Source organism: Pseudonocardia humida (assembly GCF_023898865.1).
Lineage (GTDB): Bacteria > Actinomycetota > Actinomycetes > Mycobacteriales > Pseudonocardiaceae > Pseudonocardia > Pseudonocardia humida.
In genome coordinates this window covers 1-43,270 of sequence record NZ_JAGSOV010000016.1, presented here as the reverse complement: position 1 = coordinate 43,270, position 43,270 = coordinate 1, and the positions used below count along the sequence as shown (strand labels likewise).

Annotated in this window: 40 protein-coding genes; 33 read left to right on the top strand and 7 right to left on the bottom strand. The window is 75.6% G+C overall.

What is annotated here, in order from left to right; all coding sequences use genetic code 11:
* From KDL28_RS07795 to eccB, 5 genes are all read left to right on the top strand, one after another.
* Positions 1–657: tRNA pseudouridine synthase A (locus tag KDL28_RS07795; protein WP_252436697.1), on the top strand; the 657-nt coding region annotated here is incomplete at its 5' end.
* 176 nt (positions 658–833) lie between these two features.
* The gene (locus tag KDL28_RS07790) at positions 834–2,219 is read left to right on the top strand and encodes a purine-cytosine permease family protein (protein ID WP_252436696.1); all 1,386 of its coding nucleotides are present in this window, start codon (positions 834–836) and stop codon (positions 2,217–2,219) included.
* Positions 2,220–2,231: 12 nt separating this feature from the next.
* On the top strand, positions 2,232–2,678 hold the full coding sequence (locus KDL28_RS07785) for a nucleoside deaminase (RefSeq protein ID WP_252436695.1): 447 nt from the start codon (positions 2,232–2,234) through the stop codon (positions 2,676–2,678).
* The gene (locus KDL28_RS07780) at positions 2,675–3,655 is read left to right on the top strand and encodes an isopenicillin N synthase family dioxygenase (protein ID WP_252436694.1); all 981 of its coding nucleotides are present in this window, start codon (positions 2,675–2,677) and stop codon (positions 3,653–3,655) included. The genes KDL28_RS07785 and KDL28_RS07780 overlap by 4 nt, the downstream gene beginning before the upstream one ends.
* A 100-nt stretch (positions 3,656–3,755) precedes the next feature.
* Positions 3,756–5,273 carry a type VII secretion protein EccB gene (gene eccB / locus KDL28_RS07775; protein WP_252436693.1) on the top strand — a complete coding sequence of 506 codons (1,518 nt, stop codon included), beginning with the start codon at positions 3,756–3,758 and terminating at the stop codon, positions 5,271–5,273.
* Between the two features lie 141 nt (positions 5,274–5,414).
* Here eccB and KDL28_RS07770 read toward each other — a convergent pair whose 3' ends face one another.
* The 3 genes from KDL28_RS07770 to eccD form a co-directional block, all read right to left on the bottom strand.
* Positions 5,415–6,437 (bottom strand): YbfB/YjiJ family MFS transporter, encoded by a 1,023-nt coding sequence (locus KDL28_RS07770; protein WP_308215951.1) that lies wholly within the window; start codon positions 6,435–6,437, stop codon positions 5,415–5,417.
* A 199-nt stretch (positions 6,438–6,636) separates the two neighbouring features.
* Positions 6,637–7,149: a MarR family winged helix-turn-helix transcriptional regulator gene (locus KDL28_RS07765; RefSeq protein WP_252436692.1), complete on the bottom strand. Its 513-nt coding sequence runs from the start codon at positions 7,147–7,149 to the stop codon at positions 6,637–6,639.
* Positions 7,150–7,614: 465 nt separating this feature from the next.
* Positions 7,615–8,949, bottom strand: coding sequence for a type VII secretion integral membrane protein EccD (gene eccD, locus KDL28_RS07760; protein WP_252436691.1), 1,335 nt, complete (start codon positions 8,947–8,949; stop codon positions 7,615–7,617).
* 137 nt (positions 8,950–9,086) lie between these two features.
* Here eccD and eccCa point away from each other — a divergent pair, with 137 nt between their 5' ends.
* The 9 genes from eccCa to KDL28_RS07715 all read left to right on the top strand — a co-directional run bounded on the left by eccCa (position 9,087) and on the right by KDL28_RS07715 (position 21,433).
* The gene (gene eccCa, locus KDL28_RS07755) at positions 9,087–12,980 is read left to right on the top strand and encodes a type VII secretion protein EccCa (RefSeq protein ID WP_252436690.1); all 3,894 of its coding nucleotides are present in this window, start codon (positions 9,087–9,089) and stop codon (positions 12,978–12,980) included.
* Positions 12,981–13,098: 118 nt separating this feature from the next.
* Positions 13,099–13,413 (top strand): WXG100 family type VII secretion target, encoded by a 315-nt coding sequence (locus KDL28_RS07750; RefSeq protein ID WP_252436689.1) that lies wholly within the window; start codon positions 13,099–13,101, stop codon positions 13,411–13,413.
* A 12-nt stretch (positions 13,414–13,425) separates the two neighbouring features.
* The gene (locus KDL28_RS07745; RefSeq protein ID WP_252436688.1) at positions 13,426–13,713 is read left to right on the top strand and encodes a WXG100 family type VII secretion target; all 288 of its coding nucleotides are present in this window, start codon (positions 13,426–13,428) and stop codon (positions 13,711–13,713) included.
* 375 nt (positions 13,714–14,088) lie between these two features.
* Positions 14,089–14,532, top strand: a complete 444-nt coding sequence (gene rplM, locus KDL28_RS07740) for a 50S ribosomal protein L13 (protein WP_252436687.1) — start codon at positions 14,089–14,091, stop codon at positions 14,530–14,532.
* A gap of 47 nt (positions 14,533–14,579) precedes the next feature.
* Positions 14,580–15,179, top strand: a complete 600-nt coding sequence (rpsI, locus tag KDL28_RS07735; protein WP_252436686.1) for a 30S ribosomal protein S9 — start codon at positions 14,580–14,582, stop codon at positions 15,177–15,179.
* 2 nt (positions 15,180–15,181) lie between these two features.
* Entirely contained in the window at positions 15,182–16,522 is a 1,341-nt protein-coding gene (gene glmM, locus KDL28_RS07730) for a phosphoglucosamine mutase (protein ID WP_252436685.1), read from the top strand.
* A gap of 94 nt (positions 16,523–16,616) precedes the next feature.
* Entirely contained in the window at positions 16,617–18,539 is a 1,923-nt protein-coding gene (locus tag KDL28_RS07725) for a serine/threonine-protein kinase (protein ID WP_252436684.1), read from the top strand.
* Positions 18,540–18,653: 114 nt separating this feature from the next.
* Positions 18,654–20,555, top strand: a complete 1,902-nt coding sequence (locus KDL28_RS07720; protein WP_252436683.1) for a serine/threonine-protein kinase — start codon at positions 18,654–18,656, stop codon at positions 20,553–20,555.
* 23 nt (positions 20,556–20,578) lie between these two features.
* On the top strand, positions 20,579–21,433 hold the full coding sequence (locus tag KDL28_RS07715; RefSeq protein ID WP_252436682.1) for a metallophosphoesterase: 855 nt from the start codon (positions 20,579–20,581) through the stop codon (positions 21,431–21,433).
* 6 nt (positions 21,434–21,439) lie between these two features.
* Here the strand turns inward: KDL28_RS07715 and KDL28_RS07710 are convergent, their stop codons facing one another.
* A complete protein-coding gene (locus tag KDL28_RS07710; protein ID WP_252436681.1) occupies positions 21,440–22,270 on the bottom strand; it encodes a poly(ethylene terephthalate) hydrolase family protein in 831 nt (276 codons plus the stop codon).
* Between the two features lie 227 nt (positions 22,271–22,497).
* On the opposite strand from KDL28_RS07710, the gene KDL28_RS07705 reads away from it, so the two are divergent.
* The 9 genes from KDL28_RS07705 to tsaD are packed head-to-tail and all read left to right on the top strand — an operon-like array spanning position 22,498 to position 30,218.
* Entirely contained in the window at positions 22,498–23,013 is a 516-nt protein-coding gene (locus KDL28_RS07705; protein WP_252436680.1) for a DUF4333 domain-containing protein, read from the top strand.
* 33 nt (positions 23,014–23,046) lie between these two features.
* Positions 23,047–24,522, top strand: a complete 1,476-nt coding sequence (locus KDL28_RS07700; protein WP_252436679.1) for an NAD(P)H-hydrate dehydratase — start codon at positions 23,047–23,049, stop codon at positions 24,520–24,522.
* 39 nt (positions 24,523–24,561) lie between these two features.
* Positions 24,562–25,743 (top strand): alanine racemase, encoded by a 1,182-nt coding sequence (gene alr / locus KDL28_RS07695; RefSeq protein WP_372496911.1) that lies wholly within the window; start codon positions 24,562–24,564, stop codon positions 25,741–25,743.
* On the top strand, positions 25,737–26,837 hold the full coding sequence (locus KDL28_RS07690) for an alpha/beta fold hydrolase (protein WP_252436677.1): 1,101 nt from the start codon (positions 25,737–25,739) through the stop codon (positions 26,835–26,837). The genes alr and KDL28_RS07690 overlap by 7 nt, the downstream gene beginning before the upstream one ends.
* Positions 26,834–27,307 (top strand): tRNA (adenosine(37)-N6)-threonylcarbamoyltransferase complex ATPase subunit type 1 TsaE, encoded by a 474-nt coding sequence (gene tsaE / locus KDL28_RS07685; protein ID WP_252436676.1) that lies wholly within the window; start codon positions 26,834–26,836, stop codon positions 27,305–27,307. Before KDL28_RS07690 ends, tsaE begins: the two co-directional genes overlap by 4 nt.
* Entirely contained in the window at positions 27,304–28,020 is a 717-nt protein-coding gene (locus KDL28_RS07680) for an HAD family hydrolase (RefSeq protein ID WP_252436675.1), read from the top strand. The genes tsaE and KDL28_RS07680 overlap by 4 nt, the downstream gene beginning before the upstream one ends.
* Positions 28,021–28,054: 34 nt before the next feature.
* Positions 28,055–28,720 (top strand): tRNA (adenosine(37)-N6)-threonylcarbamoyltransferase complex dimerization subunit type 1 TsaB, encoded by a 666-nt coding sequence (gene tsaB / locus KDL28_RS07675; RefSeq protein WP_252436674.1) that lies wholly within the window; start codon positions 28,055–28,057, stop codon positions 28,718–28,720.
* Positions 28,717–29,178, top strand: coding sequence for a ribosomal protein S18-alanine N-acetyltransferase (gene rimI, locus KDL28_RS07670; protein ID WP_372496910.1), 462 nt, complete (start codon positions 28,717–28,719; stop codon positions 29,176–29,178). The genes tsaB and rimI overlap by 4 nt, the downstream gene beginning before the upstream one ends.
* Positions 29,175–30,218, top strand: coding sequence for a tRNA (adenosine(37)-N6)-threonylcarbamoyltransferase complex transferase subunit TsaD (gene tsaD, locus KDL28_RS07665; RefSeq protein ID WP_252436673.1), 1,044 nt, complete (start codon positions 29,175–29,177; stop codon positions 30,216–30,218). Before rimI ends, tsaD begins: the two co-directional genes overlap by 4 nt.
* On the opposite strand, the gene KDL28_RS07660 is transcribed toward tsaD, so the two are convergent.
* On the bottom strand, positions 30,205–31,191 hold the full coding sequence (locus KDL28_RS07660) for an NAD(P)-dependent alcohol dehydrogenase (protein WP_252436672.1): 987 nt from the start codon (positions 31,189–31,191) through the stop codon (positions 30,205–30,207). The two genes, tsaD and KDL28_RS07660, sit on opposite strands and share 14 nt — an antisense overlap.
* Positions 31,192–31,258: 67 nt before the next feature.
* Here KDL28_RS07660 and KDL28_RS07655 point away from each other — a divergent pair, with 67 nt between their 5' ends.
* The 3 genes from KDL28_RS07655 to groL all read left to right on the top strand — a co-directional run bounded on the left by KDL28_RS07655 (position 31,259) and on the right by groL (position 34,181).
* Entirely contained in the window at positions 31,259–31,927 is a 669-nt protein-coding gene (locus KDL28_RS07655; protein ID WP_252436671.1) for a TetR/AcrR family transcriptional regulator C-terminal domain-containing protein, read from the top strand.
* Positions 31,928–32,171: 244 nt separating this feature from the next.
* Positions 32,172–32,462: a co-chaperone GroES gene (groES, locus tag KDL28_RS07650; RefSeq protein WP_013677399.1), complete on the top strand. Its 291-nt coding sequence runs from the start codon at positions 32,172–32,174 to the stop codon at positions 32,460–32,462.
* A 96-nt stretch (positions 32,463–32,558) separates the two neighbouring features.
* Positions 32,559–34,181 (top strand): chaperonin GroEL, encoded by a 1,623-nt coding sequence (groL, locus tag KDL28_RS07645; protein WP_252436670.1) that lies wholly within the window; start codon positions 32,559–32,561, stop codon positions 34,179–34,181.
* A 66-nt stretch (positions 34,182–34,247) separates the two neighbouring features.
* Here groL and KDL28_RS07640 read toward each other — a convergent pair whose 3' ends face one another.
* Positions 34,248–34,565, bottom strand: coding sequence for a WhiB family transcriptional regulator (locus KDL28_RS07640; RefSeq protein WP_305882189.1), 318 nt, complete (start codon positions 34,563–34,565; stop codon positions 34,248–34,250).
* Positions 34,566–34,723: 158 nt separating this feature from the next.
* Between KDL28_RS07640 and KDL28_RS07635 the strand changes: the two genes are divergently transcribed.
* The 4 genes from KDL28_RS07635 to KDL28_RS07620 all read left to right on the top strand — a co-directional run bounded on the left by KDL28_RS07635 (position 34,724) and on the right by KDL28_RS07620 (position 39,498).
* Positions 34,724–35,890, top strand: a complete 1,167-nt coding sequence (locus KDL28_RS07635) for a MerR family transcriptional regulator (RefSeq protein WP_252436669.1) — start codon at positions 34,724–34,726, stop codon at positions 35,888–35,890.
* An 860-nt stretch (positions 35,891–36,750) separates the two neighbouring features.
* Positions 36,751–37,347 carry a response regulator transcription factor gene (locus tag KDL28_RS07630; protein WP_214407107.1) on the top strand — a complete coding sequence of 199 codons (597 nt, stop codon included), beginning with the start codon at positions 36,751–36,753 and terminating at the stop codon, positions 37,345–37,347.
* Between the two features lie 380 nt (positions 37,348–37,727).
* Complete coding sequence (locus KDL28_RS07625) at positions 37,728–38,297, top strand: sigma-70 family RNA polymerase sigma factor (protein ID WP_252436668.1); 570 nt, start codon at positions 37,728–37,730, stop codon at positions 38,295–38,297.
* 91 nt (positions 38,298–38,388) lie between these two features.
* Positions 38,389–39,498: an anti-sigma-D factor RsdA gene (locus KDL28_RS07620; RefSeq protein ID WP_252436667.1), complete on the top strand. Its 1,110-nt coding sequence runs from the start codon at positions 38,389–38,391 to the stop codon at positions 39,496–39,498.
* A gap of 76 nt (positions 39,499–39,574) precedes the next feature.
* Here KDL28_RS07620 and KDL28_RS07615 read toward each other — a convergent pair whose 3' ends face one another.
* Positions 39,575–39,952, bottom strand: a complete 378-nt coding sequence (locus tag KDL28_RS07615) for a DUF5319 domain-containing protein (RefSeq protein WP_252436666.1) — start codon at positions 39,950–39,952, stop codon at positions 39,575–39,577.
* 179 nt (positions 39,953–40,131) lie between these two features.
* On the opposite strand from KDL28_RS07615, the gene guaB reads away from it, so the two are divergent.
* From guaB to KDL28_RS07600, 3 genes are all read left to right on the top strand, one after another.
* On the top strand, positions 40,132–41,637 hold the full coding sequence (guaB, locus tag KDL28_RS07610) for an IMP dehydrogenase (RefSeq protein WP_252436665.1): 1,506 nt from the start codon (positions 40,132–40,134) through the stop codon (positions 41,635–41,637).
* 84 nt (positions 41,638–41,721) lie between these two features.
* The gene (locus KDL28_RS07605) at positions 41,722–42,852 is read left to right on the top strand and encodes a GuaB3 family IMP dehydrogenase-related protein (protein WP_252436664.1); all 1,131 of its coding nucleotides are present in this window, start codon (positions 41,722–41,724) and stop codon (positions 42,850–42,852) included.
* Between the two features lie 126 nt (positions 42,853–42,978).
* Positions 42,979–43,176 carry an NEW3 domain-containing protein gene (locus tag KDL28_RS07600; protein ID WP_252436663.1) on the top strand — a complete coding sequence of 66 codons (198 nt, stop codon included), beginning with the start codon at positions 42,979–42,981 and terminating at the stop codon, positions 43,174–43,176.
* Positions 43,177–43,270: the final 94 nt, after the last annotated feature.

Sequence of the window (43,270 nt, the reverse complement as noted above, 5' to 3'; positions counted from 1 at the left end):
CGGCCCTCCCGTTCGGCCCCCGCCCCCCCCCGCGGGTGCGGCCCCCCCCCCCCCCCCGACGGCACCGACCCCGCGTGGCTCGTCCGGCGCCTGGCCCGGCTGCTGCCCCCCGACGTCCGGGTGCGGGCGGCGACCCCGGTCCCCGACGCCTTCGACGCCCGGTTCTCCGCGCTGCGCCGCCACTACCGCTACCGCCTCGCGACGGCTCCGCACGGCGCCGAGCCGCTGCGCGCCCGCGACACCGTCTCCTGGCCGCACCCGGTCGACCTCGACGCCGTCAACACCGCTTCCCGCGCCCTGCTCGGCGAGCACGACTTCGCCGCCTTCTGCAAGCGCCGCGACGGCGCCACCACCGTCCGCGCGCTCCAGGACCTCTCCTGGACCCGCGACGCCGACGGCGTGGTCACCGCCGCCGTCTCGGCCGACGCGTTCTGCCACTCGATGGTCCGCAGCCTCGTCGGCGCGCTGCTCGACGTCGGCCGCGGCCGCCGCCCCACCGGCTGGCCTGCGGCCCTCCTCACCCGCGGCGTCCGCGCGAACGAGGTCGCCGTCGCCCCGGCCCACGGCCTCACCCTGGTCGGGGTCGACTACCCCGCCGACGCCGACCTCGCCGCCCGAGCCGACACCACCCGCCGCCTCCGCACCCCCACTCCCTGACGCCGGCCGCCCCGTCCGGAGTTCAGGAGAGCCACGATGCTGCCCTGCGGGTTCCGGATCGTGGCTCTCCTGAACTCGGGACGGGGTGCGCGGAGATCGGGGCCGGGCGTTTCGCGCGGGTTACCAGTGGTGTTCGGCGATTGTGCGGCGGTCGCGGCGGACGCACAGTGGTCGTCATGACCGTCCCCCGCCCCGTGGACCGCGACTACGGCGGCAAGGTCGTGGCCGTCGAGCCGGGGGGCAACGAGCCGATCCCCGACGCCGAGCGGCACGGCCGGCCCAGCCAGCTGTTCTGGACCTGGACCTCGCCGAACCTCGAGTTCGCGACGATCTTCGTCGGGGTGCTGGCGGTGCAGGCGTTCGGCCTGACGTTCTGGCAGGCCGTGGCGGCGATCGTGGTCGGCAACGGGCTGGCCGCCGTGGCGCACGGCGTGCTGTCGGCGCGCGGTCCCGCGGCGGGCGTGCCGCAGATGGTGCTGGGGCGGCTGGCGTTCGGCTACCGCGGCAACGTGCTGCCCGCCGGGCTCATGACGATCACGTCGGGGTTCGGGTGGTTCGCGGTGAACAGCGTCAGCGCGGCCTTCGCGCTGAACTCGCTGACCGGATGGCCCGCGCCGCTGTGGCTGGTCGTCGTGGTCGTGGTGCAGATCGGGGTGGCCTTCTTCGGGCACAACCTGGTGCAGGTCTTCGAGCGGTTCGCGTTCCCGGTGCTGGCGGTGGTGTTCGCGGTCGGGGCGGTGTTCGTGCTGGGGGCGTCCGACCCGTCCGCCGTGCCCGATGGCGGCGGGACGGGCGGTGTCGGCGGGTTCCTGCTGATGCTCGGCGCGGTGTTCGGCTACACGGCGGGCTGGTCGCCCTACGCCGCCGACTACACCCGCTACCTGCCCGCCGACGCCCCGCCGCGGAAGGTGGGGCTGGCCGCCGGGACGGGGCTGTTCGCGTCGACCACGCTGCTGATGGTCGTCGGCGCGGCCTCGGTGAGCGCGGCGGCCGCGGTGGGCGTCGCGTCGGACAACCCGACGACGTCCTACGTCGGCGTGCTGCCCGGTGTGCTGGCCGGGCTGACGCTGCTGTGCATCGCGCTCGGTGCGGTCGCGGCCAACATCCTCAACGTCTACTCGGGCGCCATGGCCTTCCTGAGCACGGGTGTCGACGTGCCGCTGCGCTGGGCGCGGGCCACCGTGGCGCTGGCGTTCGGGGTGGTCGGCTTCGTGATCGCGGTGCTCGCGCTGGCCGACGCCGCGCACAGCTACGAGGCGTTCCTGCTGGTCATCGTGTACTGGATCGGGCCGTGGCTGGGCGTGGTGCTGGCCGACCAGTACCTGCGCCGGTCCACCGCGCCCACCGAGCTGCTCTACGACCGCTCCTACACCAACCACGCCGGGCTGGTCGCGATGCTGGTCGGGATCGTGGTGTCGGTGCCGCTGTTCTCCAACCAGGAGCTGTTCACCGGGGTGGTGGCGGCCGCGCTCCCCGGCATCGGCGACGTGACGTTCCTGGTCGGGTTCGCCCTCGCGGCGGGCCTGTACGCGCTGCTGTTCCCCCGGCTGGCCCGCCGGTGAGAGGCTGAGCGGGTGGACACGAGCGCACTGCTGGCCGTCGCCGTCGAGGAGGCGCAGGCCGGGCTCGCCGAGGGCGGCATCCCCATCGGCGCGGCGCTGTTCGCCGCCGACGGCACCCTGCTGGGGCGCGGGCACAACCGCCGCGTGCAGGACGACGACCCGTCCATGCACGCCGAGACCTCGGCGTTCCGCGCCGCGGGCCGCCAGCGCGACTACCGCTCCACGATCATGGTGACCACGCTGTCGCCCTGCTGGTACTGCTCCGGGCTGGTCCGCCAGTTCGGCATCGGGACCGTCGTGATCGGGGAGGCGCGCACCTTCCACGGCGGCCACGACTGGCTCGCCGAGCACGGCGTGGCGATCCACCTGGTCGACGACGACCGCTGCGCGGCGATGATGACCGACTTCATCGCCGCCAACCCGGCGCTGTGGAACGAGGACATCGGGGAGGCCGAGTGAGCTCAGGTGTGGTCCCGGGTGAGATCCCCACCGTCGACCTGGGCGCCTGGCGCGCCGGCGACCCCGACGTCGGCCCCGCGGTCGACTCCGCCCTGCAGCGGGCGGGGTTCCTGCTGGTCACCGGGCACGGGGTCGACGCCGACCTGCGCGCCGAGGTGCGCGCGGCGGCCCGCCGCTTCTTCGCGCTGCCCGTCGAGGTCAAGGACCGGTACGCGGTGCGGATCGGCGGCCGGGGCTGGCTCGCGCCGGGCGTCGAGGCCAACGGTTGGGTGGAGGGCGAGCCGACCCCGCCCGACCTCAAGGAGTCGTTCGCGGCCGGGGCCGACACCCGCACCGGCGACCCGGCGGTCGACGACGTGTGGTTCCCGCCGAACGTCTGGCCGGCCGAGGTGCCCGAGCTGGCCGACGTCGTCGGGCGCTGGACGACGGCGATGCGCACCGTCGCCGACGACCTGCTGGAGCTGTGCGCGGGCGCGCTCGGCCTGCCCGCCGACGCCCTCACCCGGCTCGCCCACCGGCCCACCTGGACGTTCAACATCAACCGCTACCCGCCGCTCACCGAGGTCGGCGAGCCGGCGCCCAACCAGTTCCGCATCGGCCCGCACACCGACTTCGGCACGGTGACGGTCCTCGACCGCGAACCCGGCGCGGGCGGCCTGCAGGTCGACCTCGGCGAGGACGGCGGCGCCGAGCGCTGGATCGACGCGCCCTACGAGCCCGACGCCTTCACCGTCAACATCGGCGACCTGCTGGCCCACTGGACCGGCCTGCGCTGGCGGTCCGGGCGCCACCGCGTGCTGCCGCCGCAGCCCGGCGCGCCGCAGGAGGAGCTGGTCTCGCTCGTCTACTTCTACGAGCTCGACCACGACGCCCTCGTCACCCCGCTCGCCCCGCCGATCGGCCGGCGCCCCGACCTGGAACCGGTCGTCTCGGCGCCGTTCATCAAGCAGCGCCTGGACGCCATCTCGGTGCCCTGACCCGCACCGGGTGGCGGCTCTCCGCCAGCACGGCCGTCCGCCCGGGTCCACTTCGTCCAAACGCCCACGGGCGGACGACCCCCGTGGTTACCGTCCTGACGTGCCCAGACCGACCGCCGTGCGGGCGCCCGCCACCCGCGACCAGGCCGACGCGTACCGCTTCGGCCTGCGCCGGCTGGAGGCCGCGCTCGTGCGCGGCGACGCGGTGCTGCTGCACGAGCAGATCCGCTCGCAGCGGCGCGCGGCCGTGGCCGGCGTCGCGCTCGGCCTGCTGGGCCTGTGCGCGGCCGCCCTGTACGCGGTGATCGCGCCCCAGCCCGACTGGCGCCGGCAGGCCGTCGTCTCGGTGACCGGCGCGCAGACCCTCTACGCCGTCGACACCGGCGGCGCGGGCCGGCTGGTCCCGGTCGAGGACCTGGCCGCCGCCCGGCTCGTGCTGGCCGCCCTCGGGCGCCCCGACGCGGCCACGGCAGGCGCCCAGGAGCTGCCCGAACGGGCGCTGAAGGGCGTGGACCGGACCGCAGCGGCCCCGGTCGCCGGCGCCGACGGCGCCCGCCCCGACGCCACGATCGCCCCGTCGTGGGCCGTGTGCGACGTGATCACCGCGGACGGCACCGCCGTCGGCACCACCGTCATCGGCGGCGCCGCCCCGGTCGGCCCGCCCGACCCGGGCCGGGCCGTCCTGCTGGGCGGGGCCGACGACGACACCTGGCTGGTCACCGGCGGCCGGCGCTTCCGCGTCGACGTCGGCGACGGCGGGCTCCTCGCCGCCTACGGGCTCGCCCGCGAGGTGCCCCGCCCCGTCAACCCCGCCCTGCTGGAGATGCTCCCCGAGGGCCCCGAGCTGCGGACCCCCGTCGTCCCGGACCGCGGCGACCCGGCGCCAGACGGCCTGCCCGGCCGAGTCGGCGACGTGCTGGTCACCGCGGGCGAGGACGGCGCCGAGTACTACGTGGTCCTGTCCGACGGCGTGCAGCGGGTGCCCGAGGTCGCGGCCGACCTGCTGCGGGTGGCCTCGGGAGCGCGGGCCGCGCGGGAGGTCGACGCCCGGGTGCCGGCCGACGCCCGACCCCGCCGCGCGCTCGACGTCGCCGACTGGCCGGCCGCCCGCCCCCGCCTCGACGACCCCGCCACCGCCCCGGTGACCTGCTGGACGTGGACACCGGCCGGCGAGCGGACCGGCGAGGTCTGGACCGGCACCGCCCTGCCGCTGCCCGCCGGCGCCGAGCCCGTCGCGCTCGTGCAGGCGGACGGGCCGGGCGACCGGGTGGACGCGGTGTGGACGGGCGCGGGCGGCGCGGTGCGCACCGACGACGATCCCGTCCCCGACGAGCGCTCCGGAGGCAGCACCGAGGACGGGGCGCCGGAACGCGACGACGAGCCCGACTCGATCGCGCGCGACCCCGCACTCAACCGGATCGACCCGGTGGACGCCGGCGGGCAGGTGCTGCTGGTGGGGCCGAACGGGGTCGTGCACCGGGTGGCCGACGAGGCCACCGCCGCGGCGCTGGGGGTGGGGGCGGTGGAGCCGGCACCGGGTGCGGTGCTGGACCTGCTGCCTCTCGGGGCGCCGTTGGACCTGGCGGACGCGATGGTCGCGGTGCAGACGCTGCGCTGAGGGTCTCTCGGGCTACCGGGCTCCTGCGCTACTACGGGGGCCTCCGACGGCGCCGTCAAGCGACGTTTGAGCACACTTTGACGGCAGGTTGAACGCGGTCCAGATGCACGGCTGCCCGGCTCGGCGTACTACCGGGAGGTGTCATTCAGAGGCGTTTTGGATGACGTCTGTGCGAGGCGCGAAGAGCGCAGCGGCGAGGACGATCGCGGCCCCGCCGAGGAGGGTGGCGGTGAGGCCGATCGCCTCGGCGACGGAGCCGCCGATCAGCGGGCCACAGAGCAGGCCGATGGCCTGGACCTTGACTGCTGCAGCCGAGCCGGCGGATGGCTGGTCGGGGTAGAGCCGGGTCCCCCAGAGGACGGTGACGTTCACGATCGTGTTGTAGGCGGCGCCGAATACAGCGGCGGCGACCATCACCGCGACGACGTGGTTCGCCGCCAGTCCGACGGTCGCGATCGCGGCTGCCTCCAAGAGCGCGCAGAGTACGAACGTCCACGTCGCTCCGAGACGCCGGATCACGTCCGCGGCGCCGCTGGCCAGGAGACTGGTGACACCGGCCACGCCGAGCAGCGCGCGTCCGGCGGTCTGGTCGAGGCCGGCGGCGCGCACGGCATCGACGGCGAAGGTCCAGAACGGGGCGCTGCCGAGCCCGATGAGCAGGGCACCAGCAAACATCGGCAGCACGGCGCGGCCAGGTCGTGGCGCACTGTGACCTCGTGCTGGCGGGCCGGTCGGGGCGGATTTGTCGAGGGTGCGATTGCGGGTTCGAGGGCCCGGCAGGACAAATGCGGCGAACAGGGTGCTCGCGGTGGCGCAGACGGCGAAGCCGAGGAATGCGCTTCGCCACGCCTCGGCCGCCGCGATGGCGATCGGCGCCGCGATCGCGACGCCCCATCCGGTGCCGCAGCTGATCGTCGCGAGGGTCCGTGCGCGCACGGTCGCGGGCAGCCTGTCGACGGCGTCGGCGAACGGGGGTTGTACGAGCCCGGCGCTCGCCACCCCGATGGCGAGGAGGGCCGGGCCATGCGCCAGGGCGATGACGATCGTCCCGGCCACGGCCAACAGCCCACCGGCGACGACGGTCGCGCGTTGACCGGCGGCGGCGATACACCGGGTGACCAGGGTCGTTGTGACGACATAAGCGACGTAGGCGAGCGTGCCGATTGCCCCGAGCGTGGCGTGGCAAGTCCGAGGTTGTCCTGGATGTCGGGCAGCAGCAGTCCGTATCCGTAGCGGGCCATGCCGAAGGCGGTCGCGACTGTCGCAGAGCCAGCGATCGCGAGCGTGAGCGCCGACGGGTGCGCCGAAAGGCGCAGGTCGTGCGGGCGATCGCGCGCGTATGCGCGATTGCGCGCGTTGGGCGTCAACGGAGTGACCCTGTGGTGTGCTGGAGCGGACATGCGGCCCCGGACGAGCACGCGTCCCGGTTGCAGAGCCGGCAGACCCGGATCGCGCCGGTCCGGTTGGTCGCCAGGCCGGCCGCGACACGGTTGAGCAGGCGTTCAAGCGTTCGGCGCTCAGCATCGGACAGGTCGCCGAGCAGCGTGGCCAGCGTCCTCGCACGCGCCGCCAGGATCTCCTCGCCTACCCGCGAGCCCGCCTTCGTCAGCACGAGGGCAGCCGTTCGGCGATCCGCCCCGGGCTCGCGTCGGACGAGTCCGCGCTCCACGAGTCGGTCGACCAGGCGCACGGCGGCCGGCTGGGAGCGTCCGACGACGCCGGCCAGTTCGCCCACCGATCCGCCCGGCCACGCTTGTATGTGCACGAGCGCGCCCGCCTCGGCCTCGCTGACGCCGGATTCGTCGCTGACCGCTGCACGCAACCGATCCAGCACTCCGAGTGCAATCACCCCCAGGAGCTGGTCCAGTCGATCCATTACATATGCATATCACATCTGATGTGTCACGCATATTTCCCAAGCGAAACGACCCCCGGTAGGTGGCGGTCGCCTGCGCTCTTAGCAGCTCAAGCGCTCCCGTAGGGCACGGGTGGCAGCCGCACTCGGCTGCAGGCCGCCCGATGAGGTCGCTGTTGCTCCGCCCGAACCTGCGCGGCGGGCGACCTCGGATCGAGCAGGGGCCTCGGGGGAGGAGTGGCGCTGCGCCCCCGTGCCTGGGCCTCGCGGCGCTGCGCGCCGCCTCGGCGGAGCGAGAGTGGCTTTCGTTCGGCTCGGGTGAGCGAGTGGCGCGGTCGGCCGGCGACGTGGGGCGAGCGGCGCGTTCGCGCGGCGTGGCGCCACCCCGTGGGCACGAGAGTGGCTTTCGTTCTGGTGGGTGGGACGAGAGTGGGTCTCGTTCGGACCCGGGGCGGCGGGAGGCGCTGCCGTGCGGGGGTGGGCGGATCAGATGCGGCTGGCCAGGGTGAACAGGTCCATCGCGGCCAGGGCCACGGGGACGGCGGCGATGGTGAGGCCGTACTCGAGGAAGTCGACGGCGCGGCGGGCGACGGGGGAGCCGGCGGGGCGGGTGCGGTGCAGGGAGGCCACGGCCGCGGCGGCGGCCAGCAGGAGGACGGCGGCGCCGATGGGGGCGGCGAGGACGGGGTCGGCCAGCGCGAGCAGCGCGACCAGGCCGGTGGCGGTGGCGGCGGAGGTGGCCAGCAGGGCGCAGGTGGGGGTGGGGTCGGCGAAGCCGCGGGAGCGCAGGCCCAGCACGCCCGCGGTGATCCCGGCCAGGACGGGGCCCGCCCAGCTGCCGGTGGCGGCGGCTCCGGCGAGTGCGCCCACGGCGGCGACGGTCGCGCAGCCGGCGACCAGGCCGGCCAGGTAGCCGCGGGCCAGGGCGGCGCGTTCGGCGAGCTCGTCGGGGGGCAGGACGTCGGCGTCGCGGTCGGGGTCGGTGAGCTCGCCGCCGTCGGCGGGGACGACCGGGCGCGGCAGGCCGGACAGCCGCAGCGCGGCCCGGGGCACCAGCGGGCCGAGGACCACGGCCAGCACCCCGACCCCGACCGCGGTGGCGGCCGGGGGCGCGTCGAACCAGATCACCGCGAGGCAGCCGAGCATCGTCGGCACGGCGGCGGTGACCGCGGCGACGAGCGCCGGGGCCAGCACGCGCACCGTCACCTGCCCGGCCGCGGCGGTGACCCCGGCGGCCAGCGCGGCCAGCAGCAGCCGGGCCGCTCCGCTCGCCGCGGGCAGCAGCGCCCAGCCGGCCGCCGCGGCCAGCGGGACGGCGGCCACGGCGGCGACCAGGGCGGCCGTGCGGTCGTCGTCGAGCCTGCCCGCGGCGACGACCGCGACGACGGCGGCCGCGGCGGCGACCAGGCCGCCCACGATCCCGCCCGTGGCGAGCACGGCGGCCGCGGCCCCGGCCACGACCAGCACCAGGGCGGCCAGGCAGCGGCGCTGCGCGGCGCGCATGGGCGCCGCGGTGTCGGCCAGCGCGTCGACCGGGTCGTCGAACACGGGCGGTGCGGGGGCGGCGCCGTCGGGGGAGAGCCGCAGCATCTCGCCGTCGAGCACGCCGAGCTGGGCGAGGGTGGCGGCGGCCGGGAGCGGTCCGCCGGCCGGTCCGCGCAGGCGCCACGGCCGCGGCGGCCGTCCCGGGGCGGGTTCGCCGACCAGCTCCAGCACCATCGGCACCAGCTCGGCGACCGGGATGTCGGCGGGCAGGGCGACGTCGACGCGGGTGCGCGGGGCGAGCACGGTGAGCCGGCAGTAGGTCGTGGCCGTGGACACGGGCGCACCTCCACAGTGGACGCGACGGCGGCGGGACGACTTCCCCGAAACGGCCACGGGCGGGCCGGGCCGGTGCTTAGCATCGCAGCGCCCCACCGGTCGGCGGGGCGTTTCCGCAGAACTGGTGGGGGTCGGCCATGGGGACCGTCGCGGTACCGCGCACCGACCGGGTGCCGCCCGCCATGCCGGGCGGCGAGCTCGTGCTGGAGCCGCCGCCGGAGCCGGAGCGGGTGGTGCCCTCCGGGCTGCTGCTGCGGCTGCTGCCGGTCGTCATGCTGCTCGCCTCGGTCGGGTTCATCGCCGTGCTCGGCGTGCAGAACCCGACGTCGTGGCTGTTCGGCGGCATGTTCATGGTCTCGACGCTGGGCATGCTGCTGGCCGGGGGCGGTCGCTCGGGAGGTGGGCGCGCGGCGGCGGTCGACGAGGAGCGGCGCGACTACCTGCGCTACCTGTCGTCGCTGCGGCGCACGGTCCGGCGCATCGCGGCCGACCAGCGCACCGCGTTGGAGGCCGTGCACCCGGAGCCCGCGGCGTGGCCCGCCGTGCTCGCCGAGGGCAGGCTGTGGGAGCGCAGCCCGGGCGAGCCCGACTTCGGGCAGCTGCGCATCGGGCACGGCGTCCAGCGGCTGGCCACCCACCTGGTCGCGCCGCAGACCGGCCCGGTCGACGGCATCGAGCCGGTCACCGCGCTCGCGCTGCGCCGGTTCCTGCTCGGCCACGCCGCGGTCCCCGACCTGCCGGTCGCGCTGTCGGTGCAGGCCACCAACGTCGTCTGGGTGGAGGCGGCGGAGCCGGGCGGCGACCCGGCCGCGGCCCGCGACCTGGCCAGGGCGCTGGTCGCGCAGTACGTCCTGTGGCACAGCCCGGCCGACGCGCTGCTCGCGGTTGTCGCCCCGGCCCGGATGGCCGGCGAGTGGGACTGGGTCAAGTGGCTGCCGCACGCGGCCCACCCCCGCCGCCGCGACGCCGTCGGCCCGACCAGGATGGTCACCGTCGACGCCGACGACCTGCGGCTGTGGTGGCAGGCCGAGCTGGCCGGGCGGGCCCAGGGCCCCGGGCGCGGCGAGCCGCAGCTGCTGGTCGTGGTGGACGGGGCGGCGGAGGCGCCGGGGCCGTGGGCGGGCGTCGCCGGGGTCACCGTGCTGCGGGTCGGTGCGCCGCCCGGGCGCACCCCGGGGCCGACGGTGCTGCGGCTGCGGGTCGGCGCCGGGCAGCTGCGGCGCGGCGCGGAGAACGCGCCGGTCGGCGTCCCGGACGCGGTGAGCCGGGCCGAGGCCGTCGCGCTGGCCCGGCGGCTGGCCCGCTACCGGCCGGCGGGCGCGGAGTCGGCGGGCCCCGGGCGGTCCGGCGGCCACGGCCTGCCCGAGCTGCTCGGGCTGGGCCCGGGAGCGGCCGGGATCGCCGCCCTGCGCCGGCGCCGCGCCCGCGTCGACGCCGACCGGCTGCGGGTCCCGATCGGCGTCGACGAGCGCGGGCTGCCCGTCGCGCTGGACCTCAAGGAGTCGGCCCAGGGCGGCAGCGGCCCGCACGGGCTGTGCGTCGGGGCCACCGGGTCGGGCAAGAGCGAGCTGCTGCGCACCCTGGTGCTGGGGCTGGCGGCCACGCACTCGTCGGCCGAGCTCAACCTGGTGCTCGTCGACTTCAAGGGCGGCGCCACGTTCCTCGGGCTGGCCGGGCTGCCGCACGTCTCGGCCGTGATCACCAACCTGGTCGACGAGCTGACGCTGGTCGACCGGATGGCCGACGCGCTGGCCGGTGAGATCAACCGCAGGCAGGAGGTCCTGCGCGCGGCGGGCAACCTGACCGGCGTCGCCGAGCTGGAGGCCGCGCGCCGGGCCGGGGCCCGGGTGCCGCAGCTGCCCGCGCTGGTGGTGGTCGTCGACGAGTTCTCCGAGCTGCTGGCCCAGCGCCCGGAGCTGGTCGACCTGTTCGTCACGATCGGCAGGCTCGGCCGCTCGCTGGGGCTGCACCTGCTGCTCGCCTCGCAGCGGCTGGACGAGGGCCGGCTGCGCGGGCTGGAGTCGCACCTGTCCTACCGGATCGCGCTGCGCACGTTCTCCGCGGGCGAGTCGCGGGCCGTGCTCGGCGTGCCCGACGCCCACCACCTGCCGCCCGCGCCCGGGTCGGCCTTCCTGGCCACCGGGACCGGGGAGCTGATCCGGTTCCGGGCGGCGTGCGTCTCGGTCCCGGCCGCCCCGGCGGGTGAGCCCGGTCCGGTGCCGCCGGACGCCCGCGCTCACCTCTTCGGGCTCGCCCCGGTCGCGGAGCCCGCGCCGGTCCCCGGGCGGGCGCCGCGGCCGCCGCAGGCCGACGACGCGGGCGGCCCCACCGTCCTGGACGCGGTGCTGGCGGCGATGGTGGGCGACGGTCCGCCCGCGCACCGGGTCTGGCTGCCGCCGCTGGCCGACCCGCCGCCGCTGGACGAGGTGCTGGGCCAGGTCGTCGAGCTGGCCGGGGCGGGCCTGCGCGCCCCCGGCGGCGCCGACCTGCGCGTCCCGATCGGCCTGGTCGACCGGCCCTACCAGCAGCGCCGCGACCCGCTGCCGGTCGACCTGGCCGGTGGCAGCGGGCACCTGGCGGTGGCCGGCGGCCCGCGCTCGGGCAAGTCGACCGCGCTGGCCGCCACCGTGCTGGGCCTCGCGCTCACCCACACCCCGGCCGAGCTCGGCGTGCACCTGCTCGACTTCGGCGGCGGCGCGCTGGCCGTGCTGGCCGGGCTCCCGCACGTGGGCACGGTGGCCGACCGCCACGAGCCCGACCTCGTGCGGCGCACGGTCGCCGAGTTCTCGGCCGCGCTGGGCCGCCGCGAGCGGCTCTTCCGCGACGCCGGGGTGGCCTCGGTCGAGGCGTTCCGGGCCCGGCGGGCGGCCGGGGAGTTCGCGGACGAGCCGGCCACCGACCTGCTGCTCGTCGTCGACGGCTACCTGACGCTGCGCGGCGGCGAGTTCGACGACGTGGAGAACCGGTTGCTCGGGCTGGCCGCCCAGGGGCTGGCCTTCGGGCTGCACCTGGCCGTGTCGGCGACCCGGTGGAGCGAGCTGCGCCCGGCCCTGAAGGACCTGATCGGCAGCCGCGTGGAGCTGCGGCTCGGCGAGCCCGCCGAGTCCGAGATCGACAGGCGGGCGGCCGCCGCCGTGCCGGCCCGCCCGGGCCACGGGCTCGCCCCGGACGGCGCGCCCGCCGTCGTCGCGGCGCCCCGGTTGGCCACGGGCGACACCGCGGCGCTGGTGGAGGCGGTCGCGCGGGCGTGGCCGGGGCCCGGCATCCACCCCGTGCGGCTGCTGCCCGACCTCATCGCCCACGACGAGCTGCCGGTGCCGGCCTCGGGCATCGCGATCGGCGTCGACGAGGAGCTGGCCCCGGTCGTGGTCGACTTCGCCGTCGAACCGCACCTGGTCTGCTTCGCCGACGCCGAGAGCGGCAAGACCGGGCTGCTGCGGCTGCTGGCCGGGGCGATCACCAGCAGGCACGGGCCGGACGAGGCCCGCGTGGTGCTCGTCGACCACCGGCGCACGCTGCTCGGCGCGGTCCCGGCGTCGCACCTGATCGGCTACCCGAGCACCGCGGACGCCACCGCCGCGGCCGCGGCGGAGATCGCCGAGTCGCTGCGCCGCAGGCTCCCCGGGCCCGAGGTCACCGCCCGCGAGCTGCGCGAGCGCAGCTGGTGGAGCGGGCCGGAGGTGTACCTGCTGGTCGACGACTACGACCTGGTCGCGCCCGGCGGCGGGGTGGCGCACCCGCTGCTGGCGCTGGCCGAGTTCCTGCCGCAGGCCAAGGACGTGGGGCTGCACGTGGTGCTGGCGCGGCGCTGCGGCGGCGCGGGGCGCTCGTTGTTCGACCCGGTGCTCGGGCGGCTGCGCGAGCTGGGCGCGCCGGGGCTGGTGCTCAACGGCAGCCCGGACGAGGGCGCGCTGGTGGAGTCGGTCCGCCCGGCCCCCGGCCCGCCGGGGCGCGGGGTGCTGGTCGACCGGCGCCGCGGCGCCCGCCGGGTCCAGCTGGCGTGGGCGCCGCCCGCGCCGGACGAGGGGTGAGCCGGTGCCGCACGCGGGCCGGGTTCGCACCCGCACACGTTTTCGCCCGTTCCGCCCCGCCGACCCCACCGGTCCTGCGACCGTTCCGGCAACGGATTCGAACGGGGAGTGATCGGCCATGATGAACGACGGCTTCGGTGCGACGACCGAGGAGATGGACCGCGCGGGCAAGCAGGTCCTCACGGTGAACGACACCGTGCAGTCCGACCTCGCCATGCTGCGCGCCCGGCTGGCGCCGCTGGCCGGCGCCTGGCGCGGTGACGCGGCCGCGGCGTTCGGCCGGCTGATGGACCGCTGGGACGCGGACGCCCGCATCATCAACGACTCGCTGCGCACCATCGGCCAGTCGATCGGCGGCGCAGGCCAGGACTACCGGGCGCACGAGGAGCAGAACGCGGCCGGCCTGTCGAACATCCGCGCGGCGCTGGGCTGAGGGGAGACGACGATGGGTGAGATCAAGGTCACTTTCGGGGCGCTCGACGCCGCCCACGCGGACGTCGCGGGCACCGCCAACCGGATCAAGACCCGGCTCGACGAGCTCAAGCGGATGCTGGCGCCGCTGGTCGCCTCCTGGGACGGCGCCGCGGCCGAGGAGTACCGCACGGCGCAGCGCAACTGGGACGTCGCGGCGGCCGACCTCGCCCAGGTGCTGAGCCAGATCGGGGTGGCGCTCGGCTCCGCGCACGAGGGGTACCGCCGCGTCGAGCAGGCCAACGCCGCGCGTTGGCGATAGGCAGGCGGGCCGTCCCACCCGGCGGCCCGCCACCCGACCACCGGCCCGGACACCGCTGCCCAGCGGGGTCCGGGCCGGTGGCTGTTTTCCGCCCCGGGAAGCCCCTCCTGGCATCGCGCCCGGGCGAACCGACCCCACCGGATGGCGTAGCCGGGAGATGGCCCCGGTGCCCGGCGGCGCTGGGGAGGGGGCGTTTTGACCCCGCTCCGCGGCGGCGGGTACTCTCGTTCTTCGACAGTGCGGTGGGTGGATGCCCGCAACCGTGGTGCCACGGCTGCGACGGCCCGTCGGGGCTTCTGGTTCCCGCTGCACCCCCGCACCGAAAGCAGCTCCCGAGCAACTCGGAAGAGCAGACGACAGCGACGAGGTAGGTCCGTGTCCACGTACAGCCCCAAGCCCGGCGATATCACCCGCGCCTGGCATGTGATCGACGCTACGGACGTGGTGCTCGGCCGGCTGGCCGTCCAGGCCGCCACCCTGCTGCGCGGTAAGCACAAGCCGATGTTCGCGCCGCACATGGACACCGGCGACTTCGTCGTCATCATCAACGCCGAGAAGATCGCGGTGTCCGGCAACAAGCGGACCGACAAGTTCGTGTACCGGCACAGCGGCTACCCGGGCGGCCTGCGCCAGCGCTCGGTCGGCGAGATGATCGAGAAGCACCCGGACCGCCTGGTCGAGAAGGCGATCAAGGGAATGCTCCCGAAGAACCGGCTCGGCCGCGCCATGAGCAAGAAGCTCAAGGTCTACGCGGGCCCCGAGCACCCGCACAGCGCGCAGAAGCCTGCCGCGTTCGAGATCACCCAGGTCGCCCAGTGAGCAACCCCGAGGCGACCGGCACCGAGTCTGTGGAAGAGGGACAGCCCGTGACCACCCCCGAGCCGGAGATCGAGGCGGTCGAGGAGGCTGCCGTCGACGCCGAGGCCACCGAGATCGCCGACGCCGCTGACGACGCCGGCGTCGACATCGTCGAGGCCGACGCCGACGCCGAGTACCAGGACGACGTCGAGGACGCCGACGTCACCGACGTCGAGGACTTCGAGGTGGACCTGTCCGCCCCCGAGGTCCCGGCCTTCGCCGACCGGCCCATCCAGACCGTCGGCCGCCGCAAGGAGGCCGTGGTGCGCGTCCGGCTGATGCCGGGCAGCGGGCAGTTCCGGCTCAACGGCAAGTCGCTCGAGCAGTACTTCCCGAACAAGCTGCACCAGCAGCTGATCCGGGAGCCCCTGGTCACGGTGGAGAAGACCGAGCGCTTCGACATCTTCGCCAACCTGCACGGCGGCGGCACCTCCGGCCAGGCGGGCGCGCTGCGCCTGGCCATCGCCCGGGCCCTGATCGAGGCCGACTCCGAGGACCGCCCGCCGCTGAAGAAGGCCGGCTTCCTCACCCGCGACCCGCGGGTCATCGAGCGCAAGAAGTACGGTCTGAAGAAGGCCCGCAAGGCGCCTCAGTACAGCAAGCGCTGACCTTGGGCGGCCGTCTGTTCGGTACCGACGGCGTCCGCGGACTGGCCAACGGCGAGCTCCTCACCCCGGAGCTCGCCGTCGCGCTTTCCGCGTCCGCCGCCCGCGTGCTCGCCGAGCGCGACCGGTCCCACCGACCCGTCGCCATCGTCGGGCGCGACCCGCGAGCCAGCGGCGAGATGCTGGAGGCCGCGGTGCTGGCCGGGCTCACCTCGGCGGGCGCCGACGCGCTGCGGGTGGGCGTGCTGCCGACCCCCGCCGTGGCGCACCTGGTCGCGGCGCTGGACGCCGACCTGGGCGTGATGATCTCCGCGTCGCACAACGCCATGCCGGACAACGGCATCAAGCTGTTCGCCTCCGGCGGGCACAAGCTGCCCGACGCGCTCGAGGACGCGATCGAGGCGGGCATGCCCGGCCCCACGGCGCGCCCGACGGGTGCCGCCATCGGGCGCGTGCGCGACCTGCCCGACGCGATCGGCCGCTACACCGAGCACCTCCTGCGCAGCACCCGCACCCGGTTGGACGGCATCAAGGTCGTCGTCGACTGCGCCCACGGCGCCGCCTCCGAGGCCGCCCCGCTGGCATACCGGCGCGCCGGGGCCGAGGTGATCGCGCTGCACGCCGAGCCGGACGGGCTCAACATCAACGACGGCGTCGGGTCGACCCACCTCGGGCCCCTGCGGCAGGCGGTCCTGGCCTACCGGGCCGACCTGGGCATCGCCCACGACGGCGACGCCGACCGCTGCCTCGCCGTCGACGCCACCGGCGCCGAGGTCGACGGCGACCAGATCATGGCCGTGCTGGCGCTGGCCATGCGCGATGCCGGCGAGCTGGTCGGCGACACGCTCGTGGCCACCGTGATGAGCAACCTGGGCCTGCACATCGCCATGCGCGAGGCCGGGATCGCCCTGCGCACCACCCAGGTCGGCGACCGGTACGTGCTCGAGGAGCTGCGCGCGGGCGGTTTCAGCCTGGGCGGCGAGCAGTCCGGGCACGTGGTGCTGCCCGGCCACGCCACCACGGGCGACGGCGTGCTCACCGCGCTGCGGCTGATGGCCCGCATGGCCGCCACCGGCAAGAGCCTGGCCGAGCTGGCCTCCGTGGTCAGCGCGCTGCCGCAGATCCTGGTCAACGTGGCGGTGGCCGACCGCGACAAGGTCGCGACCGCTCGATCGGTGCAGGAGGCGGTGCGCGCGGCCGAGGCCGAGCTGGGCGACGCCGGGCGCATCCTGCTGCGGCCCTCGGGCACCGAGCAGCTGGTCCGGGTGATGGTCGAGGCGCCGACGGTCGAGCAGGCCAAGTCGGTCGCGGGTGGCGTGGCCGAGGTCGTCGCGGCGGTCGGCTGACGCAGCGCGGAACCCGCTCACCCGACCGGGGTCCCCCGGACGGGTGGTCTGTCGGTCCCGGTTGCTAGCGTCGTCAGCCGGAGGCCTATCCCTGATGACGACTGGCAACGACGCCGCGACGAGCATGCTCGCCGCGGCGCGGATCACCGGCTACGACCGGGTGGTCGAGATCGGCCGGGGCGGGTTCGCGGTGGTCTACCGCGCCCGCCGGGTCGCGTTCCACCAGGACGTCGCCATCAAGGTGCTCACCCTCTCCACGGTCGACCCGTTCGCCCGGGCCCGGTTCGAGCGGGAGCGCCAGGTCCTCGGGGCGCTGGCCCAGCACCCCTACATCGTCACGCTCTACGACAGCGCCACCACGGCCGACGGCTCGCCGTTCCTGGTCATGGAGTACCTGCCCGGCGGCACGCTGTCCGAGCAGCTCAAGCAGCGCGGCACGCTGGACGTGCGGCGCGTCGCCGACATCGCCGTCAAGCTCTGCGGCGCGCTGGAGACCGCGCACCGCACCGGCGTGCTGCACCGCGACATCAAGCCCGACAACGTGCTGTTCTCCCGCTACGGCGAGCCCGTGCTGGCCGACTTCGGCATCGCCCGGATGAGCGGGGCGCTGCAGACGGAGTCGGGCGTGGTGAACGCGACGCTCTCGCACGCGCCGCCGGAGGTCCTGGAGGGCCACCCGCCGACGCCCCGCTCGGACGTGTACTCGCTGGCCTCCACGCTCTACGCGCTGCTCGCCGGGAAGCCCCCCTTCGTGTACGGCACCGAGCGCTCGCTCACCCCGCTGATCGGCCGGGTGCTCAGCGACCCCGTGCCCGACCTGCGCCCCCGAGGCGTCCCGCCGGACGTGTGCGCGCTGCTGGAGCAGGCGCTGGCCAAGGACCCGAACGAGCGCCCGCGCAGCGCGCTGGAGTTCGGGCAGGGCTTCCAGCAGCTGCAGCGGGCCAACGGGGTCCCGGTGTCGTCGCTGATCGTCGAGCAGCTGGGCGACGACGTCGCGGTCGAGGAGCCCGGATGGCCGGGATCGGCCGCCCCCGCTGCGCCGTCCGGGTCGTTCGGCGCGGCGCCGTCCGGCGCCCGGCCCCCGGCCGCCCCGCCGCTGCCCGTGCCGCGACCGTCGGAGTCCCGGCGCGTCCCGGCCGCGCCCCACCCCGGACCGACCGCGTTCCACCCCGCGCCCGCGGCGCACCACCCCGCGCCCGCGGCGCACCACCCCGCGCCCGCGGCGCACCACCCCGCGCCCGCGGCGCACCACCCCGCGCCCCCGGCGCACGGGCCGGGTCCCGGCCGGCACGCCGCCCCGCCACCGCCGCCCGGCGGCACCGGTCCCTCGCCCGCGGGCGGGCCCCCGCCCGACCGCGACGACCGCCCGGCCCGGCGCAGGCCGTGGCTGCTGCCCGCCGTGGGCGCCGGGCTCGCGGCCCTCGTCGTGGCCGCGATCGTGGTCGTCCCCGGCATGGTCGACGGGGAGGGCGCCACCGGGCAGATCACCCCGACCGGCACGAACGACGGCGGCCTGCAGGCCGTCGTCGGCGTCCCCGACCTGGAGCCGCTGCTGCTGGGGGCCGACGACGTCGAGCCGGGGGCCACCGAGCTCGACGCGCCACCCTACAGTGACCTGGCCTCGGTGCTCTGGTGCGACCTCGTCGTCCCGCAGGACGGCAAGACCGCCGAGGTCGAGCGCAGCGTCGCCGCCCCCCGGGCCCAGGACTACCAGCTCGACGCCTACCTGGGCGCGTTCGCCCCGGGGGCCGCGGTCGCGTTCATGGACCGGCTCACCGAGGTGGCCGGCCGCTGCGCCACCGTCGGGCGGCCGGTCCCGTACGACCCGCCGGCCGGGGCGGAGCGGGCGCTGCGGATCACCACCGGCAAGCGGGACGCCATCTGGGTCAGCACCGGCGACTTCGTCGTCAAGGTCGACGTCGCCTTCGGGGCCAGCAGCGACGTCGACGTCGACGAGGAGCTGGCGCCGCGGGTCGTGGCGGAGGCCGTGGCGAAGGCGCGGCCAGGGGGATCGTGACAGCGCGTTCGGGTACCCGCTGGTAGTGGTCCCGTGCGTAGCTCCACGGAGTGATCGCGCTCGTCAGACTGCTACCGTCTGCGCTCGGCGGCACTCGGTGGGGGCAGGATCTCGATGACGACGGAGAGCAACAACGCGGTGACGGGCCGCTTCGCCGAGTTAGAGATCAGCGGCTACCGCGACGTCGTCGAGATCGGCCGCGGCGGGTTCGCCACCGTCTACCGGGCGCGGCGCGTGGCCTTCGCCCAGGACGTCGCGATCAAGGTGCTCAGCGGTGGCGTCGTCGACGGCGACACCGTCGCCCGCTTCGAGCGCGAGCGCCAGGTCCTCGGCGCGCTGGCCCAGCACCCGAACATCGTCACCGTCTACGACAGCGGCACCACCGCCGAGGGCGCGCCGTTCCTGGCGATGGAGTACCTGCCCGGCGGCACCCTGTCCGACCACCTCGACCGGCAGGGCACGTTCGACGTGCGCCGGGTGGCCGAGATCGCGGTCAAGCTGAGCGGCGCCCTGGAGACGGCGCACCGCTCCGGCGTCCTGCACCGCGACATCAAGCCCGACAACGTGATGGTCTCCCGCTACGGCGAACCGGTGCTGGCCGACTTCGGCATCGCCCGGATGAGCGGGGCGCTGCAGACGCAGTCCGGTGTGGTCACCGCGACGCTGTCGCACGCGCCGCCCGAGGTGCTCGACGGGCACCCGCCCACCGCCCGGTCCGACCTCTACTCGCTGGCCTCGACGCTCTACACGCTGCTGGCGGGTTCGGCCCCCTTCGTGCGGACGGGTGAGCACTCGCTGGCGCCGCTGCTGGCCCGGGTCATCCGCGACCCCGTGCCCGACCTGCGCCCCCGCGGGGTGCCCGCCGACGTGTGCTCGCTGCTGGAGCGGGCCATGGCCAAGGACCCGGCCGACCGGCCGCGCAGCGCGCTGGAGTTCGGCCAGGCCTTCCAGCACCTGCAGCGCGCGAACGGGGTGCCGCCGTCCGCGATCGTGATCGAGGAGCTCGACGAGGAGGTCACCGGCCACCTCGACCACCTCGACACCACCCGGCTGCCGGTGGTCGCGCCGCGCGCCGCGAGCGGGGGCGCGCCGACCACGCGCGCCGTCCCGCCGCCGTCGAACCGCGCCGGCCCGCCCACCCCGCCCGAGCGCACCGGCCCCGACCGCGCCGAGGGCCGGTCGTCGCGCCGGACGTGGATCGCCGTGGCCGTGGCCGCTGTGGTGGCGGTCGTCGCCGCGGCCGTGTTCCTGGTGCCGCAGCTGCTCGACCCGGACCCGGCGGGCGGCGGGCAGACCGAGGCCGGCGCACCGACCGGCGGTCCCGGCACGGTCACCTACCAGGGCGCGGTCAACCCCGCCCCCGGACGCGCCGACCTGGAGGTCGCCGACTTCGGGTTCACCCCCGTGCAGAACGGGGTGGGCGAGTGGGCGGTCACCTGGTCGATCCGGGTGCGCAACCCGAACCCGCAGACGTGGACCGTCGGCTCGGTGAGCATGACGGTGACGTTCACCGACGACCGCGGCGTCGTGCTGAACCAGGGCGAGGACGTCTCGATCTACCCGGTGCCGCCCGGGGCGACGAACGCGGCCAGCTCGTACGGCCTGGCCTACGGCAGCGCCGACACCTACACCGTCCGCCCGGCCCGGATGAACATCACCGTCACCTCGGTCAACTGGGAGGACGACGCCGCGCCGGAGGCGGTGACCTTCGGGTCCGCCGAGCTGCAGCCGCCCGACGACGACTCGCTGGGCCGCAGCTACCGGGTGAGCTGCGAGGCCACCTCCACCCTCGCCGAGGAGGTCCAGCCCACGGTGGTGGTCCTGCTGCGCGACGACGAGGGGCGCATCGTCGGCGGGGAGTCGACCTCCCAGCGCTACGACGGGAGCAAGACCTCGGGCTACCCGTACACCAGCATCGTCCTCCCGCCGGGCTCGACGACACCGCTGGAGCTGCAGCTGGACGCGGCGCCGGAGGAGGCGACCAGCGCGGAGTGCTTCGCGTCGTACTACACCTGAGCGGACGCGGCCAGGCTGGGGTGATGGGACCGACGCACACGCTGATCCACATCACCGACCCGCACGTCGGGCCGCCGGGGGGCACCCCGCGCGACCCGGTCGACACCGGGGTGCTGCTCGGCGAGGCGCTCCGCGCCGTCGAGTCGTCCGGTCTGCGGCCCGCGGCGCTCGTCCTCACCGGCGACCTGGTCGAGGACGGCACCCCGGAGCAGTACCGGCGCCTGCGCGACGTCGTCGCCCCGGTCGCGGCCCGGCTCGGCGCCGCGACGCTGTACGCCGCCGGGAACCACGACCGCCGCGACGCCCTGCGGGAGCACCTCCTCGACCGGCCGCGCACCGACGGGCCCGTCGAGCACGCGCTGGTGGTCGACGGCCTGCGCATCGTCGTGCTGGACAGCACCGTCCCCGGCGCCGGCTACGGGTGGCTGGACGCCGAGCGGCTCGACCGGCTGCGCGAGCGGCTGCGCACGCCCGCCGAGCACGGCACCGTCCTCGCGCTGCACCACCCCCCGCTGCCCTCGCCCACCCCGCTGGCCGCGGCCATCGCCCTGCAGAACCCCGCCGACCTGGCCACCGCCATCAGCGGCGGCGACGTCCGGATGATCCTCGCCGGGCACACGCACGTGGTCAGTGCGGGTTGCCTGGCCGGGGTGCCGGTGTGGACCGGCGGCGCGATCGGCACGACCCTCGACGCGCTCGCCCCCGGTGCGGCGCTGCGCTCGGTCAGCGGCCCGACGGTCAGCCGGGTCGACCTGTTCGTCGAGGGCGTCGTCGCGACCAGCGTCCCGATCGGGCTGCCCACCGCGTTCGGCGTGCCGGGGGACGCCATGGAGCCGAGGATCGCCGCGCTGCGCGCGCGGTTGCCGCCGGGCGCGTGACGACCCTCAGGAGCGCTCGGCGAGGGTGGTGCCGGGGACCTTGCCGTCGACGAGGACGCCGACCCGGTCCTCCCCGCACAGCTTGTCCAGCAGGAACGCCGTCACCAGGGCCCGGGTGATCCGGCGCGTCCTGTTGTCGGGGCTGCCGGAGAGCACGAAGTCGGACCAGTGCGAGCCCTCCAGGAAGCCCGTGTGGGTGGCCTTGTCGATGGTGCGCAGCCACACGGGGCCGCCGCCGGAGGCGGCGATGGGCTCGGCGTGGCCGCCCGCCGGGGTCACCGTGTCCTTGCCCGCGGCCAGGTGCAGCACCGGCACGGTGAGCTCGCGGGCGGCGTCCAGGGCGGAGGGCCGGGTCTGCGCGACGGCGATCGTCACCACGGCCGCGGCCCGCGGGTGGCCGACGGCGGCCAGCAGCGCCGCGCCGCCGCCGATGCCGTGCCCGGCGAACGCGGTGCGCCGGGAGTCGACGCTGACCTTGCCCTCCCCGAGGCGCACGCCCACGCACACGTCCAGGGTGGTGCGCAGGTCGGCGGCGAACCCGGCGTGGCTGGGCAGCGGGCCGCGGTGGCTGCCGGGGGCGGCCGCGACGATGCCCCAGGTGGCTAGGTGGCGCAGCAGGTCGGCGTAGCGCTCGGCGGGCTGCAGCCAGTCGTGCCCGAACGCGACGGCCGGCAGCCCCAGCCCCTCGCTCGGCGCGAACACCACGCCGGGCAGCCCGACCATGCCCAGGTCGCCGCGCAGCGCCTGGTGCGGCCCGGGCTTGGACAGCTGCTCCACCGCGTCCTTGGAGTTGCGCGGTGCCGGTGGGCGGGCCACCCCGGAGCGGGTCGTCGTCACACCGCAACGCTATCCGTCGCGGCGGTGGACCGCGCGAACGGCACGGTCGCGGCCCGCGACCACGCGCGGGTCCATCTGGGCGTGGGACGGGCGGGTGACACCCGTACGGTCGAACCGGCGAGAGATCTACGCCACACGACGTATGCAGCGGATAACGCCGCCCCCGTGTTCAGCGAACGATCGCACGGCTGGCCGCCGGGGGCGGCCCTACTCGTGTGGGGGAACCGATGAGCAGCATCAGCAGGGGCCTGGCGACCGCGGGCCTGGTCGTCGTGCTCGGCGCCGGCCTGGCCGGCTGCTCGGGCAGCGTGCCGAAGGACGACGTGGCGTCCGCGATCGGCGGGAAGCTGACCGAGCAGGGGATCACCGCCGACGGCGTGACCTGCCCCGAGGACCTCGACGCCGAGGTGGGCAAGACGGTCCGCTGCGAGTTCACCGTGGACGGCCAGCCGGTCGACGCCGTCGCCACGGTCACCTCCCTGCAGGGCGACCAGGCCAACTTCGACATCACCACCGAGGCGCGCCCGGTCGCCAAGGCCCTGCTGGACCGCAAGGTCGCCGAGCAGGTGGCCCAGGAGCTGCAGACCGAGGTCGACGGCGCCGACTGCGCCGGCGACCTGGCCCCCGAGGTGGGCAAGTCGGTGACCTGCGCGGTCACCGGCGGCGGAGAGAGCATCGACCTGAACGTCAGCGTCACCTCGGTCGACGGCGGGCTCATCAACTACACGCTCGAGCTCGCCTGACCCAGATCGGCCCGGGACACTAGCGTCGGGCCGATGAAGGGCGTCTGGACCGCGGAGCAGATCCGCACCACCGAGGCCGTGCTGCTCGACCGCGCGCCGGAGGGCGCGCTGATGCGCCGGGCGGCGTTCGGGCTGGCGACGCACGCCGCCCGGATGCTCGCCGAGCGCGGCGGCGTGTCCGGCTCGCGGGTGGTGCTGCTGGTCGGGGCGGGCAACAACGGCGGCGACGCGCTGTGGGCGGGGGTGACCCTGCGGCGCCGGGGGGTCGGCGTCACCGCGGTCCTGCTCGACCCCGACCGCGCCCACCCCGCCGGGCTGGCCGCGCTCGTGCGGGCCGGGGGCCGAGCCGTCGACCCGCAGGCCGGGCTGGTCGCCGCCACCGGCGCCGACCTGGTCGTCGACGGCATCGTCGGGATCTCGGGGCGGGGCCCGCTGCGCGAGCCGGCGGCGACGATCGTCGCCGCCGTGCGCCGCGCGGGCATCCCGCTGCTCGCGGTGGACGTGCCCAGCGGCGTCGACACCGACACCGGCACCGCCCCCGGCCCGGCGGTGGTCGCCGACGCGACTGTCACCTTCGGGGCGCCCAAGCCGGTGCACGTGCTGGCCCGCTCCTCCTGCGGGCCGGTGCACCTCGTGGACATCGGGCTCGGCGAGCACCTGCCCGAGCCGCGCGCGCACGTGGTCGAGGCGGCCGACGTCGCCGCCCGCTGGCCGGTGCCCGGGCCGCGCGACGACAAGTACACCCAGGGCGTGACCGGGGTGGCCGCCGGCTCGGCCACCTACCCGGGCGCCGCCGTCCTGGCCACCGGGGCCGCGGTCCTGGCCACCAGCGGCATGGTCCGCTTCGCCGGCTCGGCCGCGGCGGGGGTGCGGGCCCGCTGGCCGGAGGTGGTGGCCACCGACGCGATCGGCGAGGCCGGGCGCACGCAGTCCTGGGCGGTCGGCCCCGGCATCGGCACCGACGACGCCGGGCGGGCCCTGCTGTCGGCCGTGCTCGACCGCGACGTCCCGCTGTGCGTCGACGCCGACGCCATCACCCTGCTGGCCGAGCACGCCGACCTGCGCTCCGCGGTCGCCGGGCGCCCGGTGGTGATCACCCCGCACGACCGCGAGTTCGCCCGGCTGGCCGGCGACGTGGGCGACGACCGGATCGCCGCCGCCGTCCGGGCCGCCCGCGAGCTGGACGTGACGGTGCTGCTCAAGGGCAACGCCACCGTCGTCGCCGATCCGGGTGGGCGGGTGATGGTGCACGCCGCCGACTCGTCGTGGGCCGCCACCGCGGGCTCCGGCGACGTGCTGACCGGGATGATCGGCGCGCTGCTGGCCGCCGGGCTGGACCCGTGGTGGGCCGCGGGCTGCGCCTGCCTCGCGCACGGGCTGGCCGCCGACCTGGCGGCCAGGGGGACGAGGCCCACCTCGGGCACCGGGGCCACCGCGCCCGCCCCCGCATCGCTGCTGCAGGCGGCCGTCCCGGACGCCCTGCGCACCCTGCGGGCGCTCGCCCGCTGACCCCTGCGCCCCCTTTACCGGTCGGTACCGGATGCGATGATGAGCCGCGTGACCGACCCGTCAGTGCGCGCGGAGGCAGTGCGCGCCGAGGCGGTGGTGGACCTCGCCGCCGTCCGGCACAACGTCGACGTGCTCCGGCGGGCCTCGCCGGGCGCGGAGCTGATGGCCGTGCTCAAGGCCGACGGTTACGGCCACGGCGCCGTCGAGGTCGCGGGCGCCGCGCTGCGGGCCGGAGCGTCCTGGCTCGGGGTGTGCACCCTCGACGAGGCCGCCGCCCTGCGCGCGGCCGGGATCACCGCGCCGCTGCTGTCCTGGCTGCACCTGCCGGGTGAGGACTTCGGGCCGGCGGTGTCCTCGGACGTCGACCTCGCGGTCTCCTCGCGCGAGCACCTGGCCGCCGTGCTGGCCGGGGCCCGCGCCGCCGGGCGGCCCGCCCGGCTGCACCTGAAGGCCGACACCGGCCTGTCCCGCAACGGCGCCCCCGCCGCGCAGTGGCCCGACCTCCTCGACGCCGCGGCCAAGGCCGCCGCCGACGGCGAGGCCGAGGTCGTCGCCGTCTGGTCGCACCTGGCCAACGCCGACACCCCCGACCACCCCTCGCTGGACGTCCAGGCCGCCCGGCTCACCGCGGCCTGGACGGCGGCGCGCGAGCGCGGGCTCGACCCGATCCGCCACCTGGCCAACTCGGCGGCCACGATGTCCCGCCCCGACCTGCACTTCGACCTGGTCCGCCCGGGCATCGCGGTCTACGGGCTCGACCCGTTCGACCGGCCGGTGGCCCAGAGCCCGCTCGTCCCGGCGATGACCCTGCGGGCCCGCGTGGTGCTGGCCAAGCGGGTGCCGGCGGGCGAGGGCGTCTCCTACGGCCACGCGTGGACCACCCCGCGGGAGACGACGCTCGCCCTGCTCCCGGTCGGCTACGCCGACGGCGTCACCCGCGCGCTCAACCGGCACGGCCGGATGAAGGTGCTGCTGGGCGGCGCGCTGCGCCCGGTCGTCGGGCGCGTCTGCATGGACCAGGTCGTCGTCGACTGCGGCGACGACGAGGTCCGCGTCGGCGACGAGGCCGTGCTGTTCGGCCCGGGAACCGACGGTGCTCCGACGGCCCAGGACTGGGCCGACGAGCTGGGCACCATCCACTACGAGGTCGTCACGGGCGTGCATCTGCGCCGCGTCACCCGCGTGCACACCGGGGCGGGCGGGGAGGAGCCGCGGTGGTGAAGCGCGGGGTCTGGGGAGCCGCCGCGGGTGCCGCGGGCGCGGTCGGCGTGGCCGCCGCGGGGCTGGTCGCCCGCCGCCGCCACCGCATCGCCACCGAGCGGCGCGAGCTGGCCGCCGAGCTCAGCGAGTCCGTGGTCGAGCCGGGCACGCAGCCGCCCGGCGAGACCTCCTCGGTCACCGCCGACGACGGCGTCCGGCTGTCCTGCGAGGAGATCGAGGCCACCGGCGGGCCCGCGGCGCTGACCGTCGTGCTCATCCACGGCATGGCGCTCGACCGCCGCACCTGGCACTTCCAGCGCCGGACGCTGGCCGGGCTGGACGGGCCGCGCGTCCGCCAGGTCCTCTACGACCTGCGCAGCCACGGCCGCTCCGAGCGGGCCTCCACCGAGAGCTGCACCATCGAGCAGCTCGGCCGCGACCTCGACGCGGTGATCCGGGCGCTGGCCCCGCAGGGCCCGCTGGTGCTCGTCGCGCACTCGATGGGCGGCATGAGCGTGATGGCGCTGGCCGAGAACAACCCGGAGCTGTTCACCGAGCGGGTGGCCGGGGTCGCGTTCATCGCCACCTCGGCCGGCGAGATCGGCGGGCAGGGCCTGCGGGCCACGCTGCTGTCCCGGCACAACCCGCTCACCCGCGCGGTCGGCCTGGTCGCACGGGCGCAGCCCGCGCTGATCGAGGGTGCCCGCCAGGCCACCGCCGGGATCATCCGCTCGATCACCGGCAGCGTCGCCTACGGCGACCGCAACGTCGCGCCCTGGCTGGTCGACCTGGTCGACACCATGATCCGGGTCAACGCCGTCGACGCGCTCACCGACTTCGTCGACACCCTGGGCAGCCACAACCGGATCGCCGCGCTGCCCGCGCTGGCCACCTGCGAGGTGCTGGTGCTGGCCGGCGACGCCGACAAGGTCATCCCGGTCAGCCACAGCGAGCGGATCGCCGCCGAACTGCCCGACGCGGAGCTGGTGGTGCTGCCCGGCGTCGGGCACCTGCCGATGCTGGAGCAACCCATGGCCACCGACGAGGCACTGGTCAGACTGCTGCGCCGGTCCGCGTTCCGCACGCGGCAGCGCGGGATGCGGAGGCGGGCATGAGCACATCCGCGCGGACGGGCGTCCCGGTCGAGCTGCCCACCGCGGCCGACACCGAGGCGCTGGGCGAGCGGCTGGCCGACGGGCTCGGCGCGGGCGACCTCGTCGTGCTCTCCGGTCCGCTCGGGGCGGGGAAGACGGTGCTGGTCCGCGGCATCGCCCGGGGGCTCGGCGTGGCCGGCGCGGTCACCTCGCCGACGTTCGTCATCGCCCGCGAGCACCGGCCGCTGCCCGGCGGGGCGGGCGTGCCGCTCGTGCACGTCGACGCCTACCGGCTCGGCTTCGCCACCGACGTCGCCGCCGAGCTCGACGACCTCGACCTCGACACCGACCTCGACTCCGCCGTCGTCGTCGTGGAGTGGGGGGAGGGCGTGGCCGAACGCCTGGCCGCCCGGCACCTGCTGGTCCGCCTCGACCGCCGCGACGACGACGTCCGGGAGGCGACCGTGGAGCGCGTCGAGGGCCCGCGGTGACGATCGCGCCGGGGACGATCGACGCGGTGATCTTCGACTGGGGCGGCACGCTCACCCCCTGGAAGACGATCGACGCGCACGACGCGTGGCGCGCCTACGCCGGCGCCGCCCACCCGCAGGACGAGGACCGCGCCCGGGAGGCGGCGAGCGCCCTGCTGGCCGCCGACGCCGCCCGCTGGGCGACCGTGCGCGACGAGCACCGCGCGTTCACCCTGGCCCACGTGCTGGCGGACGCCGCGGCCGAGCACGACGACCGCGCCCTCGACGCGTACCGGGAGTTCTGGGTGCAGGCCACCCACACCGACCCGGAGGCCGCACCGATGCTGCGGGAGCTGCGCGAGCGGGGGCTGCGCCTGGGCGTGCTGTCCTCGACGCCGTGGCCCGCCGCCTGGCACCAGGACTGGCTGCGCCGCGACGGCGTGCTCGACCTGTTCGACGCCACCGTCTGGAGCAGCGACCTGCCCTGGACCAAGCCGCACCCGTCGGCGTTCCGGGCCGCGCTCGACGCCGTCGGCGTCGGCGACCCGTCCCGCGCCGTCTACGTCGGCGACCGCCCCTACGACGACATCAGCGGGGCCAAGGGCGTCGGCATGCGCGCGGTCCTGGTGCCGCACTCCGACATCCCGGCCGTGCAGCAGGTCCCCGTCGACGTCCACCCCGACGGCGTCCTGCACCGCCTCGCCGAGCTCCCCGGGCTGCTCTCGACCTGGTGAGAGGCGGTCGGGGCGCGCGGCCTACCCTCGGTGCGTGCTCGTCCTGGCCATCGACACCGCCACGCCCGCCATCACCGCGGGCCTGGTCGAGCTGACGGCCGACGCGGTCCGGCCGCGCGCGGCCCGGGTCACCGAGAACGCCCGCCGGCACGCCGAGCTGCTGATGCCGGGCGTGCTGGCGGCCTGCGCGGACGCCGGGGCGAAGCTCGCGGAGGTCGACGCCGTGGTCACCGGGGTCGGGCCCGGGCCGTTCACCGGGCTGCGGGTCGGGATGGTCACCGCGGCCGCCCTCGGCGACGCGCTCGGCGTCCCGGTGCACGGCGTGGGCACCCTCGACGCCATCGCCGCCGACGTCGCCGCGGGCGAGCCGCTCGTCGTCGTCACCGACGCCCGCCGCCGCGAGGTCTACTGGGCCGCGTACGACGGCGCGGGCACCCTCCTCGACGGGCCGCACGTGACGGCGCCCGCCGCGCTCGTCGACCGGCTGCCCGAGCTCGGCGCGACGGCCGCCGCCGGGCCGTCGGCCGCGGCGACCGGGCTGGCGGTGCGCTCCACCGCCGGACCCTCGCCCGTCGGGCTGGTCGCGGTGGCCGCCGCCGCGCTGCGCGCCGGCGCCGAGCCCGCCCCGCTGGAGCCGCTCTACCTGCGCCGCCCCGACGCCGTGCCGCCCGGGCAGGCCAAGAAGGTGACCACCCCGTGACGGCCCTGGTGATCGACGAGCTGCGCCCGGAGGACGCCGCGCGCGCCGCCGAGCTCGACGCGGTGCTCTTCGCCGATTCCCAGCCCTGGTCGGAGCGGGCCTTCCTGGACGCGCTGGCCTCCTGGCACCACTACCTGGCCGCGCGCTGCGACGACGAGCTGGTCGGCTACGCCGGGCTGGCGTTCACCGCGGGCCCGCCGCGCCCGGAGGCCGAGGTGCACACCGTGGCCGTCGCCCCGGAGCACCAGGGCAAGGGCATCGGGCGGGCGCTGGTGCGGGGCCTGCTCGCGGTGGCCGACCAGGAGCGCGCCGAGGTGTTCCTCGAGGTGCGCACCGACAACGAGCCCGCGCACCGGCTCTACGAGTCCGAGGGCTTCGCCGTCGTCGGCCTGCGCCGCAGGTACTACCCGGTGAGCCGGGCCGACGCGCACACCATGCGGCGGGAGGCCGTGAAGTGATCGTCCTGGGCATCGAGACCTCCTGCGACGAGACCGGCGTCGGGGTCGTGCGCGCGGAGGGCGGCGCGACGACCCTGCTGGCCAACGAGGTCGCCTCCAGCGTCGACGAGCACGCCCGCTTCGGCGGGGTGGTGCCGGAGGTGGCCTCCCGCGCGCACCTGCAGGCCATGGTCCCGGCCGTGCACCGGGCGCTGGCCACTGCGGGGGTCAGCGGCCGCGACGTCGACGCCGTCGCGGTGACGTCCGGGCCGGGGCTGACCGGGGCGCTGCTGGTCGGGGTGGCCGCGGCGAAGGCCTACGCGACCGCGTGGGACGTGCCGCTCTACGGGGTCAACCACCTGTCGGCGCACGTCGCGGTCGACACCCTGCAGCACGGGCCGCTGCCGCCGTGCCTGGCGCTGCTGGTCTCCGGCGGCCACTCCAGCCTGCTCGACGTGCCCGACCTGGCCGGCCCGGTCACCCCGCTGGGCGCCACCATCGACGACGCCGCGGGCGAGGCCTTCGACAAGGTCGCCCGGCTGCTCGGGCTGCCGTTCCCGGGCGGCCCGCACATCGACCGCGTCGCCCGCGACGGCGACCCGGCGGCGGTCGCGTTCCCGCGCGGGCTCACCGGCCCCCGCGACGCGGCGTTCGACTTCTCGTTCTCCGGGCTGAAGACCGCGGTCGCCCGGCACGTCGAGGCGCTGGCCCGGGCGGGCGCACCGGTCCCGGTGGCCGACGTGGCGGCGTCGTTCCAGGAGGCGGTGGTCGACGTGCTCACCGCGAAGGCCGTGCGCGCCGCCCGCGAGCGCGGGATGGAGACGCTGCTGCTCGGCGGCGGGGTGGCGGCGAACTCCCGGCTGCGCGCGCTGGCCCAGGAGCGCTGCGACGCGGCCGGGATCGTGCTGCGGGTGCCGCGGCCGGGGCTGTGCACCGACAACGGCGCCATGGTCGCCGCCCTCGGGGCGCACCTGGCGGTGGCGGGTGCCCCGGCCTCCCCGCTCGACCTCCCGGCCGACTCCCAGATGCCGGTCACCGAGGTCCTCGTCAGGGCACGGTGAGCACGGTCTTGCCGCGGGCGTGGCCCGCGGCCTGCGCGCGCAGCGCCTCCGCGGCCTCGGCCAACGGGTAGGTCCGGTCCAGGGCCGGGCGGACCGCCCCGGAGTCGACCATCTCGCGCAGCCGGTCGAGATCGGCCGCGCGCGGCACCGCGAACCCCGGGACGATCTTGCGGCGCAGGACCGGGTAGCTCAGCAGCCCGACCAGCGTGCGCCGGATCGAGGGGGCCGGGGGACCGGCCGAGAGCACCAGCCGCCCACCGGGGGCGAGCACCCGCCGGCACTGCGCGAGCGTGCGGTTGCCGACCAGGTCGAGGACCACGTCGTAGCGCGGGCCGGCGTCGGTGAAGTCGTCGCGGGTGCGGTCGACGACGTGGTCGGCGCCGAGCGCGGTGACCAGCGCGGCGCCGTCCGGTGAGCAGACGGCCGTCACCCGGGCCCCGAGCGCCTTGGCGATCTGCACGGCGAACGTCCCGACCCCGCCGGTGGCCCCGTTGACCAGCACGTGCGAGCCGGGCCGCAGGCGCCCGGCGTCGCGCAGGCACTGCAGCGCCGCCGTCCCGGACAGCGGCACGGCCGCCGCCTCGGCGAACGACAGCCCGGTCGGCTTGACCGCCAGCAGGTGCGCAGGCGCCGCGGCGTACTCGGCGTAGGCGCCGTGCGGGACCTCGCCGTAGACCTCGTCGCCGGCCCGGAACCTCGTCACCGCCGCGCCGACCGCCTCGACCCGCCCGGCCAGCGCACGGCCGAGGACCGGCTGCGTCGGGCGGGCGATCCCGGCCACGGCGCGCAGGACGCGCGGGCGCCCGGTCAGGAAGAACAGCACGCCGGGGTCGACCCCGGCCGCGCGCACCCGGACCAGCACCTGGTCGGCGGTGATCGTCGGCACCGGCACGTCGTCGAGCCGGAGCACGTCCGGCGGTCCGTACTCGCGGCGCACGGCCGCCTTCATCGCGGCCTGCTGCTCGGTCTGCATGGTCGTCCCCTCGTCGGCTTACTAAGTAAGCTAGGGGTACTTAGTAAGCTTGTCAACGGAGGTGACCATGCCGACCCGACCAGCCGCCGGACCCCGCAGCCCCCTGAACCGCGACCGCGTCCTGCGCGCCGCCGCCGATCTGGCCGACCGCGACGGCCTCGCGGCGCTCACCATGCGCAAGCTCGGCCAGGAGCTGGGCGTCGAGGCGATGTCGCTCTACAAGCACGTCGCCAACAAGGACGAGGTGCTCGACGGCCTCGCCGAACTGGTGCTGGGCGAGTTCGACCTCCCCACCGACGACGTCGGCTGGCGGCAGGCGATGCGCCGGCGCGCGGTCTCGGCCCGCGCCGCACTCGCCCGCCACCCGTGGGGGACGGTCGTGCTCAGCCGCACCCGCCCCGGCCCGGCGATGCTCCGCAACCTCGACTCGGTGATCGGCAGCCTGCGCCGCGCCGGGTTCTCCGTCGAGCTGGCCGCGCACGCGTTCTCGCTGCTGGACAGCTACGTCTACGGGTACGCGGTGCAGGAGGCGAGCCTGCCGTTCGACACGCCCGCCGAGCTGACCGAACTGACCGCCTCGATCATGGACGGGTTCTCGGCGGCGGCGTACCCGCACCTGGCCGAGATGGGCGCCGAACTGATCATGAAGCCCGGCTACGACCACGGCGAGCAGTTCGGGTACGGCCTGGAGCTGGTCCTGGACGGCCTGGAGCGGGCCCGGGACGCCGCGGCGTAGCCCGCCCGCGGGGGCGGGGTCGCTCGATCCGGGCTCCGCCCCGCTGACGACACTCCGGCGGCCGATCGTCCGGGGCGGTCGCGCACGACGTGGCGGGGCGACGTTGAGGGGTTGGCACTCTCATGGGTAGAGTGCCAACGAACGGCCGCGACGAGGCGCTCCGGCACCCGCGACGACGGGGCGCCCCAGGCCGTCACCCAGGATCCATGTAGCCGAAGCACGAACCCCAAGGGGAGGTACTCAAGTGGCGAACATCAAGCCGCTCGAGGACAAGATCGTCGTTCAGGCCAGCGAGGCGGAGACCACCACGGCCTCCGGCATCGTCATCCCGGACACCGCCAAGGAGAAGCCGCAGGAGGGCAAGGTCCTCGCGGTCGGCCCGGGCCGGATCGACGACAACGGCAACCGCGTCCCGCTGGACGTCGCGGTCGGCGACGTCGTCATCTACTCGAAGTACGGCGGCACCGAGGTCAAGTACAACGGCGAGGAGTACCTGATCCTCTCCGCGCGCGACGTGCTCGCGGTCGTCAACTGACGCAGCCCGCAGTTCCGTAGTCCGCCGCCCCGGTGGTCGCTCGACCGAGTGGCTGCCGGGGCGGCGTTCGTTCGCGAGTCATAGGAGAGGCAGGACATGCCGAAGCAGATCAGCTTCGACGAGACGACCCGCCGCGCACTGGAGCGCGGGGTGAACCAGCTGGCCGACGCGGTCAAGGTCACCCTGGGCCCGCGGGGTCGTCACGTCGTGCTGGACAAGAAGTTCGGTGGGCCGACCGTCACCAACGACGGTGTCACCATCGCGCGCGAGGTCGACCTCGAGGACCCGTTCGAGAACCTCGGCGCGCAGCTCGCCAAGGCCGTCGCCACCAAGACCAACGACGTCGCGGGCGACGGCACCACCACCGCCACCGTGCTCGCCCAGGCGATGGTCGCCGCCGGCCTGCGCAACGTCGCGGCCGGCGCCAACCCGATGGCGCTGGGCGTGGGCATCGCCAAGGCCGCCGAAAAGGTCGCCGAGGTGCTCAAGGAGAAGGCGATCCCGGTCGACGGGAAGTCGCACATCGCGCAGATCGGCGAGATCGCCTCCCGCGAGCGGGAGATCGGCGAGCTGATCAGCGAGGCGCTCGAGGCCGTCGGCAAGGACGGCGTGATCACCATCGAGGAGGGCTCCACGCTCGCCACCGAGCTGGAGATCACCGAGGGCCTGCAGTTCGACAAGGGCTACCTCTCCCCGTACTTCGTCACCGACGCGGAGTCGATGGAGGCGGTGCTGGAGAACGCCTACGTCCTGCTGCACCGCGAGAAGATCAGCGCCATCGCCGACCTGCTGCCGCTGCTGGAGAAGGTCCTGGCCGACGGCAGCAAGCCGCTGCTGATCGTCGCCGAGGACGTCGAGGGCGAGGCGCTGTCCACCCTGGTGGTCAACTCGATCCGCAAGACCATCAAGGTCGCCGCGGTCAAGTCGCCGTTCTTCGGCGACCGCCGCAAGGCCTTCATGGACGACCTGGCCATCGCCACCGGCGGTGCGGTCATCAACCCCGACATGGGCCAGAAGCTGTCCGAGACCACCCTGGACCAGCTGGGCACCGTCCGCCGCGCGGTGATCACCAAGGACGCCACGACCCTGGTCGAGGGCGGTGGCAGCGCGGCCGACGTCGAGGCGCGCGTCGCGCAGCTCAAGCGCGAGGTCGAGGACAGCGACTCCGACTGGGACCGCGAGAAGCTGCAGGAGCGGCTGGCCAAGCTGTCCGGCGGCGTCGCGGTGATCAAGGTCGGGGCGGCCACCGAGACCGCGCTCAAGGAGCGCAAGCACCGCATCGAGGACGCGGTGTCGGCCACCCGGGCCGCGGTCGAGGAGGGCATCGTCCCCGGCGGCGGGTCCGCGCTGGTGCAGGCGGCCAAGGCGCTCGAGGGCGGGCTGGGCCTGTCCGGCGACGAGGCCACCGGCGTCAGCGTGGTCCGCAAGGCGCTGACCGCCCCGCTGTTCTGGATCGCCGCCAACGGCGGTCTCGAGGGCGCGGTCGTCGTCTCCAAGGTCGCCGAGCAGGAGTGGGGCAGCGGCTACAACGCGGCCACCAACACCTACGGCGACCTGATGGCCGACGGCGTCATCGACCCGGTCAAGGTCACCCGCTCGGCCGTGGTGAACGCGGCGTCGATCGCGCGCATGGTGCTCACCACCGAGAGCGCGGTCGTCGACAAGCCGGAGCCCCCGGAGCCGGCCGCGGCCGGTCACGGTCACGGGCACGGCCACTGAGCGAAGCCCGGACGACGGAACGGCGGGCCCACCCCTCGGGTGGGCCCGCCGTTCGCGTTCTGCCGGTCAGCGCGAGACCGGCGTGTCCTGGGAGACCCGCAGGCGCCTGCCGTGCCCGCGGATGATCTCGTCGCGCTCGGACTCGGAGAGCCCGCCCCACACTCCGTACGGCTCGTGTGCGGTCAGCGCGTGCTGCCGGCATTCCTCGATCACCGGGCAGCGCCGGCACACCTCCTTCGCGCGGGCTTCGCGGCTGGCCTTGGCCGGCCCGCGCTCGCCCTCCGGGTGGAAGAAGAAGCCGCTGTCCATCCCCCGGCACGAGCCGCGCATCTGCCACGCATAGGTCTCCGCGACCGGCGTCGGAAGCCTCCTGGTGTCGGCCATCTCCACCATCCCGTCCTCTGGGCCCTCGTCGGAGACGAAGTGCCCGCCGGCAGACCGCTTCAAACCTTGTTCAAGATACCGATTTTGGTTCACCCGCGCGGGCCGCTGCCTGGTCGCCCGGGCTGGCGCGCCACCGGCGGTGCCCGCAGGATGTGCCGGTGAGTCGCGACACCGCACGACGGAAGATCACCGGGACGGGGCAGTCCGTTCCGGTTCCCGTCGCCGACGGTGATAAACGGCCTCCGACCGACGGCGCCGGACCCGAAGGTGCCGAGTGGGACGGCGAACAGCTCTCACTCGGCGTAGCGGCCGCCGCCCGGCGGCTCGGCGTCGCACCGGCCACCCTGCGCACCTGGGACCGCCGCTACGGGCTGGGGCCCTCGGACCACAGCCCGGGCCGGCACCGGCGCTACTCCACCGAGGACCTCGCCCGGCTGGACCTGATGCGCCGCGCCCTGCTGCGCGGGGCGTCCGCCGCCGACGCCGCGCAGCACGCCCGCACCGGACGGCTGCACCTCGTCGAGGCCCGGCCCGACCCCGCGCCGGCCGACCCCGCGCCGGCCGACCCCGCGCCGGCCGACCCCGCGCCGGCCGACGCCGCGCCGGCCGACGCCGCGCCGGCCGACGCCATTCCGGCGGTGGCCGCCCCCGCGCGCGCGACCGACCTCGAGGTGCCCCGCCGGGCCGGCGGGGGCGTGCTGCGCCTGGGGTCGGCCACCCCGGCCGCGCGCGGGCTCGGGCGCGCGGCGATGGCGCTGGACTCCGGGGCCGTGCGCGACCAGATCCGCGACGCCATCGACGCCGACGGCGTCGTCGCCGCGTGGGACGAGGTCGTGCGCCCGGTGCTCGTCGCGGTGGCCCAGCGGTGGTCCTACTCGGGGACCGGGGTCGAGATCGAGCACCTGCTGAGCGCCTGCGCGATGGCGGTGTTCGGGGTGCGGGCCGTCCCGGAGCCCGCCCGGTCGGGGGCGCCGCCGGTGCTGCTGGCCGCGATGCCGGGGGAGCAGCACGTGCTGCCCTCGGTGGCGCTGGCCGCCGCGCTGGCCGAGCGCGGTGTCAGCTGCCGGCCGTTGGGTCCCGACCTGCCGGCCGCCGCGCTGGTGGCCGCGGTGCGCCGGACGGCGCCGGCGGCGGTGTTCCTGTGGGCGCAGGTCGCCCGGACCGCCGACGTCGAGGTGCTGCGGGCGCTGCCGCGCACCCGCCCCCGCTTCCGCACGTACGTGGGCGGACCCGGCTGGTCCGGTCGGGAGCTGCCCCCGCGGGTCCCGGTGCTCACCTCGCTCGCCTCGGCCTGCGAGGAGATCAGCGGCGCGGTCGCCGTTTGAGCGCGTCCGGCCCCGCGGCCGCCGACACACGATAGGGCGATCTTGGCGGTCACCCTGGGTGGTCGGAGCAGGTGCGACTGCGGCGTGGTGCGCACCCGGCTGCACGCCGACCGGCGGGTCCCGCGGGGCAGGGGCGGCCCGCGCGGCGGTCTCCCGGCCGTCCGGCCGCCGTCCGGCTGCTCGACACCGCGGACGACACCCGTCCTGGTGGTCAGGGGTGCGCGCGGAACGGGCGAGGCGCGCCCGCTGCGGGGCAGGCCTCCGCCGAGGTCGCGCCACCCGCCGGAGGAGTGGGTGGCGGCATCCCGAACGGCCCTGCTCGTTGCGCCCTGAGGTGATGTCCTGCCCCGTTCGTGCCGTAGCTCGAACGGCCTAGCGTCGATCACCCCGCGTGGCCCAGGCGGACCTCGGCGAACCCGCAGATCCGGCCCGAAAGGGCCACGAGAGCTCTCGACAGCCGGAGGTGGGGCCCGGCGAGCCGGTAGCGGCAGAGAATCCGTATCGCGAGCCACTCGCAAACGAGTGGAGTCGGGCAGCGGTTCGGCAATCGTCGAGCGACACGACGAGCGGTGCGACACGCCGACGACACTCCGTGAGTGTCACGTTGAGTGTCATCGTAGCGAGAGCAGATCCCGTGGGGCGGCTACCGATGCGGGAGTCGCCGTGGCTTCCATCGCCGCTGCCGGTAGTGTAGTTACTCCATTCGGAGGCAGCTAACCCACATGTACTGAGCCACTGGGCGCAAGACTCCCGAATGGAGGCCACAAAAGCACCCTGATCGTGTCAAGGTAGGCCGGTCGCCCGCCGATGCGGGGGGTGACACATCACCCGGCTGCAGGAAGCTGCAGGAAGGAATCGTCGTGACGACGGTACTTATTTGCGACGATCGTCGCAGCGTCCGCGAGGGACTGACCCGCGTGATGTCCGCGGTGCCCGGTGTGCACCGGATCGACTGCGTAGCCCACGGGGACGAGTTGCTGGCCCGGTTCTCCCGCCAACCGGTGGACGTGGTGCTCGTCGGCACCCAGCGCGCCGTGCCCACGGGCGTCGAGGCCACCCGGCGGCTGGTCGCCGCCCACCCGCAGGCCAACGTCATCGTCTTCGGCGCCCCGGACGACGCCGGCAGCATCGCCGCGGCCATCGCCGGCGGCGCGCGCGGCTACCTGCGCTGGGACGCCTCCCGCCCGGAGCTCGTCGCCGCGCTGGCGCACACCCTGGCCAGCACCGCCGTCCCCACCCCCCGCACCCCGACCGACCCCGGTGTCCAGCTGACCGAGCGCGAGCTGCAGGTGCTTCGCGGGATGAGCCAGGGCAAGAGCAACGGCCAGATCGGCCGCGAGCTCTACCTGTCGGAGGACACCGTGAAGACGCACGCCCGCCGGCTGTTCCGCAAGCTCGGCGTCCGCGACCGCGCCCAGGCCGTGGCCCACGGCTTCCGGCGCGGCCTGGTCTCCTGACCGGGGACCGACCCGACACGCCCCGTGGCTCCCGTCCGTTCGCGGGGGCCGCGGGGCTCTTCGACAGCCACGTCCCACGACTCGAGAGGCCGCTCGACGCCCGCCTCCGCGGCCGGCGCGACCGGCGTGAGGCCGGGGTCCGCGGCAGCGGTGGCGCTGCCCGCCCCCCGTAGGGCCGCCTGGGTGACCGTTCCCCCGGCTCCGCAACGCCACCCCGGTGGTTCGCGTCATACCCGGCGTAGAGCGCAGGCGGTGCCCGCGCGCCCGGAGGTTTTCGCTACCGTGGTCCGCAATGAGGACACGGTCGGGCACTGACCGTGAGCGGCCTCACGAACGGATGATGACGAACATGTTGCGTAACGTCGTGTCGACGGACCGCGATGAGTGACACGAACGACGTTCCCGACGAGCTGGTGGTCCTCGCCATGGCGGGGGACCGCGGAGCGGTCGAGAGCGTGTTGTCAATCATCCGGCCGCTGGTCGTGCGGTACTGCCGCGCCCGGCTCGGTCGACTGGACAGGTCGTCCGTCTCGGCGGACGACGTTGCGCAGGAGGTGTGTTTGGCCGTCTTGACGGCCCTGCCCGGCTACCGGGTCCAGGGTCGGCCGTTCCTGGCGTTCGTCTACGGCATCGCCTCCCACAAGGTGATCGACGCGCACAGGTCGGCGACCCGCAACCGCGCCGAACCGGTTGCGGACCTCCCCGATGCGGCCGAGGCCGCCGACGGGCCCGAGCAGCGGGCACTGCGCGTCGAGCTGTCCGACGAGCTGGGCCAGCTGCTCGACACGCTCCCCGAGAAACAACGAGAGATCCTGGTGCTTCGCGTAGTGGTGGGGCTCTCCGCCGAGGAAACGGCGGACGCCGTGGGCTCCACCCCCGGAGCCGTCCGCGTCGCCCAACACCGGGCGCTCGCGCGGCTCCGCAGGTCGATGCCTGAGGAGGTGGTCTGACATGCGTGACAACCGGCACGACCCCCGACGTGCCAACGGCGTCCATCCCGATGGCGTGCGGACCCGCGCGTTCCCACTCCACGACCAGGACATGGTCGACACCGACGCGCACGAACCGCTCGACCTGGTCGCGGTCCACGCCGACGACGAGCTGATCAACGCGCTGTCCGCGGGCTTCACGGTGGCCCCGCAGTCCTCCGTCGGCCACGGGTCCGAGGACCGCGTCGCCGCCATCCTGGCCGCATGGCGGGCCGAGGTCGACGCCGAGCCGGTGCCCGAGCTGGTCGACGTGGACACGGCGATCGCCGCCATCGCCGCGGCCCGCGACGGGGGCGCCACGCGCCGCCGGTCGGCCCGCGTGCGCCACCTGGCCCCGCTCGCCGCCGCGGCCGCCTTCCTGGTCATCACGATGGGCGGGGTGTCGATCGGGTCGGCCTCGGCCGAGCCCGACGACGTGCTGTGGCCCATCTCCAAGGTGCTGTTCTCCGAGCGCGCCGCCTCGGTGGAGGCCGCCGACCGCGTCCAGGACCACATCGACCGGGCCAAGCAGGCCCTGGTCGAGGGCAGGCCCGACGCCGCGGCCGACGAGCTGCAGCTGGCCCGGGCCGACCTCGGGGCGATCCGCCCGGAGGAGGGCCTGGTCGAGCTGGCCGACGTGCAGGACTTCCTGCTGGCCAAGGCGGCCGAGACGCCCCCGGGCGTGGTGGCCGACCTGACCACCCCGCTCAGCACGCAGCCGAGCAGGCCGGTGCCGGCGGGCGCGCTCGTCGAGACCGACCCGGCCCTGCCGGTGCCGGTGCCCGGCACCTCCGAGGGCACGTCGACGGGGGAGCGTCCCGACCCGACCCAGCTCGACCCGCGCCGGAGCCCGACGGGCACCGGTACGCAGACCGAGGCCGACCCGGGCACCGGGGAGGGCACCCCGCCGCGCGAGACGGTCCTGGAGACCACCACCGAGCCCGATCCGGCCGACGACGGCGAGAACGAGACCGTGCCGCTGCCGCCCGGCGGCGACGTCCTGCCGGACACCACCTCGGCCGACCCGGAGCCGACGACCACCGAGCCGAGCAGCAGCACCGAGGGCCAGGGGCCGGTGGTGGGCACGGGCACCGCGACCGGCACCACGACCGGCACCACGACCGGCACCACGACCGGCACCGCCACGGGCACCGTGCCGGACACGGCCCCGCCCACCTCCTGAGCGCGGTCGTCCCGACGACGAACGCCCCGCCGGTCGAGACCGGCGGGGCGTTGGCGGTTCGCGGAGGGGTTGCGGCTCAGGCGTCGGAGAGCACCGCGTCGGCGTAGCCGCGGCAGTACTCCCAGCTGACGTAGCTGGCCGGGTCGGGGTCGAAGGCGGGCTCGTGCGGACGCATCTGGCCCTCGTCGAGCAGTTGCTGGAGGCTGGCGCGCAGCAGGCTCCACTCGTGGAAGTGCTGCTCGCCGCAGTCGCCGCAGTCGACGACGATGCCGCGGACGCCGCGCACCTCCAGCAGGGCCTGGTAGACGGCCAGGTCGGCCAGGTCGGCGACGACCTCGTCGCGTTCCTCGTCGCTCAGCGCGTCCTGCTCCTCGGGCTCCATGCGGTCCAGTGACAGCGCGGGGTCCTGCGGATCCCCGGCGAACGGGTCCGGTGGGAGCGAGTCGGGTGGCACGGTCTCGACAGTACTCTCCCCGCCCGCGCCGCGGTCGTGAACCTCGTCGAACGCGGTGGGCGATCCGCCGCGGCCGCGACGTTCGGCGCAGCGCGGGCCCGCCGCCGGTCCCGCGGTCGATCGCGCGGATACGATGAGCTTCCATCGAAGTCCCCGCGGTCGAGGATGTGACCCCCCCAATGACGAACGAGACCGCCGGACTCCCGCCGAAGTTCGCGATGCTCGGCCTGACCTTCGACGACGTGCTGCTGCTTCCCGCGGAGTCCGACGTCGTGCCCAGCGCGGTCGACACGGGCACGCAGATCACCCGCAACGTGCGGATCAAGGTGCCGCTGGTGTCGTCCCCCATGGACACCGTCACCGAGTCCCGGATGGCCATCGCGATGGCCCGCGCCGGCGGGCTGGGCGTGCTGCACCGCAACCTGTCGCCCACCGAGCAGGCGGCCCAGGTCGAGGTGGTGAAGCGGTCGGAGGCCGGCATGGTCACCGACCCGGTCACCTGCTCGCCGGACGACACGCTGGCCCAGGTCGACGCGCTGTGCGGCAAGTACCGCATCTCCGGTGTGCCGGTCACCGACGCCGACGGCAGGCTGGTCGGCATCATCACCAACCGCGACATGCGGTTCGAGATGGACCACAGCCGCCCGGTGAGCGAGGTGATGACCCCGGCCCCGCTGGTCACCGCGCGGGTCGGCGTCACCGCGGCGGTCGCGCTCGGCCTGCTGCGCCGGCACAAGCTGGAGAAGCTGCCCGTCATCGACGGCGACGGCATCCTGCGCGGGCTGATCACCATCAAGGACTTCAACAAGACCGAGAAGTACCCGCTGGCCACCAAGGACCCCGACGGCAGGCTGGTCGTCGCCGCGGCCGTCGGGGTCGGCGAGGAGGCATACGCCAGGGCGATGACGCTGGTCGAGGCCGGCGTCGACGTGCTGATGGTCGACACCGCGCACGGCCACTCCCGGCGCGTGCTGGAGACCGTGGCCAAGCTGCAGGCCGAGGTGGGCAACGGCGTCGACATCGTCGGCGGCAACGTGGCCACCCGCGCCGGCGCCCAGGCGCTCGTCGAGGCCGGCGCCGACGCGGTCAAGGTCGGGGTCGGGCCGGGCTCCATCTGCACCACCCGGGTCGTGGCCGGGGTGGGCGCGCCGCAGATCACCGCGATCTACGAGGCGGCCCAGGCGTGCGCGCCCGCCGGCGTCCCGGTCATCGGCGATGGCGGCATCCAGTACTCCGGCGACATCTCCAAGGCCATCGCGGCCGGCGCGTCCTCGGTGATGCTGGGCAGCCTGCTGGCCGGCACCGCGGAGTCCCCCGGTGAGCTGATCCTGGTGGGCGCCAACCAGTACAAGACCTACCGCGGCATGGGGTCGCTGGGCGCGATGCGCAGCCGGGAGAACAACCGCTCCTACTCGCGCGACCGCTACGCCCAGGACGACGTCCTCAGCGAGGACAAGCTGGTCCCCGAGGGCATCGAGGGCCGCATCCCGTTCCGCGGTCCGCTCGCCCAGGTCGTGCACCAGCTGGTGGGCGGGCTGCGCTCCGGGATGGGCTACGCGGGCGCGGAGACCATCCCGCAGCTGCAGCAGGCCCAGCTGGTGCGGATCACCGCGGCCGGGCTGAAGGAGAGCCACCCGCACGACGTCACCATGACGGTCGAGTCGCCCAACTACGCGGCCCGCTGAGCGGGCCGGCGCCTCGCCGGGAACGACCTGGATCACGAAGCCCGACGACCAGGGCTTTCGCGGCACGGCCTAGGCTGCTCAGACGTGCGTGACGTCGTCGAGATCGGGATGGGCCGCGAGGCCCGTCGCAGCTACGACCTGTCCCAGGTCGAGATCGTGCCCTCCCGGCGCACCAGGAGCTCCCAGGAGGTGTCCACCTCCTGGCAGCTCGATGCCTACCCCTTCGGCATCCCGCTGGTGACCCACCCGACCGACGCGGTCGTCTCCCCGGCGACCGCGATCCGGATCGGGCGCCTCGGCGGCCTCGCGGTGCTCAACGCCGAAGGCCTGTGGGCCCGGCACGCCGACCCCGACCGGGAGCTCGGCCGCGTCGTCGACGCGGCCGTCGACGGCGGCCCGCCCGCCGCGGTGCGGCTGCTGCAGGAGCTGCACGCGGCACCCATCCAGCCCGCGCTGCTGACCGAGGCGCTGGGCGCGGTCCGCGAGGCCGGGGTCACCGTGGCGGCCAGGGTGAGCCCCCAGCGCGCCCGCGAGCTGACCCCCGCCCTGCTCTCGGCGGGCGTCGAGGTGCTCGTCGTGCAGGGCACGATCATCTCCGCCGAGCACGTCTCCGGCGGGGAGCCGCTCAACCTCAAGGACTTCATCTCCTCGCTGGACGTCCCGGTGGTCGCCGGTGGCGTCGGCGACTACCGCACCGCCATGCACCTGATGCGCACCGGCGCCGCGGGCGTCATCGTCGGGTACGGCGAGTCCGCCGCCACCACCACCGACGACGTGCTGGGCATCGGAGTGCCGATGGCCACCGCCGTCGTCGACGCCGCCGCCGCCCGCCGCGACTACCTCGACGAGACCGGGGGCCGCTACGTCCACGTCATCGCCGACGGCGGGATGGCGGGCTCCGGCGACATGGCCAAGGCCATCGCCTGCGGCGCCGACGCGGTGATGCTGGGCGAGCAGCTGGCCGTGGCGTCCGGGGAGGCCCCCGGCCGCGGCTACTACTGGACCTCCGCCGCCGCCCACCCGTCCCTGCCGCGCTCGGGCGTCTCGGGACCGGTCGGCGGCCCGGGAAAGTGCGACCTGGAGCAGGTGCTGTTCGGCCCGGCGACGGGCGGCGACGGGATCAACCTGTTCGGGGCGCTGCGCCGGGCGCTGGCCAAGACGGGCTACTCCGACCTCAAGGAGTTCCAGCGCGTGGGGCTCACCGTCCGCGCCTGACGCTGTCGTCGGTGCGGGACGTCCGTCGGCACGCCCCGTCCCACGACCGTGGTCACGCGGTCGAGGATGCTGTGACCAGCGGTGGCGGTGTCGTGGAGGGGCTGCCCCAGGTCACTCGATGGTGTGGTGACAACCGCGCTGAAGCTCGACCCGTCGTCCAGCTTCACGGTGCCGAGCGGCTGGGAGATCAGCGACCTGGGTGGTCCCGCGCTGGGTTCGATCGCCCCCGGCGCCACCGCCACCGCTTCCGCGAAGATCACCGCCACGAACGCCGCGGTCACCGGCCCCATCGGCGGCAAGCCGGTCTACACCGACGCCCCCTGATCCGACCGGCAGGACCCCCGGGCCCGCACCCCTCCACCCGAGGGGTGCGGGCCCGCTGCCGTACCGCTCCGGACACCCCCGTGGGCGACAAGAG

Excerpts from the sequence above, each read along its gene's own strand:
- KDL28_RS07790 (WP_252436696.1), top strand. The coding sequence starts at position 834 with ATGACCGTCCCCCGCCCCGTGGACCGCGACTACGGCGGCAAGGTCGTG.
- KDL28_RS07765 (WP_252436692.1), bottom strand. The coding sequence starts at position 7,149 with ATGGATCGACTGGACCAGCTCCTGGGGGTGATTGCACTCGGAGTGCTG.
- eccCa (WP_252436690.1), top strand. The coding sequence starts at position 9,087 with ATGGGGACCGTCGCGGTACCGCGCACCGACCGGGTGCCGCCCGCCATG.
- KDL28_RS07750 (WP_252436689.1), top strand. The coding sequence starts at position 13,099 with ATGATGAACGACGGCTTCGGTGCGACGACCGAGGAGATGGACCGCGCG.
- KDL28_RS07745 (WP_252436688.1), top strand. The coding sequence starts at position 13,426 with ATGGGTGAGATCAAGGTCACTTTCGGGGCGCTCGACGCCGCCCACGCG.
- KDL28_RS07725 (WP_252436684.1), top strand. The coding sequence starts at position 16,617 with ATGACGACTGGCAACGACGCCGCGACGAGCATGCTCGCCGCGGCGCGG.
- KDL28_RS07720 (WP_252436683.1), top strand. The coding sequence starts at position 18,654 with ATGACGACGGAGAGCAACAACGCGGTGACGGGCCGCTTCGCCGAGTTA.
- KDL28_RS07715 (WP_252436682.1), top strand. The coding sequence starts at position 20,579 with ATGGGACCGACGCACACGCTGATCCACATCACCGACCCGCACGTCGGG.
- KDL28_RS07705 (WP_252436680.1), top strand. The coding sequence starts at position 22,498 with ATGAGCAGCATCAGCAGGGGCCTGGCGACCGCGGGCCTGGTCGTCGTG.
- KDL28_RS07700 (WP_252436679.1), top strand. The coding sequence starts at position 23,047 with ATGAAGGGCGTCTGGACCGCGGAGCAGATCCGCACCACCGAGGCCGTG.
- alr (WP_372496911.1), top strand. The coding sequence starts at position 24,562 with ATGAGCCGCGTGACCGACCCGTCAGTGCGCGCGGAGGCAGTGCGCGCC.
- tsaE (WP_252436676.1), top strand. The coding sequence starts at position 26,834 with ATGAGCACATCCGCGCGGACGGGCGTCCCGGTCGAGCTGCCCACCGCG.
- KDL28_RS07660 (WP_252436672.1), bottom strand. The coding sequence starts at position 31,191 with ATGCAGACCGAGCAGCAGGCCGCGATGAAGGCGGCCGTGCGCCGCGAG.
- KDL28_RS07655 (WP_252436671.1), top strand. The coding sequence starts at position 31,259 with ATGCCGACCCGACCAGCCGCCGGACCCCGCAGCCCCCTGAACCGCGAC.
- groL (WP_252436670.1), top strand. The coding sequence starts at position 32,559 with ATGCCGAAGCAGATCAGCTTCGACGAGACGACCCGCCGCGCACTGGAG.
- KDL28_RS07640 (WP_305882189.1), bottom strand. The coding sequence starts at position 34,565 with ATGGCCGACACCAGGAGGCTTCCGACGCCGGTCGCGGAGACCTATGCG.
- KDL28_RS07625 (WP_252436668.1), top strand. The coding sequence starts at position 37,728 with ATGAGTGACACGAACGACGTTCCCGACGAGCTGGTGGTCCTCGCCATG.
- KDL28_RS07620 (WP_252436667.1), top strand. The coding sequence starts at position 38,389 with ATGGTCGACACCGACGCGCACGAACCGCTCGACCTGGTCGCGGTCCAC.
- guaB (WP_252436665.1), top strand. The coding sequence starts at position 40,132 with ATGACGAACGAGACCGCCGGACTCCCGCCGAAGTTCGCGATGCTCGGC.